Source organism: Scytonema sp. UIC 10036 (genome assembly GCF_009725235.1).
In genome coordinates this window covers 57672-108385 of the sequence record NZ_WJFC01000017.1, presented here as the reverse complement: position 1 = coordinate 108385, position 50714 = coordinate 57672, and the positions used below count along the sequence as shown (strand labels likewise).

Below are 50714 nucleotides of genomic sequence, written 5' to 3'. Positions count from 1 at the left end.
TTCAGAATCTCCGTAGACTCGCAGTATGGACATTGCATAGTAGAACACCTCAAATCCTCCCTCTATTATGCAACGCCAAAAGCTTATCCCGGTTTTCTGTTCTTAAGTAATGTAACAATTTTTATCATGTATATACATGGGAAAAGCCATAAACCACGTAATTATGCGCTTTTCTCTATGTATATACATGGCAGAAGTTTTGCCGAGATTTTTGAGTTTATTTTCTTATCCCGGTTTTTTGTTCCGTTGCTACTCGCGTGCCAACTCGTGCAACCTTTTATTAAACGCACTTTAGATGTTTGCGACGCCACTTTAAAAGAAGCTAATTTACAACCAACTGACATCGATCAAGTATTGCTAGTTGGCGGACAAACCCGATTACCTGCTATCAAAGAAGCACTCTTGCATCGCTACGGCTGGAAAATTAACGACTCTGTTAACCCAGATGAAGCAGTTGCAAGAGGTGCAGCAGTCCTAGGCGCACGGCTTTGTGGCTATCTTAAAGACGAGGTGAAACTATGGGATGTCACTCCTTTATCACTGGGAATTGAGTTAGCCAGTGGCAAAATGGATGTTATCATTCGCGCTAACGAACAGATACCAATTACCAAGTGGCGCAAGGGTTCTCAAGCTTTTACCACCCAGCGCGATGGTCAAGAAAGCATCCGCTTCCGCATTTATCAAGGAGAGCGACCTATTGCAGTAGATAATGAATTTGTTGGCGAAGTTGTTCTCAACTTAGCAACAGCCCGTCCGGCTCTTGAAGTTCGGGTAAACTGTATGTTTAAAGTTGACCACGATGGAATTCTCCACGTGTTGGCGCAAGATACCAGTACGGACGGACAACCTGTGGAAAAGACTTTTGACCGCTTTTACCGCCTAACACAGCAAGAGGTGGAAGAAAAGCTTAAAGAAGCTGAAGTTTACCGAGACGAAGATACCATAACCAGTCGTCTTTTCCAGTTAGAGGAGGAGCTAAACCGAATGCGGTGTATTATCAATCAAGAAACTAACAATCTGCTGTTAGAAACCCTGGAAGAGTTGCAATTTGCAATTAATAGACGCGATGTGACCCAAGCAGAGAAATTACTTGCTGAGATGAAAAACAAATTATCAGCTTAGGATGATACAACCTATTTTTAGGAATAGCTAGCTATGCACGCACAACTGTGACAGAACGTCCATTTTTTGTAGTTGTGATTTGTGTTGATAGGCGTTCTTCAATAGCTGGTGCATTGGAACGTCGGTCAAAAATAAATAACCAACCATAATTTACACCTATGCGTGCTAAGTAAGAGTCTAGTTGTTCAAGACCATCAGATTGTGGGTCGCCCTTTTTATTGCGCCAAACTTTTAATTCGATTCCTAATGTAACATTGCCATATCTTAAACACAAATCCATGCGATCGCTTCCAATGGCATATTCACGTTCTAAGGTTCCACCACCATTAACGACACGATGTAAGAATGCCATGAGTACCAAATGGGGTGCAATTTCGTGGTACACAGTACTACCTAATAATGGTTCACCATGCTGACGCCAGAATACTAAGAATGCTTGGAGTAAAGCGTCAGTATTTAACTCGCCTTTTTCAGTTAACCAAGTCGGTGCAATTTTAGGCAACGAAGCCATTGGTGTAACAGTTAATACTCTAGGTAAAACCTCGCGGTAAATGGGATTTGCAATTGTTAACCCACCTTGCGGGTCCATTTTACATAAACCCAAATCGATAACAAACTGGATGTCATCATTAGGTACATTCCCTAATTCCAACCCTGCTAGCATTGGTTCAATAATTGCTTGTACCCTTGGTTCTCGAAGTCTTTCAGCCAGCGAATCTAGGTGAGTATCTTGACGTGCAATGAGTATTTCCTTTGCTTTTAAAATATGCTCTTGTGCAATCTCGACATTTCTATCTTTCACTATCTTTTCTACAACTTCTTTAGCAAGCGCATTGACTAACCAAGGTTGTCCTTGAGTTAAATAAAACGCCGTTGTTGTTGCTGAATTAGTAAAAACTTGTCCTGTATCCGAGGTATGTTGCTGATATAGTTCTTGTACCTCAGAGGCGTTGAAATCTCTTAATGTTATTGAACTTACCTTAATGTTAAAAGGACTCGACGTATTTAATCGATTGCTTCCACCGGATGCGACTTTATAATCACGCACATCCCGTACTCCAATTAACCCTATGGACAACGGAAAGTTTTCTGGACGTTCGGGATAGCCATCACGTAACTGTCGTAGAAATGAAATCAGCGTTTCATCTTGCAATGAGTCTACTTCATCTATAAATAATACCACAGGTTTTGGACAAGCTTGTGCCCAAGCTTGTAAAGCCGCTTGAATTCTTCGTCCGGGCTGCGCCTCATCCCAACCCGCAGGGGGGTGCAAATTAGAAGGTAAATGCAATCGAGCACGTGCTTGCCAAGCATCCAAAATAGGTAGTTCGGCGATGCCTGGGTCATGACGATAAGGTGCCCCCACTTCTGCCGATACCATAACTGCCGCATAGCGCCCACTTTCAGTCAATTGTTTTGCTAGCGCTAGCATTGCAGTCGTTTTACCTGTTTGACGAGGTGCATGAATGACAAAATAACTTTCTTGGGCAATTAAACTTTCTAAGTCGGGCAACCTAGCAGTTGGTGCCAGCATATAATGTTTTTGGGCTTTACAAGGACCTGCAGTGTTGAACCAACGAGACATGTAATTTTTGACATAAAGGCGGATGCCCTCAGTGTAGCTTAAGGACACCTTCTTGAAAGTGAAATGGTTCCAAAAAAGTAAGAATGGCTGATGGTGTTACGCGATCGCACAACTCCACTGCTTTCTTCAATCTTACTTTTTTTCACCAGATAAAATCTCAATAGCTTGCTGCCATAAATTTTTTAACTTTGTCACATATTCTGTCCAATCATTGGGTGAGCTTACCTTTAGTACTTCAGAGATAGCAATTGCTAATTCAACAGATAAAATTTTCCTCTTTTCTGTCAGCAACTCCTTGAGTCGTTTGACTAATTGCTCGGCTTGCTCTTCCATTTCTCCTTGCTGGCGTTGAGCAGCATCTTCAGCAGCATGGTTTTCAGCTTCTTGGATCGTAGCTTCGATGTCTTCTTCGCTGAGCCGCACGGAATCAGTAATAGTTACTTCTTTAAAATTACCAGTGTGTAAATCTTTACCTGATACGTGCAAAATGCCGTCTTGGTCTACCCGGAAGGTGACTTCAATTTCTGGTAAACCAGCTAAAGCAGGCTCAACACCATTCAAAATAAATCCTCCCAACTTGATATTATCGGTTACTAACGGACGTTCACCTTGATAAATTTGCACCTCAACACTTTCCTGATTGTCATAAGCTGTGGAATAGACTTTAGTTTTCACAAATGGTACTGGAGTATTGCGCGGTATGATAATATCCATTCGCCCTTTACTGTTGACGCCCAGTGTTAGGGGTACTACGTCAGCTAGCTTCAGTCCAGTGGTCACACCTGCTATCATTGCGGCTTGTACAGCGGCTCCCTCAGCTACAACTTCTTCAGGATTGAGGGAAACATTAAGTTTTTTGCCAAAAAAATCTTGTACCGCCTTTCTAATTGCTGGCATTTTCGTTTGTCCGCCTACCAGCAACACTTCTTGAAGATCGTCAACCAGGAGTCTTGCATCTTGAAGCGCTTGGCGACAAGGTATTAATGTTTGAGAAATCAAAGCTTCAGCCATTGATTCGAGTTGAGCGCGACTCAGCATTAAGTTTAAGTCACGGACATTAGAAATAGGGCTAAGCTGTCCGGGTATTTGCACCTGCACCACATCCACAGATGATAAATCTATCTTTGCTTGCTCAGCAGCAACTCGCAAACGAGCAAGAGCCAGTAAATCTTCTTGCAATCTCCTTTTCTCGTCTCCGCCAATTTCATTTAAAATCCATTCCACAATCCGTTGGTCTATATCATCACCGCCTAAATGGGTATTGCCATTAGTAGCTCGTACTCGAAACGGTCCCCGACCAACTTCTAAAATTGAAATATCAAATGTGCCACCGCCTAAGTCGTAAACTGCAATTTTTTGACGGGTTTCTGTCAGTTTTTTGTATCCAAATGCCAGACAGGCTGCTGTTGGTTCATTCAAAACCCGCTTGACTTCTAAACCAGCAAGACGACCAGCATCACGGGTCGCTTGACGTTGGGAATCGTGAAAGTAAGCGGGTACGGTGATAACTGCTTGGTCTACCCTATGACCTAAGAAAGCTTCAGCATCCGCTTTGAGTTTTTGCAGAATTTTGGCTGACACTTCTTGCGGTGTCAGGCGTTTGTTTCCTACTGCTACCTCAATTCCACCTTGACGCTGATTTGACTCTTCTAGTTCATAAAGTACGCGAAGTTTTTGCAAATCTTCCTGTACTTGGTCTTCCTGAAAGCGACGACCCATGAAGCGCTTGATGGAATAAATAGTGGAATGAGGATTCAAAGAAGCGATCGCATAAGCACGACGACCCACAACTAACTGCCCGTTAGCTGGATCGATTGCTACTACTGATGGCATCAAAGTATGACCATCAGCATCACGAATAATCTGTGGCTCTCCCTCACGCCAAATAGCGACTGCTGAATTCGTTGTGCCTAGATCGATACCTATAATTTCTGACATATTCGCAATTAATAATAAATGATTTTTGTGTTTATTTTAAATTCAGTCTGCTATCAAAACATTTCGGCTTTGTAAGGATAGCAACTGACCCCCGCACTGGAACCAACCCATAATAAAAACTCGTCTTGAAGCTTATTGGTACATAGAGCAGTCACTACATTCGCCGCTAGTCCGGAATTACCTGTTGTAAATAGTTCGGTTGGTTCTCCCACAAACCATTTTCCTTCCCCTGGGGATACCCAGTGTTCCAAACCTGTTGCTGTACCAAGCCATAATGCCCCTTCTGGATCGAAGGCTAGGGCTTGTACATCAACTTCCCGATGTTTTTGCCATGTATGTTCGCTAAAAAGTCCCATTGAAGTGCCAATCCACAAACGGTTAGTTATCGGATCTAACGCTAATGCCTGAATCGAGAGTCGTTCCAACTCGCCTGAGGCAAAATTCCACGCACCATCCCACAAACCTACAGTTGGTCGGTAGCGAAATAGCCCTGATGACGTGCCTACCCATAGGGTAGCGACTGATTCACCACCTGGTTCATTCTGAGATTGCCAGCAGTGACAGGCAAAGTGAATTATGCCATAGCTGAAATCTGGATCGTTGAACAGTTCTAATAAAGTATCTATAAAGCTGTCTTGACAAAGCGATTCCGCTGAGATAATTTGCTCTAGCAGCTGTAAGCTTAGCTTTAAACGCAGACGTTGACAAGCATTTTGCAAGTGTATTCCCACCTGCTCCACCTCTTGCAGAGAATACTTAAGTTTGTGGTGAATAGCAGAAAGTATTCCACTTTGAAGTTGGACGCGATCGCTTAAATCGAATTCCCCCCAATAAGTACGACCGATGGGATAGCGAAAGCCCCAAAATTGTTCTGGTTCAATCTCAGGCTTACCCGCGTACAACATTTCCCAAAAAAAGGACAACTCTATCGGTGTTTGAAAGGTTAAACTTAAACCCCCTCGCTGTTGTTCTGCTTCTTCCTTTTTTTGAAAGTACTGACGGGTGGACGAGTGCAAAAATGTGTTGTAAGCGGCTTTGCCAGTATTTCGCAGGCGGATTAAATAGTTGTGGTCGTAGCTCGTCAGGTCTACTCCTTTACGGATGACATCAGATCCGAGTTCTTCCAGAATAGAAATAAATTTGTGATTGAACGCTTTAGCATCTCCTTCAGTAAAGGTGAGGGGAAACGGCTGAGCGCCAACACCCAGGGTGGGGGTACCCTTCATAACGGTTACCTGAAGGTGATAGCGGGATTCTTGGCGATCGCCTTTGCCTGAAAGCGTGCTAGCAGCTGAATTACCCATTAACTTTCCCCCGAACTTTCATATTCAGTTGCAGTGTTTTCACCAGTTCGTCGCCTTCGAGCAGTTGTACCACGAGTTGATAATCACCTTCTTGTTCTGGAGTTAGGGACATAGTAGCTTGACGGATATTGCGACTCGTTGGTTGCATTTGGACGGGTTCGGGAAAGGTTGTTTGTAAACCGGGAACTATAAATAATGCCCGCAGTTCCTTCGATAGCTCTTCGGCACATATCAATCTTTCTTGATACCATACTGGCGGACGTTTGCGAACGCTAACGCGGAAGTAATAAGTTTTATCAGTATAAAACGGCTCATCTGGATTTAGACATTCTAAGATAGAGTAACCGGACTAAAGGGGCGACAAAATAGCTTAAAAAGCTTATGAGATAAAGTGTGCAGCAATTTGTGGTAAAAAAAGATAGGTCTACTTTTGTCAACAAGACCTATCTATTGACAATGATACCTTTATTATATCAAACACACCTCCAAGAGAACTTTAGTCGAGCCGAATACTTGTTTTTAACAATTTTAATTAACGTTTTACAGTCAATTAAAAAAGTGAATTTGGAAGCTTTAGCAACTGCTTTACCTATTCCAGTTCTATTTCAAAGCAGAAGGAAGAGATTGCAAAGATTTCTGTCATTACCAAATCTAACAATTGAAAGAGTTTGGCTCCCGATTGTCAGTATATGGTTATCAACATATTTTTCCCCTGACAAAATAATTTATGTAGTAATTGATCGGACTGCATGGGGTTGTATTAATTTATTTATGATTAGCGTAGTTTGGGATAAAAGAGCTTTTCCTGTATATTTTGAACTCTTACCCAAATTAGGGAGCAGTAATATAGATGAACAAAAATTGATTATATCTCAAGTATTACCCTTGTTTAAAGATTACAAAGTTTGCCTATTAGGGGATAGAGAATTTTGCTCAATAAAATTAGCAAACTGGCTCAGAGAAAACAATCTATCTTTCTGCCTGCGTCTTAAAAAGAATGAATTTGTTGAAGTTGAGCCGGAAGTTTGGCGAGAGTTAAATGGCTTAGGTTTATCACCGGGAGTTGCTCTCTTTTTACAAGGAGTTAAGGTAACCAAACAGAAAGGATTCAAGGGTTTTAATTTAGCTTGTAAATGGCGACGTAAAATCTTAGGAGTTGCTCCAAAAGAAGGATGGTTTATTATCACAAATTTGGAAACTCTAAAGTTAGCGTTAGCGAAGCTCCTCCTTTAGGAGGCTCGCAGCTTATAAAAAGAGATTTGATATTGAAGAAATGTTTCGTGACTTTAAGAGCGGTGGTTATAATTTAGAGGGAACTAAAGTCTCAAACAAGCGCTTAATATCTCTGATTTTATTGATAGCGATGCGGAAGCCGCCGCTACGCGAACGCCTACACATCTGCCACAATACATGGACAACAAATTAAACAAAAAGGTGTACAAAAATATATTGGTCGAGTGAAAGAATATGGGCGTGCAGAAAGGCGACACAGTAGTTTTTATGTTGGATTATACGGTCAAACATGGGTTAATTTTATGGAACCATGTGAAGATTTAGTCTCAGAATTAATGAGATTATGTCGCAACAAGTGGAAGTATTATCAACGAGGTCTAAGAGCTATAAAGCTTATTCAGTCTGCATCCTAACCCTTTTTGTCACCCCGTCAGATAACACGCACCACATTTACACAAATCCTGCAATCGCTAAATACATAAAACTCACTCAATTCGCTCACCCTACTCACCCACAACACGACAATTGCCTCCTTTTCACACTTGCACAAAGCTTAACCAACAACTCTCAGCCAATGCCAAAGCCGAATAGATTACACCCATACAATTTCTGGCAACCCTCGCTACATAGACTTTATCGGATGTGTTTCTTGAGAGTTAACCTCTCTTCACTACCACTACCTCTCTTCAAAATTGGCAAAGGTATTGATAAGGAAGAACCATTAGTAACATGAGGTTGTTGTGCCGTCATAATTTATCTCCAGAAATGAAATTCGCAGGTATTATCGGGTTTTCAAACAACTTGTGTAATTTTTTGAAAGATGGCTTGCGAGGCTTCACCAATGAGCGTAAAAGCAGCCCAATTCAGCGGGTTAGGATGTTTTTCTTTAATCGTTAGCATCGCTTGGCGCAGGGCTTGGGCTTTGTCTAAGCCTTGTTGTAAATTTTGATACAATTCCACCATGAAGGAGGCAGTGAGAGCATCAGGTACTGACCACAAGGATGCAATCACACTAGGAACGCCTTTAGAAATAAAGGAGCGAGATAATCCGAACGCACCATCCCCGGTTAATCGTCCCTGTCCAGTGTTACAGACGCTCAGAACGACTAACTCAGCTTTGAGCATCTTTAAATCCATAATTTCTGTAGCTTTTAACCAACCATCATCTGTTCCTGACGGCGCTAAAGCGATCGCTCCTGGCACCTTTAATTCCTCAGCATCATTGAGTAACCCGTGTGTTGCTAAATGAATAATCCGTGCTGTAGGCATTCGCTGGACAATAGCGACTTTAGTAGCTTCAGCGCCTATAAGTGCTTTAGTATTCAATAGCGGAGCGATTTCTCTGGCTTCTTTTTCTGCACCTGGAAGAGGAATCAATTGATGAGATTTAAAAGGTGGCATAGTTGGGTTGCCTACCACCAGTACATCCTGAAGTCCCATCTCTTGGACTCGTTGCTGGTGTTGGCGAGTTAGTTCTAGAACTTGAATAGAAGGAGCGGTGAGGATGGTGTGTTGCTCAATCAGATGTTTACCAGAAGCATCTAGAAGAGCTGGGAAGGGAACAAGAAACAGACTGTTTTGCGGGATAAAAATGATTCGCTCATCTGCATCTTTTGGCAAAAGCTCAGCAATCGGTTCGATCAGGATTTGATAAAGTTGTTGTAATTGTTTGTTGTTTCCTTGAATAAGTTCGTTATCATTATTATCCCCATCCAAGCCAACAAAGCGCGTTCCCCTAACGCCAATGGAATGATGAGCGATCGCAACCAGTTTTTCCAGAGATTTATTAAATTCTTGTAATAGGGGTTTGAGGTCAACTTGGCGAAAGGCAATTTCACCAGTAGGTTTGACGACCCAAATCAATAAAGTTCTAGCCCACAAAATAGAATATTCTACCAGTGTAGCATTTTGCTCTTTAGCAATTTGTTGAATCTGCTGGAGAGTGGGAGAAGTAATTTCCGTTTTTTCAGCTAATTGCCCCTCTAACTCCTTACCCAATAACTCTACAAGTGCCCTAGCTCGATCGCGTTCGGCAATTTTCAAAGCTGCTAAGGGTTTCTCCTGGTCAATGAGAGCAGCTTGCAGTAAATGATAAGTTCTAGCTTGCTGCTCAAAAATTGATACTTTAAAGTCATCACGGTCGCCCAATCTTCCCCGAACGGACTCCCAAAGTTCAATTCCCTGGCGTAGTTTAGTTTCTGCTTGTTCAATTTGATTTAAACCGAGGTAAGCAACTCCCATATCAGTTAAAGTACTTGCTTTTCCAGAGGTGTTGTTGAATTCTTCCATAATTGTCAAACTCTGCTCGAAGTAATTTAAGGCTTCGCAGTATTGACCTCGTATAAGACAAATGCTTCCCCGAAAACCTATAGAGTTTCCTGTACCGATCTGATCCTGAAGTCGCTGCTTGATCTCCAAGCTGTGCTCGTTGTAATTCCACGCCCGAGCTAAATTTCCTTGGTAATAGTAAATCTCAGCTAGAGCTTGTAAAGCATTAGCTTGTCCCTGTTCTTCACGTATATTTTTAGCAATTCTCAAACTTTCTTGGTAATTTTTTTCTGCATCACCTAAGTACCCTTTAACTCTGTAATAACTTCCCAGACCTTGCAAAGTACGTACCTGCAACCAACAAGCATAATAATTATCTGTTATTTTCTTGGCGATCGCCAAACTTTGCTCATAGTAATTTTTCGCTGTCTCTCTCTCTAAGTTGCCCAAGCCTTGGTAATTGTTTCCCAGACAAAATAGAGCACTAGCTTCTAAAAGCAGATCCTTCAAATCCCGAGCGATCGCCAAACGCTCCTCGTTTGACTGTATTGCTTTAGCGTAGTTGCTCGTATAATAATAAGAATCTTGCAAATGATACAGAGCATCCAGCACTCCTTGAAGATTATTTCTCTCCTGAAAGATAGCCTTAGCCTGCTCGTAACACTTTATTGCCATAGAAAAGTTTCTCTGCTTACCGGGATACCAATAATAAGCTTTCCCTATGCAGAGCAGAGCAACAGCTTCTCCATGACGATAGCCTATATCCTTAGCAATTCTTAAACTCTTCTCACAAACCTCTATTGCTTTGTCTAAATTCCAGTCATAGGGACGATTGTAAGAGTGACCCAGAATGTTAAGAATATCTACTTGTAATTTAAATCTAACTGTGTCGGTCTCTATTTGTTTGACAATAGTTAAACTTTGTTCGTAGTACTCTCTGGCATTGGCAAGATTCTGTTGTTCCAAGAACCTATTTCCAATAGTAACTAATAGATGAAATGTAATCTTTATTAAATATTTAAAGTTTTCTATGTTCTTCTGAGCTTTCAGATTGGCTGCAACTTGTAGTATTGTCTTCACGAAATCCAAATCAAACAAGTGTTGATTGGTCTCTAAAATTCTTGATATATCTTCATTTTTACGACATTTTAATAACGCTTCAATTAAATTATAATAGACTTGTTTGCGTTCTTGATTCATACTATATTTGTTAGGTTTAATTTGTCAGGTTTGGAGAAAAATTTACTCCAAATTTTTTTGTTATAAAATGTGAACCATCTATGAAACCAGGCAGGTTATTGCTAGCAAATAAAAAAGATTATGGCTTAGTGTTCTGAAAAAATGCTGATGCTTTTTATACAAAATTGCTACTTTACCTCTCGTACAGATACTGACCAACTTTGATATCTAAAACTACACTTTCTTGTATGGACTGCAAAGCTTGTCTCTAATTAAAATAGATGAAAGTTGTGTTACAAAAAATACGCAATTGAGAAGCACGCCCCCCATCTAGACTGACAAAAAATATTGTCCCCCTAAATTTCAGTTTCCAGTATTTACTTAGAGTTGTCGATATATATAAGTTCGTAAAAGTTCGCATAAAGTTCTGGTAAAGTACTAATCTTCTATTTAGTTCACTTGTACTGGCAAGATTCTAGAGTTTAGTTGTGGTTGTTGAGGGTATGTGCGGGTAATATTTACCGTATATCAATCACTGTAAGGGTTTTAAGTATCGCACCGAAAACTAGTCTAAAATTCAGTATTGAACCAGCTCGAAGTCAACTAATTTGTACATAACCCCTAAAATTAACCTAAAATTCCTAAAATCAACTATTGTAAAATTTTGTAAAACTTCCAAAAAGATTTGGATAATAGTTTTACTTATCATCCGATAACTTTCTAGAGGAGTGCAATTCTCATCTATGAACGAGCAACAGCTAAAAGAGCTAGCTCTTGCAGCCCAACAGAACCCTTTGGGTACAACGGCTAGACGAGTCGCTTTATCAAAGCTAATCGATAGTATTTATCGAGGAGGTAGGCTTTGCTATCCATATAAAGGTCAATTCCAAGGAGTCTATAAACAGATTTATGATGAAGCAGTACAAGACCTATGTTTGTATATCTGTAAAAATATTGATAAATACGACCCGGAACGGGGCGAATTTATGACTTGGGTCAATATGTTATTGACCCAACGTTTCTTTAAAGAGGCGATTCCTAAAATAATTGGCTCCGGTCATGAAATTTACTTGGAAAACTCTGTTTTAGAAAGTAGGGAAGATTTGGTAGTTGAGGATAGGGAGGAAGAGGATAGTTATATTTCTGCTTTTCAAAAAATTAGACGATATATAGAACTAGATCCCTCAGGTGTTTTTAGACAAACATATATCAAAAAGTATACCCAAGCCAATTTTCAAGCAATAGCTATTAAGAGATGGTCTGGGGTATCATGGAAAGAAATCTCAGAGGAGTTGAATATCCCCATTCCAACATTAAGTAACTTTTATCAACGGAGTTTAGAACGATTTCGCTATGAATTTAGAGATTTGTGTGGTGTTGAAAACTTAACTTAGAGGAAAAAATCATGGATCGTATGACCACTCTTTCTACATTCACGGGTTCTATTTCTCCCGTTGGAAGAAGGCTTGCAGAAAAATGGTCAAGACAGCAAGCCACTGCTGAAAAAAGTCGGCAGGTTCTGCTCAATACCTTGTCTGTAGCTTTCGTAAATTTTTATCTACAGTGTATGGGGTTTGAAACTGACCTAGAAGCTAGTGACAGTTGGGATCCGGTACAACAAACTCTGATGGACATAGCTGATTTATTCATAAAAAATCTTGGCAGATTAGAATGCCGCCCAGTGTTGGAAAATGCACAATTTGTCTATGTGCCACCGGAAGTTCAGTCAAATCGGATTGGCTACATAGCTGTGCAAATAAGTGAATCTTTAGAAGAAGCTAAGTTGTTAGGGTTTATCAAAGAGGTGTCAATTGATAACTTACCCATTAACTCTTTACAACCTTTAGAAAATTTACTAAAGCATTTAGAAAGCTTAGAATTACAAAAAGCCACATTGCCCAATCAGAATTGGTTGAATTTAAAAAGATGGTTTGAGAATATTTTTGAATTTGGTTGGGAATCAATTGAATCTATAGTTTTCACTGAACCAGTTTTGCAATTTAGAAGTTCTGAAGAAGAATTGAGAAACTCTGTTGAACGGGCTAAGTTGATTGATTTTGGTATTCAAGCGTCGAGAGTCTCTGTAGGAATAGTTGTTAAGGTCATGACTGACCTTGACAATTTTGATGAAATGAAAATTCTTGTGGAGTTGCATCCAACAAATGGTCAAGAGTACTTGCCACCCTTGCTTCATGTGATGATTTTAGATGAAGAGGGAACTGCTGTTATGGAAGCTAAAGCTAAAAACGATAATAAAAAAATTGAATTACAGTTTAGCGCTTCTGCTGGAGATAATTTCAGCATCAAGATAGCTTTGGGGGATGTCAGTGTGATAGAGAATTTTGTTGCCTGAAAATTAACATACTTCGTTGCTGTCTAATTTATAGTTGCTTTTGTTTGCTTGCAGCCATATCCAAATCAATAACTTCTCGTGCTAAAAATGTCACTGCACCATCATTAAATTTAATAATTGATTTAGATTTGTGCTAGTATTGCTGGCAATCCCGCTCATGCCAACTTCCGTACTGAGTATGGGTATTGATATGATGACACAAAGCTTATCTCGGATAAATCCAACTGCATAAGTTTCATATGCTAACATCTAGCTAAAAATAGAACATAAAAAGTTCAAGCCAAATTTATTATCACTATTAGTATTCTTGATGACAAAGTTAGTTGTCCTGAAACTAGATGGCGATTTACACATGGGTGTACGGGTCACACTTTCTATCTCTTACGAAGGTATTAGCCCACATCAAGAAGTAACTGGGCGTTTACCACCAGTTCCACAATTGCAGACGACGATTGACCGATGGCGATCGCACTACCGTAGTTTGGGCTCAGAAACTCGCGCTCTCAAAGCGATAAAAGTGACTTACGATGGTTCCATTACCCAAAAGTACAATGAGTGCAAAAATGCTGCAACTGAGTTACAAAAGCGACTGAATAAATGGTTGTTCTCTGAGTCTTTTCGCCCCATACGCGAGACATGGTTGAAGGAATTAAAAGACCAAGACTTAATACGAGTGCTCATTCGTACATCTAACCCTGAAATAAGACAAATTCCTTGGCATCTTTGGGATTTGGTGGAGGAATATCCAAATGCAGAACTGGCTTTGAGTGCGCCGGATTATCATCACCAACCTACAACAGCAAAAACGCCTACTAAAAGGGATAAAGTTAAAATTTTAGCGATTCTGGGCAATAGTACTCATATTGATGTTGAAACAGACCGCAAGTTGCTCAACAGTTTACCGGATGCTGATGTCACGTTTTTGGTGCAGCCCCAACGTCACGAAATCAACGACTCTTTATGGTCTCGACCTTGGGATATCCTGTTTTTTGCAGGTCACAGCCAGACTGTAGGAGAGAGCGGTCGAATATACATTAATCAAAACAATGAAAGCTTAACAATTGATGACCTGAAATATGGCTTGAGACAAGCTGTTCGCAATGGATTGCCTTTGGCAATTTTTAATTCCTGTGATGGGTTGGGATTAGCGTCTTCTTTAGAAGCGCTACAGATTCCCCAAATTCTTGTCATGCGGGAACCAGTGCCGGATGAAGTTGCACAGGCATTTTTAAAATATTTTCTGGTGGCTTATGCTGCTGATGGTAATCCTTTATATCAAGCAGTCAAGGAAGCAAGGTTAAAACTGCACGGTCTAGAGGATAAATATCCCTGTGCTTCTTTGTTACCAGTCATTTGTCAAAACGTCGGCGCAGTTCCACCGAGTTGGTTGGATTTAGGTCGTCGTCCTACCCAAATCAGTCCTTATCGTGGTTTGTTCGCCTTCCGAGAAGAGGATGCACAGTTCTTTTTTGGACGAGAAGCTTTCACCAAGATGTTGGTGGATGCTGTAGAAAGGCAACCAATGGTTGCGGTGATTGGTCCTAGTGGGTGCGGTAAATCGAGTGTGGTATTTGCTGGTTTAGTAAAGCACTTGCGAAATGCTGGTAACTGGCATATTGTTGAGTTTCGACCTGGTTCAAGACCAATGTCAGCCCTAGCGACTGCGCTCTTAACTGACAAGGAATTCTATTGGAGCCGTACTGAACGTTTGCAGGACATCAAAAATCTTGCTACCAACTTACAAGAGTGTAATAATGGTTTGCGGGATGTAGTTAATGATATTCTTCGGTTAGAGCAAAACAAGCGGCTGTTGCTCGTCGCCGATCAGTTTGAAGAACTTTACACCCTTTGCCGAGATTCCTTTGAGCGCAAAGCATTTTTAGATGAATTATTAGAAGCAATAAATACTTGCCAAAATTTTACTTTTGTTCTGACTTTGAGGGCAGACTTTTTAGGACAAGTATTGTCTTACCGTCCCTTTGCTGATGCCTTGCAGTATGCAGATTTAAAGCTAGGTCCGATGACAGAAAAGGAACTGCTTGATGCAGTAGACAAGCCTGCGGCATTACTGGGGGTAACAGTTGAGTCCGGGCTGACCGGACGTATTCTGTCTTCTATGAGTGCTTCTGGTGGAGATTTGCCTTTGTTAGAGTTTGCTCTAACTCAATTATGGTCTAAACAACAGGATGCTCAATTGACACATACAGCTTATGATGAAATTGGAGGGGTAGAAGCAGCATTAGCTCGTTATGCAGATGAAGTCTACAACCAACTCAATTTTGAGGAACAAGAAAGGGCACAGCGAATTTTTATTCAACTTGTGCATCCAGGGCAAGGGACAGAGGATACTCGCCGTGTTGCTACCCGTTGCGAGGTAGGTGAGGAAAATTGGGATCTGGTCACCCGTTTGGCGTCTTCTCGCTTGGTAGTCACGGGATACGATGAGAAAACTGGTTTTGATACTGTGGAACTCGTCCATGAGGCATTGATTCGCAGTTGGGGACAACTTAATTTGTGGATGCAATTAGACCGGGACTTTCGCCACTGGCAAGAACAGTTGCGCTCGGCAATGCGTACTTGGGAAAGTAGCGGTTTTGATGAAGGGGCGCTGTTGAGGGGAAAGCCACTGGCGGATGCGGAAGATTGGCTTTTCAAACGTTTTATGGAATTGAGTTCGGGAGAGAGGAGTTTTATTGGGCTGAGTTTGGAATTGCGATCGCAGCAGCGCAAAAAGCAAAAGCGCAGGCGACAATTTACCGTTATAGGGCTCTCTTTTGGCTTAATTTTAGCTTTAATATTAGCTGGGGTCGCTGGATGGCAATGGCAGAATTCAGTTCATAGCGAAATTCAAGCTCTTAGTGCATCTTCAGAAGCGCTTTTCACCTCAAATCAACAGTTGGAGGGACTCACAGAAGCAATAAAGGCAGGGCAACAATGGAAAAAATTGAGAAAGTTACCTTGGATAAAAACAGATACCCAGACTACAGTTGTCAAGGCGCTAGAAAATGTGCTTTACAAAATAAAAGAGTACAACCGTTTGTCAGGGCATAAGAGCCCAGTTGACGCAGTTGCAATCAGCTCTCAGGGTAGCATAATTGCCACAGCAAGCCAGGATAAGACGGTCAAACTTTGGAAACCAGATGGTACACTGTTGAACACACTTAAAGGGCATGATGCTCAAGTTTATGCAGTTGCTTTTAGCCCCGATAGCCAAATAATTGCATCAGGTAGTGAGGATAAGACGATCAAACTCTGGAAACTTGACGGTACCTTGCTGAAAACACTCAAAGGGCATAGTAATGCCGTCAAAGGAGTTACCATCAGTCCCAACGGCAAGATGATTGCATCAGCAAGTTGGGATGGAACAATAAAACTCTGGAAACTTGATGGCACATTCGTAAAAACCATAACCCCAGATGGAGATTTTCCTCAACAGACAACAGTAGCTTTCAGTTCCGACAGCGAAATGATTGCCTCTGGAGGTTGGGACGGAACAGTTAAATTCTGGAAACTTGATGGCACCTTGCAAAGAATCTTAGAAGTAGATAAGCACAAAGGTGAAGTTTACAAAGTCGCTTTTAGCACCAACGGAGAAATGATTGCTACAGCTTCTGACGACAAAACAGTGAAACTCTGGAGAATCAGCGATGGTAAATTGCTGAAAACACTTGAAGGACATAATGCTGCGGTTAGAGGAGTTGCTTTCAGCTTCGACGATCGAATAATTGCCTCAGTAAGTGATGACACAACTGTGAAACTCTGGAAACCAGACGGCACTTTGTTAACTACCCTTCTTGGGCATAGTGCTGAGGTCTACGGAGTTGCTTTTAGCCCCGACAATGCAATAATTGCTACAGCAAGTGAAGACAAGACTGTGAAACTCTGGAAACCAAGCGGCACCTCACTCAAAACTCTTTTTGGATACAGTAGTTCAATTTATGGAGTTTCTATTAGCCCGGACGGCAAGCTGATTGCTACAGTAGATGGTAACAAAGATGTCAAGCTCTGGAACAGAAAAGGAAATTTGTTGAAAACACTCAAAGGGCATAGCGATCGCATCTTTGCTGTTACTTTTAGCCCTGACAGCCAGATAATTGCCTCCGCAGGCGGCGAGGGGACAGTGAAACTTTGGAAAACAGACGGCACATTGCTTCAAGACTTGCATGAAGATAATAAACATGATGCATTTCGCGCAGTTGCTTTTAGCCATGACGGCGAGATGATTGCCTCTGCAGGTGACGACACAACCGTGAAACTGTGGAAACTGAACGGCAAGCTAAAAATCCTCCAAGGTCATAGCAATCGGGTTTGGGATGTAAGTTTTAGTAATGACAAGCAGCTGATTGCTTCGGCAAGCGAGGACGGGACAGTAAAACTTTGGAAGCCAGATGGAACGTTGCTAAATACCATGAATGAGCATGATGGTGCAGTTTACGGAGTTGCAATTAGCCCAGATAGCAAAATAATTGCATCGGCAAGTGAGAACGGAACAGTGAAACTCTGGAACAAAGATGGTACTTTGCAAACAACTATACAAGTTGATTGGCAAGGTGATGCAGTCAAAAAAGTGACTTTCAACCCTGTAGAAAGTATGATTGCCACAGCTAGTAAGAGTGGAAAAGTGGAACTCTGGAATCTAGACGGCACTTTGCAAAAAACTCTGGATTTACACAAAGATGAGGTTACGAGTATCAGTTTTAGCCATGACGGCAAAACTCTCGCCTCGGCAAGTAAGGACAAGAGCGTGATTCTTTGGAATATTGAGCGAGATTTAAATCTAGATGGGCTATTGAAGCTAGGTTGCAATTGGGGAGATGATTATATAGAGACTAATTCCAAAGTTAATGAGGGCGATCGCTCTATCTGTGATTAAATTAAGCTATTGATGCAAATTACATGACTTCAAAGTTTTGCTCAATTCTTCTGGAAGTGTGTAAGAAAAAAGCTTGCAACTATTTATATATTGTGTCTGTTTTATTGTACTAGGCGGAGAGAAAATAATGATGAATCCCGTACAACCATCTAGCCCCTCAAAAATCAAATCGTCAGGAGTTCGTTCATCCGCTTATGGGATCAAGCCGTTTCCTCAGCCAGAGGAATGGGCTAAAGCGATGAAAATCATGGCAGGATACTTTCCTAATTCGACTCCTATAGCTGTCTGGGGAATAGGAGAGATCATTTTCGATGGCACAAATAGTGGCATGAAAATGGGTTTCCCAAATCCTAATAACAAGTATGACAATGATAATGGAAGAATTCGTTTTTCAGATGAAGACGAGTACGAAAAGTATCTTAGTTATTTTGATAGCCAAGGAATAAAAGTCTTTTTGCAAGTTGAACCGGGCTATGCTGATATCAAGCTTTTAATTGATGCAACTTTCAAACAGTATGGACACCATTCGTGTGCGATCGGATTTGGTATAGACGTAGAGTGGTATCAGAGCGAATGCGATAGCTGTAAAAATCAACCAGTGACAGATGAACTGGCGAAAGATTGGGAAGAGACCGTGAAATCATACAACCCTAACTATAAACTTTTTCTCAAACACTACGATAAGTATCAACTGCCACCTACTTACCGGGGCGATCTTATCTTTATTAATGATAGTCAGGGATTTGCCAATTATGACGGATTCTTGAATGAGATGATAGATTTTGCCAATCAATTTCCCTTGAATCCAGTGATGTTCCAGATTGGCTATGATGCTGTCGAGAACAATGAAACTGGCAAAACTGATAAATTCTGGTGGGAGCGCCTACCTAAACCTATTCCCCAAACGATGGGTCGGGACTTGGCTCAAAGATGCAGCAATCCAGAGGTGGGAGTCATTTGGGTAGATTTTACCCTTAGAGAAGTTGTGCCTATCTAAACACAGTAGAACTGGCGGAAGAACAATAATTTTATCTTCACCAGTTCCCATATTCTGGCAAATCTTGCTAAAGAGAGATTGAACTAATTTGTACGAGAACCGTTGGTCAATCTTCTTTCACTCCCCCTACCTTATATCATTTCACTTTTTTGGTGATACCCCATACCTGGTAAGGGCGCAAGGCATTGCGCCCCTACGACCAATGTATACGTATCATGCATTTCGTGAATTGGTATTACTTGCACTTGCAAGATTGGAAATTTAAAGCCCCACAGAGGATAATTTTTTAAATCAGAATGGTTACTAAAATCATTTATTGAGGAAGACAAAGCTTCCATCCAGGTTCAATCTGTTCGGGATTGCCAATCAAGTCTTTATTGGCCTCGTAAATTTTCCTCCATGATTGTTCACTGCCATCTCCATAAAAACGTTCGGCTATCTTAGATAAATAGTCACCACTTTGTACTACATAAACTATAGAACCCTGTGGGCATTCTCGCTCAGAAGGAGGTTGTGTCATACTAGATAGTAGTTCCTCAATAGTGACAAAACTCAGCCCTCGCTTTTTCAGTTCGGGAATTGCTTGGTCAACCGCTTTTATAGTATCCTCCCCCCTTGTTTGGTTCGCCTCCCTGGGCAAATCGTGACACAGAATAATCGAGCCATTTTGTGCAGACATCAAATCTTTAACAATGGAGTCTACTCCAGGACTTCTCCAATCATTCGTATCAAGCGACCAATGGATATGAACAAGTCCGAGAGTTTTTGCTAATTCAGTTACCCTACTGACATTATCATTGGATTGATTATCTTCAAAAGGAGGTTCCCCAAACGGGGGGCGAAAGTATTTTGGAATATATCCAGTGGCTTTCTGAATTGCTGCATTAGCATCACGCAGTTCCTTAAGGACTTTATTATCATCCTCTCTGCGAAGATGTAGATTACCATCATAAGAATGGTTGGCGATGAGATGGCCTTCTTCATATGTCTGCTTGACAATTTCTGGAAGTCGATCGACACGTTGACCAATGCAAAAGAAAGTGGCTTTAACGCTATGCCTGCGGAGTACATCAAGCAACTTTGGTGTTACTTCTTCATAAGGACCGTCGTCAAAGGTTAGAGCAATTTGGGGTTTGTTCCGGTCTCCCCAGCTAATTGGGTTTGACATAATATTCTCTTTCCTACGTTGCAGATTTTATATTAGGTATGCTTCGACAACAGACGATGTAATGGTCAAATTTTGGAGTCAACAAATGCCAAATTGATACTTTTTGCTGTTTCTAGTAGTGAACGTTAATTATTGCTATGTGTAATTAACAGCTTTTTTTGATACGTTTATGAAAATTATTTTCGCATACCTAATTCAGAAAATCTATCTATAAACAGTGTTTTTACTGAAAAATATATCTCTAGATAGAGATTAGAAATAGTTATTTTAGATAACCAAATAATTTATATAGGTGCAAGCAGAAGTCCCTTATGCAGTTTTGAAGAGATTCGGTAATAAAATCGTTACATAGTTGTGTTTTTTGTTACTAACCTACTTAAGCAACGCGAAGTACCCTTAAAGGTACTTTTTTTATATGGTTCTGTCATTAAATAAGTACCCACTATGGTAATTTCATTTCACTAAATTTGTTCTATATATTATCCACCTAACTCCTTTAAATCAAAAGACTCCAAGATTATATGAAGTTTTGTTAAGAACCTGTTTTGTTTTAGATAATGAAGGTTGCAGTACCAGAGTAAAGAGCAAAGGCTCTGAATGATTGTTGGTATTTACCTAAACTATTTCTGTATATAGTTGCGTGCTTGTGTGCTAAATTGCAACCACCATCCAGGAGCGATCGTTTTCGCCGACTTACTGACAAAACTTAAAAGTATCACTTAACAACCTCTTCTTAACCTTATTTTTGACATAGAAGGGGGGTAGAAGTAATACAGATTTATCAAATAACAACTGTATTAAATAGTAAAAGAGAAAATGATGGATATTTTGATAATTAATGATAATTCTGACGCCAAAAATTTTTTAATTAAATCTTTGGAATCCGCAGGATTTACAGTCATTGACACAGAAAATGGTCTTGTTCGTGTTCATCTACCAGAGAAGAAATTACCTCACACTGAAGAAAGTGAAAAATTAAGTAATATCCATTCTATATTTCCATCCATTCCACGTCTCAATGAGGTTTTTAAGTTCATTGAATTGAATTACCATCAATCTATCAGCTTAAAAGAAGTTGCTCAAGCAGTCGGTTACTCCTCAGGTTACTTAACCGAATTAGTGCGGCGTTTAACTGGAAAAACGGTCAATGATTGGATTATCTTGCGTCGGCTTACAGAAGCATGCACCTTGCTTTTAGAAACAAATGACTCTGTTAATCAAATTGCTTCTAAGGTGGGCTATCAAAATATCAATCATTTCTATTGCCAGTTCCGGGATTATCATAGTATTACCCCCCATGCTTGGAGAGAAGCTCAACGTTGCCAACTAGGTCAGAACAAAAAATTGCCACCGCATTGCTAGCTAAACGAGTTGTAGATTCTGTGATAACAGTGCTTGTTTAGCTTGAGTTCTTGTTACATTTGACTCGTAAGCGAAATTATCTCAATTATGAAGTATTAAAGAAAGTAGATTTATCAAGTGAATTTTTGTAGCAGTAGGGTGCGACGTCACTTACTGCTAATTTTTCTCTATAAAACTCTTTTTAAAGATGACCTCCAGGTAAATAAAACAATCTGAAACCGAAAATAATTAATTAGGTCTTCTTTAAAAACCGAAAATAATTAATTAGCAATTACTTTTTAACTAGCTACTATTGGTATTAGGAAAGAACAAGAGAGTTAGCCAGAAAGCTAACCCTAAATTGTGTTCAGTAAATTTAGGACATCAACTATGCATAATAGCTTTTTAGTAGATGTTGGTTCAACATCTACTGTGTTTAACGAAGTAACGCAGAATATTGAGACTCGTGCTTGGGGTCATCAATCTAATTCTGCTAATGACAAAGATCGCTTTACTTCAAAAATAGTTGATAAAGAGATCTTAGCTAAAACTCAAAAGCTTTTAGATAGTTCAATAGTATATGCATGGCACTCAGTGCAGTTTAAGTGCAAGCCACCTGCTTTAACTCGTATACGTTGGGTATGGCGTCTTGCTGGTGCCTACCATTCAAGCCGTTATACTTCGAGATTAATGGAAGAAGCAGCCCAACGCTTTGCTGCATCTGGTCGTCAGAAATTAGCACAATGGGCGGTACAGAAAGCTAAAGAAGAAGCAGGTCATGACCGTCTTGCTTTGCTTGATATTCAATCAATGGGATACGATCCTATTGCTGTTGTACAAGCACTCGTTCCATCTGCTGCTACATCTTTAGTAGATTCTTTAACCCGAAGTGTACAAGCTTCAAATCCAATTGATTGTGTTGGTCACGCTTATGCGAGCGAACGTCTGGGGACATTTCAAGGGGAAAGGTATATCCAAAGTGTAGAAGCTTTATTACCACCCAATATTTGTGCTACACGTTGGTTGCGCGTACACACTGCTGTTGGTGCTGAAATCAAGCATGTAGAAGAGATAGTTGAAGTTGTTGCACAGCTTAGCGATTGCGATCGCGATCGTATAGCGGAAGCTTGTTATAAAACTGCATTATTACGCTTTACCCCACCTAAAGATGGTTACATCTCAGATGAAGACCTTCAGCACATATTGAAACCGTTAGAGTTACCTGCATATATGCAAGTGAAATCCAATAGCGAGCTACTAACGGCATAATCAAGAGCTTTAGACAGTTTATATAAAGCTCAATTGTTGTACTTTTCACAAAGATTTCAAGGAGAACAAAGCCATGAATACAGTAAATGTCTCTCTCAAACAGCAGTCTTCGACTGAGGAATTCAAAAATCACTTGTGGGAAATTAGTCAAGATACATTAGATGGCAACAGAATGAACGAATTAGAAAGTCTTTTAACTACTGAATTCACTCAAGGTTTACCCAGCGACATGGAATTCAATGCTTATTGAATTTAGCCTGTCTTTCTGTGAACTAGCCTAGATTGTAAACAGCAGTATTGCTGATGACTCATTGTATAACTTTCAGGAGAACAAAGCCATGATTACAGTAAATGTCTCTCTCAAACAACAGTCTTCCACTAAGGAATTCAAAAATCACTTGTGGGAAATTAGTCAAGATACATTAGATGGCAACAGAATGAACGAATTGGAAAGTCTCTTAACCACTGAATTCACTCAAGGTTTACCCAGCGACATGGAATTCAATGCCTATTAGATTTCACTCCCTTCCTGCCAGAAGATTACCTATGGGCGTAGGGTGGACAATACTAACCCTGTCAAGGTGACTTAAAACTGAGCAAACTATACCCGATTTTCGGTATTTTACCTTCGTGCCCTTCGTGTCTTTGCGGTTCAAAAACGTTTTTTAACCACAAAGACGCAAAGAGCGCAAAGAGAATACTGATTTTTCAAACATCTCCTTAACAGGGGTAGGTGGGCAATGCCCACCTACCCCTGTTAACGTAAATAAAAACTTCAGAAAATCAATAGCTCTCTCACCTCTTACCTCTGCGTACTCTGCGTCTCAGCGGTTAAATAAATTTCTTTTGAACCGCAGAGGCGCTGAGAGCGCAGAGGAGAAAAGATAAGGAATTGCCGCCTGAATCAAAATTTTATGAGTCATCTTGACAGGGCTAGCATTATCTACCTTATTTATAATCAAACGTCATAGTTTTTGTTAGTAACTGCCCCTAATAATTTTAGAGTAGAAATAGTAGCTGCAGTTAAACCTTTAACTCCCATTATATTCATCTGCTCATAAGGAGGTGCTGATTTTAATATTTTTAAGCATTCTCCTGTTGTCATGCTCCAAAGTCTAATTGTCTCATCTTCACCACTGCTAGCCAAAATTTGATTATCAGAAGAAAACACAACTGACCAAACCCTAGCAGTATGTCCTTCCAAAGACTTGAGGCATTCCCCAGTACTGACATCCCATAGTTTCACTGTATAATCATGACTACAGCTTGCTAATGTTCGGCTATCTGGGCTAAACGCTATTGACTGCAACCAAGCTGTATCTAGCGGTAAAATTTTCAAGCATTCAAAAGTTCTGGCGCTCCACAGTCGTAATGTGCCATCTGGGCTGGTGCTTGCGATTAAATCTCCATTAGGACTAAAAGCAATTGACCAAACCCAACTCGTATGTCCTTCCAGGGTTTTTTCGCACTCATTGGTACTAGTATTCCATAATTTGATTGTTTGATCCAAAGATCCGCTTGCTAGCATTGTTCCTTGAGCATTAAAGGCAATTGACCAAATGGCAGCACTATGCCCTTGGAAAGTTTGTAAGACTTGACCTGTATTTACATTCCATAATTTTACGGTTCCATCGTCACTGCCGCTTGCTAACATTGTTCCTTGAGGATTAAAAGCAATTGACCAAACAGCAGCGCTATGCCCTTGGAAAGTGTGTAAGACTTGACCTGTATTTACATCCCATAATTTTATGGTTTGATCGACACTGCCACTTGCTAATGTTTCTCCTTGGGGATCGAAGGCGACCGATCGCACCGCAGCACTATGTCTCTGAAAAGTTTGTAAGTTTTGACCTGTATTGACATCCCACAATGTAACTGAAAAATCACGGCTACCACTTGCTAGCTTCTTTCCATTTGGACTAAATGCGATCGAGAGTAATTGACTGGTATGTCCTTTTAGAGTATTCAGGCATTCACCAGTTTGAACACTCCATAGTTTTACCGTTTGATCTTCACTACCGCTTGCTAACAAATCATCTTGTGGACTAAAAGCAACTGAAAATATATGACTGGAATGTCCGTGTAAAGTTTTCAGGCATTCATTTGCGTGGATATTCCAAAGCTTTATCGTGCTGTCATTGCTACCACTGGCTAAAATATTTCCTTTTGGATTAAATTTTACCGAATAGACTGCATTAGAATGCCCATTAAAGCTTGTAATACATTTGCCAGTATTTATATCCCATAATTTTACTATATGGTCATCACCACCACTTGCCAACATTTGTCCATCAGGGCTAACATTAACTGACCTTATTCCATCACAGTGTCCCTCAAAAGTTTTGAGACATTCCCCAGTATTGATATCCCACAACCTAATTGTGCGATCGTCGCTACCACTGACGACTCTTTGTCCGTCAGGACTGAAAGCTACAGAGCATACCCAGCTTGTATGTTCTTGAAAGGTTCTCAGGCATTGACCAGTACGCATGCTCCACAACTTTACTGTGCGATCGTCACTACCACTTACTAATGTATCACCATCTGAGCTAAAAGCGACAGACCAAACCTCGTTCTGATGTTCTTCTAAAGATTGAAGGCATTGACCTGTGCTGAGCTCCCAGCATTTCACGGTACAATCAGTGCTACTGCTAGCAATTCTTCTGCCATCAGGACTAAAAGCAAGTGATACAACCCAGTTATTGTGACCCTTACAGGTTAAAAGGTGTTTCCAATCCAAAGTGTGGTACAAGTGGATTTCACCATTGGTATCACCTATAGCTAAAAGTTTACCATCAGGGCTAAAGGCTACTGATAAAATACCTCCGAAGGTTTCAGCAAAAATAGATTTAGTTAAATCAGCGTTTTGAAAATTGACATGATGCAAATTCGCTCGCCGTAAGTCTGCTTGCCAAATTTTTAAATTAGAAAAATCATAGTTTGTTAAATCAATTTGGCTTTGAATCAATAGGTTAATAATATTTCCACCGCCATATTCATTTGTAGCAAACTCGGTTTGAAGTTTAACTAAAATTCGATGCAGTTTGTCTTCGAGATTTTTTTTAGACCCAAAACTCGTTTCTAGCCGACGGGCAATCGGAGCTAAAACCATGCGAATTTGACTTTCTCTAATGTATTCCTTCGCGGTTACTTTTATCAGTGCATGGTTAAGTAATAATTGAGGTTCCTCTTTTACAATTTCTTCACACAACAATTCTATGAAGCGTTCTATCATGTACTCCATCACAACAGGTTGTTGTGTATAGCTGCCAGACTGCTTTTCTATAAGATTGCGTCTCCATAAACTTTCTAGTGCTTCCAATAACTTTAAGCGAGACACCATCGGCACTAAGTCTGACTCTAACTCGCCTACGGATGTCCATTCACGATTCAGTGCTAACCAATACATGATGCTTTTTTCTAAAGGTGGCAAGCGCTCAAACTGCTGACTCAGTAGTCGGCGTACTCCATTGAATATAAAGGTATCTTGTTTTACGAAAGCCTCAATGTCCCCATCAAATAAGTCATTAATTGAAGTGGCTACAATTTTTACGGCTAGAGGATTATTACCGTAGCGATCGCACAACTGTTGTTTTTGTTCTTCGCTTCCTACTAACCCTTTAGCATAGAGCAAGCCAACCCCAACTTCTTTTGAACCACTCAATCTCAGAGAGCGTACTTTCAAATGTTCTCCTTCGTAAGTAGCGATCGCACCAGGCTTTTCTCGACTCGTGAGAATTAAACAACTGTTATGCGTACTCTCTCCAATAACCCTCAACAATTCATCATATTTAGAGTAACCGTCACGAAAGTGCCCGGTATCTTCAGCATCTAAGATGGTTTCCATGTTGTCCAAAATTAACAAGCAACGGGAAGAGTGTAAGTAATGGAGCAAACGCGATATATCTGCTTTGCTCTCCTTGCAATGAGACACAAAGCCAACTAACTCAGTTAATAGGGTTTCTAAAGGGGGGGCATTCCGCAGGCTTCGCCAAATCACGTACTCAAACTCAGACTGCACTTGTTGTACCAATTTTGCAGCTAAGGCGGTTTTACCGACTCCGCCTATGCCCAGTATTGCTACTTGGCGACAACGGTCAGTTAAGATCCATCGCTTTAATTGAGCGATTTCTTCAGTACGTCCGTAGAACTCAGAGACATCGATTGCTTCTTGGCAGTCAGTGCGAGGAGTTGCGAACTGATTTTGTTGTGCTCCGTTTTCTAAATCTTGTTGACTCTGGCGGTATTGTGAAAGCTGACTTTCAACCCTGGTTTTCACACTTGGTGTTTTCAACGTACTACGCCACCGACGCTCTAGTGCTAGTTGAAAGTTGGTCTTAGTTACCTTTTCACCTAAAGCTTCTGTCAGCAATTTCCACAGCTTCGGTCCCACAGTCTGCTTTAAGTAACTTACCGAATAACTTGTTTCTTTCGCAATTTCCTCATAGGTCTTGTTTTGCCACGAACCTTGTAAAATGGCGATTTCAGCATGATTTAACCTTGTTCCAGCCTTGGTAAAGACTGCTTCATCAGCCACTTCCAGTCCTTGTTCAAAGTTCATAGTTTGCAAATTGGGTACTGTAAGTATGAAGTACCAAGCTATTGTCAGTACTTTAGCATAACTTTATACGAACTTTTACGAACTTATATATATCGACAACTATGAGTAAATACTGGAAACTGAGACTTAAGATGAAGTAGCTAAAACTAGTACAGCACGGCATAGATAAAGCAACCATTAATAACAACCAAAAATCTTACAATCAAAGCTTTTGCGTCTTCTGCCTTATGCTTCCGAACTTCTGCCGACCTGTACTAGTGGAAAAGTTAATGGTCAGCCTGCATTTATTGTGCTGCTTATTTCAGAAAAAACTAGTAAAACATCCTCTTACAAAGTTGTGGATTACTTTGAAATGAAGAATACAAGGAAAATCAGGCACAGCTAGAAGAGTTTATCTCCTATAACCATTCAACTCTACTTTTTACACTGAAAAAAAGATGATATATAGTATCCAGAACCAGATCAATAATGTCATTCAGAAGCGGCGCGAACAGCTACCACTCATTGAAGCACGTATTCAGCAAGCAAAGGAAGCAGAAAAGGTTTTAATTGAACTGAATGGCGCACTTGTCAATCTTGCTATACTGGTCGTTTTCATAGCAAATCAATTTTTGTTGCAGAGTTTGTAATTCCGGAATCTGGAGCGTATTGCCAAATACTACCAGTTGCTCCCACAACTGAGATGCTTCTGGTACAGTCAAAGCAAATCCCTGATTGGCACTGTTTCGCAGATGGAAAGCATAAAGAGTAATACTAGGACTACGCAGTCCAAAATTCTGGGTTATTTCGTTCATAATTTGGACAGATTGTACCGAGAATCTTAGATGTATATTATCGATATTTCGTTATTACTGACCAATAGCACAAAATGCAGCCCAATATCGGGGATGTTGAAACAGTTTGGCGTTATCATCTAACTGATGCAACCTCCGGTGTAAGTTAATTTTCAGCGTAGGATTAAAAAATTTCTCGTTAGTTTTGACCCAAACTGCCAATTCTGTTTTCGTAACTCCACAAAGCCAGCGTTGAGCCTGGTTGAGGGCGATGCTAGCCGCTACTCCCTGTTGGAAAATTTGGTAAAATTTTACCATCAATAAGGCAGTGGACAAATCGTCTACTGACCACAAAGAAACAATTACACACTTTACCCCTGCAGCTATCAAACAATGGGATAGTCCTATCACTCCATACCTAGTAATTTTCCCCAGTCCGGTACAGCTATCACTTAGTACAACCAGTTCGGCGTTAAGTTTCATGTCGTAGATTTCGCCTGCGGTGAGAAAACCATTGTCGTTATCACTGAGAGTGAGAGCGATCGCCCCAGGTATGCCTAGTTGTTGGATATTATCTAATAAATAATGAGTTGCGAGGTGTATCAATCGCGCTTTGGGAAGAAGCTGTTGAATGTGAACTTTTGTAGCATCTCCACCTGTAATGGCTTGCGTGTTGAAGAGGTGTGCTATTGCTTGTGCTTCTGCTTGCGCCCATAAATTCTGCAACTGTATAGGTGGATCGGTTAAGGGAATAGTTGGCATTTTCGGATTTCCCACAACCAGCGCCTCTAGAGAAGTTTCTGGTATTTCTGCACTTCGTTTTTGGGTTAACTCCAACGCTTGAATTGAGGGTACACTCACAATGGTATGTTTTTGAATCAGAAAATTGCCCTCTTCGTCTTGCAGTGCTGAGAATGGGATCACGAATAAAGAGCCTTGAGGAATAAAGGTAATGATAGCGTTAGGGTTATCTGGTAGATGTTCAGCAATCGGTTGAATTAAGATTTGATAGAGTTGGTGTAAGTGTGGGTTAATTCCTTGATTGTCCACTGTAAACTGCCATTCAAAATCGGCGACCTTTTTATCCTGAATACCAATAGATGCACGAGCTTTGTCAACTAGTTCTCCTAAAAAGACGTAATTTATTTGCTCTAAAATCAGTTGAAGATTTGTGGAACGAAAAACCACTTCCCCTATTGGCTTAATCAGCCAAATAAATAGTTTTAAGTCTCGACGAGATTGTATCCCTTGATTTAAAACCCAATCATAAATGATTGAATACTCGACCATCGTCACGTTTTGCTTTTGAGCAATTTCTCGAATTTGATTAAGATGAGGAGAGTGGATAACCAATTGCTCATCTGATAGGGAAGCCAATAGCTCCGCAAAAGCACAAGCACGACCTCGCTCAGAAATTTCCAAAGCAGTTTCTGGTTGTCCCCGATCGATCAGAACTTGTTGTAAAACACCGTAAGTGTCAATCTGTAAATCAAAAAAGGACACTTTATTGAGATCGATTAGCTTTGAGCGCAAATCTTGTCGCATTTTAATTGAATCCTGTAGCGTTCTCTGTGCATCTGCAAGATTGCCTGCTTTGAAAAAAGCTAGCCCAAGAGCTGCTAGCGTAAAAGCTTGCTTAGGGATAGATGAGATATCTTGAAGGATATTTAAAGACTGCTGAAGATACTCGATAGCTTGTTGGTATTGTCCCAAGATAAGATAAGCAACACCTAGATAGGTTAGAGAAGTCGCTTCTAAAACTGGATTTCTTTTATATTGTTGGCGGTGGATGCTCAGAGACTTCTGAATCATCTCAATTCCTAGGTCAGCTTGTTCTAGGAAGAAAAATTTAACTAAGCCAAGCTCACTTAAAGTAATAGCTTCATCAAGTTTTTTGTTGAGATTTTGAAATATATTTATGGCTTGATTATAATATTTTCTTGCCTCTTCATAAGATTTTTGTACCTGCTCTAATTGCCCTAGTTCTAATTGTCCTAAAGACAAGTGAACTGTACCTAGATTTTTTAGACAATGAGCTTCACGATATTTTTCATTAAGGTTCGACCAAATGTTTTTAGCCTTTTTGTAGTCATCTCTTGCTTGCTCGTATTGCCCTAGAAAAAAATAGACATTACCCAGATTGTGCAGGGTCTCAGCTTCTCCAAATAAATTTCTGCTACTATGATATATTTGTTGAGCGGTTTGATATAATTCTATCGCCTGCTGATATTGTCCTTGTAGAGAGTAAGCAATGCCTATTTGGGTCAAAAAACCAGCTCCTCCAGACTGATTCATCATCCCTTGATAGAAGGATAAGAAAAGATTTGCCAGAAATGTTTCTCCAAAAGATGGCTTAATATGTCTTAGTCTTTCTTGAATCTGCTTATAGCAATCTATTATCTGCTGGTTATTTCTTGTGGAATCAAAAGCAATATTTTGACCAATGGCAATCAGCAGAGAAACGACTTGCAACATAGATGATGCAAGTCCATCGTTTTGAGTATTGATAGACTTCATCTCTTTGGAGTCTCCTATAGTATTAGCTAATTACAAACCAATTGCACAAAAAGCTGCCCAATAAAAGGGTGACTGAAATGGTTGAGCATCAAGCATATTTTGAAACCGACGGTTTAGCTGCATCCTGAGTGTTGAGTCCAATTTTAACTCATACTCCGCAATCCACTCCTCTAACTGTATTTTAGTCACATCCCGCAGCCAGCACTGGGCTTGATTTAAACTAACTGCTACTGAAACATCTGTATATAAATTTTGATAAAACTTAATCATTAATAAAGCTGTTGATAGGTCATTTACTGTCCAAAGACTACTGACCACACTTGGACTTCCTGCATAAAGGAAACCACTGGGTAAACTGATATATTCATCACTGATACTGGTGGGGTCTGCGATGCCAGTTTCACACGCAGATAAGGTAATTATACGACATTGATTTAAACTTAATGCAAAAATTTCTGCTAAAGTCAGCCGTTCATCGTCTGCCAAAATTAATGCTGATTCCAAAGGGGATGCTAAGTTGAAATCACCATGACAAGAAAAGTGACAACAGTTAGCTGACTTGAAGTTATTATTGTCATTTAAAGCTGCTTTAGTCGCTTTTTGTTTAACTAAAACTTGAGTTTCAGCAAAGAACGATCTGATGGTTTCAACTTCTAAATTAGTGTAGCTTAAATCATCTGTCGGGTTTTGGATAGCAAACAGTTGACTAAAATTAGGACGTTGTTGGTTTTGGCTGAGTTGGAGTAATTGGCAGCTAGGGGCATATCCTACACCTCTAGGAAATTTATCCAACAGACAATTTTGTTTTCTCTGCTCATTCTCTAGTTGCTTGTTTCTTAATGGCAAGGCGTGAAGTGGTAATAGATGTAGGAAACGATGGGGGATGAGAATTAGGCGATCGCATGGGGTACGTTAAGCAATAAAATCCCCTCCAGAGAGAAAAATAGGAGGGGAAAATGCGCGGGGGAAATAATTACCTCTCATGCGTCAACCGACGACTTGTTAAAAGCGATGCCTGCGGCGGGCTACGCCTACGGACACTATGAAGATTGCCGCCGGTAGTTTCGGTGATGCTGAAATTATTACAACGGCAGTAGTTGCAGCAATGTTCTTTAATGGTAATCACCATAAGGCTTGTAGCTATATGAAAGACCATAAATTGATACCAGATATGTTAGAAAAATCACGATTTAATCGACGATTACACAATGTTTCAATGCTAATCAACGATTTATTTCATCAAATAGGAATGATACTAAAAGAAAGTAGTGATTTTACGGAGTATCTTTTAGACTCATTTCCTGTGCCCTTATGCGATAATATTCGGATATTTAATGTTAAGTTAATTAAGTCAAAGGAATACAGAGGTTACATAGCATCTAAAAAACGATATTTCTATGGAGTTAGAGTCCAATTATTAACTACCAAAAGTGGTATTCCAGTTGAATTTGTGTTTTTACCTGGTAGCCATAGCTGATGTGCGTGCATTAAACGCTTTACCGTTAAATCTACCGCCTGAAAGCATTGTCTATGGGGATTCTGCATACACCGATTATACTGCTGAAGATGACCTTGAACAAAGTAGCCAAATATTCTTAAAAGTCATGCGGCAAAAGAATTCCAAGCGTCAAGATGAACCTTGGAATCAGTATATCAAGCAACATAACAGGCATTACATTGAAACAGTATTTAGTAGCATCACTTGTAGTAGCATCACTTGTGTCTTCCCAAAGTCGATTCATGCTTGTACCTGGGAAGGATTTTTACTGAAGTTACAAGCATTTATTTTTGCATTTACTCTTCAATAGGCATTCATCAAATGAGTAAAAATTAATACTACAGCCTGATTCAGCACTTGTACTTTCAATTTCGCCAAAGTGGTGGTTGCGCGTCGCGCAACCACCACTTTGAAAGCGCGATCGCATTCAGCAGTAAATTTGTATTCCATAACCCGCAACTTTTATTTTTTAAGGTTCTTAACTTTCTAGGGGAATTTTTTAATTCCTTTAACCAGTTTGGATTGGTTCCAATTACAGCCAGTCCAGATTGGTAACTGATGCGGTACCCACTGTAGATAGCGGATTTGCTCTCATTAAGGTGTGGTTTGGAAGTTGTACAAGGATGGTGTTTAAGTTGTTGCTGCTGACAAAATCCCGAGCAGCTTTTTTGGATTGCCCAACTGCCTTTACATTTGGCGATCGCTCTGACGCAAAGCATAACGGCTATACTGCCGAATCGTTAATATTTTTTCCTAGCAACTACATAAGTAATAGTACTTTCCCAGGTGACTGTTTGGTTGAGTAAGTGTTGGATAAAGAGTTGCTCTACAACCTTAAGTTCTTCTGGTTGTAAATTCTTAGCTAAACGGTCAGCATAACTTGGTCGAGTGGTATTGCGAGCAAACAAGCGATTGAGGAAGCTTTGCGTAACGTGCATTTGAGTTATATTTGGCTCAGTTTCAATTTCGACTGCAAGACCTCCAATTTCAAAAGCCATTTCCAAATCATCAGCATCCCAATCAAGACTTGAGTCTGATTGTCCATCGTAAATGCGTTCTTCAGCAACCCCTAACTTTTCATAGAACCGAACGCCAACCTTCTTCGGCTCGAGCAAGCGATAAAGCCTTTGCGTGTGGCGGGGTATTGTTTCTGCCAGTACCACCATTCCTTCTGGTTGCAGAAATTTTGCTAAAGTTTGTGCGACAGTGACCCGATCGACTTCATGCATCAAAATATTTCTGCCGATAATTCTGTCAAATTTTACGTTAGGTGTATTTGCTCGTAACACGTCAGGTAACTCGTTTAAGGTTGCTTGTAAAACGACAGGACGTCTGAGTTCTGGTAGTGCGGTTGCTTGTTCGAGTAATGCATTGGCGTCTTTTGCCGTCCGAACACAAGCATAGACTCCCCCCTCTGGTGTCGAGCGTATGGCTGACCAAGTCAACAGCCCGCTAAGAGCATTCAAATCCAGCACGAGGTGATGGCGCTGAAGTTGAGCGTAAGTGAAAATTTTATCGCGTATCGTACCCAATCTTTCCCCGACTTGAGATAAGGTACGCTGCAACCAACGTTCTGATGTTTTGTCTGGAGGACTGCAACTTAGAATTTCCTCATGTTGTCCGGCAATCCCTTCTACTAACGCTGCTAATTGAGCTTCGCGCTGTCGAGCAACCTGAATGGCAATTTTCTGCTCGTAGCCTTGGTCTGATGGTTGGTAAAAGACCTGTCCTTGTAAGCTGTTAGGTAAGTATTGTTGAGCAACCCAATGGTCTCGGTAGGCATGGGGATAAAGATAGCCAGACCCATGCCCAAATCCTTGCTTATCGCGGTTAGCATCCTTAAGGTGGTTTGGGACTTCACTCGCTCGCTCTCGTTCAATGACAGCCAAAGCATCGAAAAACCCCATCACTGTGTTTGACTTTGGTGCAGTTGCTAGATAAAGTGCGGCTTGTGCTAGGTGATAGCGTCCTTCTGGCATACCCACGCGGTCAAACGCTGACGCACAAGCATTGACCACTACTACTGCTTGGGGATCGGCGAGTCCTACATCCTCACTAGCCAAAATGAGCATTCTCCGAAAGATAAAGCGCGGGTCTTCCCCAGCGTAAACCATTTTTGCTAACCAATATAAAGCAGCATCGGGGTCGGAACCGCGCAAGCTTTTGATAAAGGCGCTAATGGTATCAAAATGGATATCCCCTTCTTTGTCGTAAAGGACGGCACGCTGTTGGATGGATTCTTCCGCAACCGCAAGGGTAATGTGGATAGTACCCGATGCATCAGGTGGTGTTGTCTCTACTGCCAATTCCAAAGCGTTGAGTAAAGAGCGAGCATCCCCATTAGCAACATTTACTAAGTGCGATCTAGCGTCGTAGTCAATTTGCACTTTCTTTTTACCGTAACCTCGTTCCGGTTCAGTGAGTGCTTGTTGGAGAACTCGAGCCAAATCTTCATCTGTGAGGGGTTTGAGTTGAAAAATTCGCGAGCGACTAACCAGGGCTTTATTGACTTCAAAGTAAGGATTTTCTGTCGTTGCACCAATTAAAATGACAGTCCCGTTTTCTACCCAAGGTAAAAGTGCATCTTGCTGGGATTTGTTGAAACGATGGACTTCATCTACAAAAAGAATTGTGTGTTGGTTGTGTTTTTTCAGTGTTTGTTGAGCAATATCAATGGCTTCCCGAATGTCCTTAACTCCAGATAAAACGGCATTGATGGCAATAAAATGAGCGCGAGTTGTGTTGGCAATCACCCGTGCTAAAGTGGTTTTCCCCGTTCCTGGCGGTCCTGAGAAAATGAGCGATGACAATTGGTCTAGACTAATAGCACGTCTTAGAAGGCGTCCCGGTCCCACAATCTGGTCTTGTCCGATAAATTCATCTAAAGTGCGGGGTCGCATTCTGGCAGCTAGAGGAGAATCTTTGTTAAATAGGTCCATAAAAATTCAAGAAGTAAAAACGGGTGCGTTAAGCACTATGAACGGCTTGCGCTGAAGCGATAGGCTGGGTACGGCTTGCACCAAGGGCGATCGCCACTTGAGTTTTCTTCCACCAATAACGTTATTGGTAGCCACCAAGTTATGATGGTTCTGCTTGCATTAATGCTTCCAACTGAGTCAGCAGCTTTTCTAGCTTTGCTTTCTTCTTTGGGTCATTCCAAACCATGGGTTTGGGTGGTGCCACGTACCCAGAATTATTCTCCTCTGGTATTGGGGCACCTTGGTTTGGAGTAATCTGCCCTGGCTGTTGAGAAATTTCCTCTGTCTCCAACTGCCAAGCTTTGGTTTCTCGTTCTAGCGAGCGTTCTAAGTTTCGATTCAAGCGAATCCCCTGGATGCGCTCACGCTTGCTATTACCAGTGAGCGCTTTCTCTGTCTGCTCTTTAGCTTGGGTGACAATCTGTTCTACTTGGGCGTGAAAATCTGCTTTTTGCTGCTGCTGGCACGTTTTAGCGGCAACATTCGCTTGTTTTTGTAACTCAAAGTAGTCAACAGCTTCATACCAATCTCGTCTCTTGAATGCCTTTTCGGTGTCGATGAGGTGGCAGGACACTAGACACTTACCACCATTGAGACGCAGGTATATGGTGTCAAGCCGACGGGGCTCGTAGGCAATGGGAATTTTCCATCTGCCCTCTGCCCTAGCCTTCACAAACCATTGCTCACGCAAAGCCAGCTCACAGGTATAGAACAAGCCTTGATAGTTGATACCTTTTGGGGTGACAGCAGCAGAGGCTGTAGGAAGGAGGTTTAAGCGGACAATTTCAGGTGTCATCTTACGTAGATGACCACCTCGGTTTCTGACTCCCCAGTTCCAGAGTTCCAGAGGGTAAGGATCAACGTAATCCTGAATCATAAATTCGTCCATTCGATACCAGTCCATCCGGTGATATTTGTTATGGTCAAGGACGCAGTAAATCATCAGCTTGCGGAACTGGTGGAGATCTAAGACTGCATCGAGTCGATAGTCCTTGTCACCCCTTTCTTGGACCTGGTTGACAGCCCCTGGTATCCAGCGAATCATCTTGTCATTACTTAAGCGAAAGTTTCGCTCGACAATGCCTTTCCAATCCGCTCGGTAGGGAGGCGTGTTAGATACTCGCACGTTGAGGGCATTTACCAAATTGTCAGCATTATAACCATAAAGTTCACCTCGGTCTGCCAAGATTGCTTCGCTTAGGTGATGGCTAGGCCAGTCAGCTTCATCAATTTGAATTCCATACTCCTGACAAAAAGCCACCTTATCCGCAGTGGCATTTTCGAGGGCTAACATTGCCCCCAGCCAACTGGGACCTTCCAAACTGACACTAAAGCCTGTGATCAGTCGGCTAAAGGTATCTATGACAAAGTAAATTACAGGGCGACCTACAATCCGATTTCGGTCTAAAGAACTCACTAAATAAATGTCGCCGATGGTCGCGTCAATTTGGTAGAGTGACCCAGGACCAAAAGCCATAGAGGTTGAATCTCCCAGTACTGCTCGATGACGTAGATTAAACCGACGCTCACCTTCTCGCGAAATTTTTTCCCGACTGATATCACGCTCTTTTTCGTACCAATAGCGAAACTGGGCAAATGTCGGCAGTTCTTCTGCAGGTGGTAAAACGGGTACCAATACCCCGTTTTTGATTTCATAACCCTTATGAAAAAACCGTTCCAGCGTCAGTTGAAAGGCTTCTGTTAGAGGTCTTCTAAGTTGATTTTCATAAAACAATTTGATGCCTCGGCGAAATCTTTCCCGGATCTCACGATCAACATTTACTCCAAGCTCGCTATGCGTCACAATGGAGAGCGAGCTTGGACGACCACGCTTACGACCATGACTTTGCCGCTCAATACCAGGTCCGCCGCGCTTCTCAAACAAGGGGAGAAGAGCATTTTTCATCTGTCCCCCCTGCCAGTAACGCCGTAAGTAGCTGTAAATTGTTGCCTTTGTCCGTCCTGTACGTTCTACCGCCGCCAAGACAAGCGAGCCCCGCGAGTTCTTATTAAACACACCTTCACCTTCAAACAGTGGAGCAATGACTGACCACGCCCGATCTCTATACTTTCTGTGACTTTCGGGAATTGCACTCTCAGGACACAGCAGTGTGGAATAGGGGTCAACTTCCAGGATGCGGACAACTCTTTGTGTGAGCGCTGCCTCCAAATCCTGACATTTTTGCCATATTGGAAGAGCTTTTGAGTTGTTAATTTCAATCGTTACCACGTCGGTAACAGACGGGTCAATCCACAGCACACGCTCAATGCGAGCTTTAGCCTCAGCATTTTGCCATTCTAGTAGCATATTCACGCACAGGCTCATTCAGCACCCCCTAGTATCCTGGAAACCTCCGTGATTGGAGTAGCTAAAAGCACTAATTGCTGACTGGGTTGGATGGGTTTGTTCATGTCAACCTGCCACTGTCGATTAGCTATTAGATGCCGAGAAACTGACAAACTAGTACCAGGAAAAAGACCCAATTGGTCATCGCACTCGGCAGTCATATCAGCCAGTGCCTTACTATCAATGGTAATCCTCAGATTTAATGTGGTAGCAATTCGATTAATCTCTGGCTCTGTTAGGGGCGAGAGATCTGTTGTCTTTTGGAAAGGATGTAGCCACTCAACATTTTTCGCCAGTGTTTCTGGAATTTCGTGTTCGGTGACAATCCCCCAGTCGATATCTCTTTTAAGCCAGTAACGGCGTTCAATTTCTAACTTTTCTAAAGTTCGCTCCGACAGCAAATCTTTTGCTAACTTAATTGTGCGAGCCAAGTCCTTTACTCCAATAGGTTGGTGCATAGTAATCAGGAAATCTGTTGTCATCACAACGGGTTGCTGAGTTTTTGGGTCTAGTGGGTGACGAATGCCGCACTGTTGGGCAATAGCTATAGTTTCCGACAAGGGCAGTAGTGGATACTGCTCTCGGATGTCACAAACCTTCGGCGACCATTCGAGTACGTAAAAATAGTTAAGTTCAAGGTTGCTCAGCAAGTGATGAACCCTTGTGGTCTTCCAGCCCTTAATTCGCGTCACCAATCCCCGAGAGGGTACGTTTTGAACCAACAGCCAAGGCTTGTAGTCAAAGCCAGTACCTTGACCACGACCTTCTTTAATTCTTTTATCTACGTCAGCACCTTTTGAGACCCTGTTGCGTTTAGCCATACAGTTGGACCACGCATGAGTATCACTTTATATTATTGAACTTGAATTGCTTAATAAATAGATAAAATAAAGTGTTTTTAATTCATACTTAAATTAAAAAACAGTTTTTGGCTACTTACCTTAATAAATTAAGCATATGACTTTTGAGCTTGAGAAATTGCTTGACGATACTGGATGGCAAATCTTGTCCATCCTCCAACAGGAGGCTCGCATTTCTTTCAAGGAACTCGGACAACGCGTAGGACTTTCCTCGCCCGCAGTCGCAGAGCGGGTAAGGAAGATGGAGGAAGCCGGCATCATCACCAGATATCGAGCTGAACTGAATCTGGAGAAACTGGGTTTGACGCTAACTGCTTTTATTCAAATCAACTCGGTCGGAAAGGAATGCGTTGAAATTACTACCTTAGCCAAGCAGCTTCCTGAAGTGCTCGAATGCTACCGGGTCACGGGGAGTGTCCGTTACATTATGAAGGTGGCTGTCTCCTCTATCAAGCATCTGGAGACTCTAATGGATCGGTTGGTGCCCCACGGGACTGTTACCACCTCGGTTGTGTTATCTGCACCAGTAAACAGACGCAGTATTGAACAGGAACTAGCAAACCCCGTAGCTCCAAGCGAATATTTATACTAGGCTAGAGCACACAGTTAGTAGAATCAGTTCCGAGTGACCAAAGCTTAGATAATAATCAGGTCAGTTTAACTAATTATTCTCTAGTTTAACTAACTATTCTCTGGTTCAACTAACTATTCTCTTTGTACAAAAAATATTGGGAGCGACAGAATGAGGTTTTCAGCCTTTACCACTAAAGAACTTTATTGTCTGCGTACAGCTAAGTATGAGCTACCCGTGTTTCTTTCCTTGCTTCCCAACTCTTTGTGCTTTCTCCCTGATTTCTTAAGAGCTATAGTATAAGCTATTTGCTTCGATTCTCAACTTATTTTTTATTTTGAGTCAAAAATGCTGATTTTTGATGAGTAATGCCGATATTGCGACTGCTTTAAGTATCGGTGAAGGCACTTTCAAATCTCATGTCAATCGGATTTTGAATAAATTGGATGTGAGCGATAAGCTGGGTACAGCTTGCGCTTCGCGATCGCACCCAAGCTGTGATTGTTGCCGTTAAACGCGGCATTGTCTGCTTATAGAACTTTCGATAGAACTTGGATTCTAACTTGAGTTAGAGGCTACCTTCTATTTTAAGAAGGAGCGGCGGCTCAATCAAATTACAGCCTAAAAATGTTAACTTATTGTAGACGACAACTAAAAGCCAATTGCTTATATTGAATTCATGTGGATTGAGCAAGTGAATCGCAAGGTTCCAGGCTTGATACAGATGTAGAAAGACGATCGACGACCATAGTTCTAGTTCTTTAGTTGTGCCAGCTTCAACCCAAGATCGCAGTCAAGGTGTGCTAAGTGCCGCCGTGGTGTTAGTGAGGTATGGGGATTATCAATGTCCTAAAAGTGCAGCCGTTTACAAGCTGATTAAAATCATTCGGCAAGAGCTTACGGTTTCTTTTAACATATTCGCGGAATTCCCCACTTTCTTACAGGGTGGGGATGGATAGCGCACAAAAATCTACTGGGTGAATGCCTTTTATTTTTGTAATTTCTTTTTCAGTGACTGAGGACAATTTTATGAAATCCAGTCCACGATCAACCAAAGATGATTTTAAGCAATCTCGGTCTACTGACAGTGGGGAGATGAATCAAAATCGCTTCGACTTTTGTCAATAAAATTTAGATGCGTTTACCCTGGGATTTGGAATAATCTGGAAAAACTATTCATGAGAAAGTTCATTCTTCGGTTAGTTATTATCGTTCTGGTTGTCAGTGTGCTTGTTGGCTCTGGTTGGCTGAATCGCGCAACTCCTGCTTCAACCTGTGACATCGCAACTCGCTCTACCCAAATCGAGAGTGGAACGCTTTCCTATAATCAAGCAGGGACAGGACAGCCGATTTTACTGCTGCATGGATTATTTGCCGAGAAAGAGCAGTGGAATGGCATGATGTGCGAGTTGGCTAGAGCAGGCTATCAAGCGATCGCACCCGATCTACCCGGTTATGCCAAGAGTACTGGATTTACCGTGAAAGACTATGCGCTAGAGACTCAGGCAGCCCTCCTGCACCAGTTTACCCTTGCGTTAAAGATTCAATCCCTTGATGTTGCAGGTAGCTCAATGGGGGGCACGATCGCAGCTCTTTACAGCCAGCTTTATCCCAACCAAGTTCGCAGCCTTGCCTTTATCGGTTCACCGCTAGGCATAACGAATTGGGCAATTAGCGTCAGGAAATCGATTATTGAGGGCATCAATCCCTTTATTCCGATTACCAAAGAGCAGTTCGATCTAGAAATCAGTCTGCTTTTCGTGACGCCTCCTACGATTCCGGATGAGGTCAAAACCGAGAGAGTGAACGATTATGTGAATCGTAATCGAAATTATCAGCAGACTTGGGACATTGTGAATCTTTATGATGATGTGCTTTGTCAGTTGCCTCACAGTCGGGTTCCGACCCTGGCAATTTGGGGTCAGGAAGACAAAATCTATGATATTCGGGATGTCGAGCGCTCACATCGCTGTCTTCCAGGGAGTCAAATTATTCAATTACCCAAAGCAGGACATTTGCTGTTGATCGAAAACGCTCAGGAAGCAGCATCGAATTATCTTGGTTTTCTGAAAACAATCAAAAATCGATAGACGAATCAAGCATTCAGCAATTAAGCTTCGGTGTCGAGGAATTGAATCTTAGCCAGTTGTTGGCTAATGTCCTGAACCTTAGGTTCAGGAATCGCCGTGATTTCATTAGACTTATCATTGACTTTAAGTTGTCCGAGTACTAAGCGATGACTAGAAGCCCATGCACTCACCAGCGTCAGAGGTTTCTGTTTAGTTTCCCGGTCGTAGGAACCACGCAAGGTTTTTCCATCTATGGGATGGTAAAGGCGTGAATAAAAACGTCAACCATGCTCAATGCACGCAATCGATCATTGATTACATTGTTGATAAAGACTTAACCGATATCGTCCTACTAGGACATAGTTTCGGTGGCACAATTATTATGAAAGTTGCCGAAGCAATTAGCGATGGCTTCGCCGGCCAAAGGCAACGCATTCGACGGCTCATCTTCTTCAATGCCTTTGTCCTCAACGATGGAGAGAGCCTTAGAAATAACGTTCCACCGCATCTTCAAACATTACTCGACGAGCTAGTTAGAGAATCAAACGATCGGATGATGATTATACCTTTTGAGATGTGGCGAGAAGCGTTTCTGACTCCTCTGTAATATCCGAGCCGAGTTCCGTTGCCACCACACCAGGAGAGATAGTGGTCACACGGATTTTTTTTTGATTCCTGGCGCAGTCCTTCGGAAATTGCCCAAACGGCATACTTGGTCGCGCAATAAACTGCACCAGTAGGCACTACCATATGTGCGCCAATGGACGCAGTATTGATAAATCCTGAGATCGGCTAATGACTAAACGGTAGCTGGGTGGAATCTTTTTAGAACTTTCGATCACTTCGATTCTGGGAATCACTTGTGAACTGACTTGAGCCAGGGATGGAAAATTGAACAGTAAGAGTACGCCGAACAGAATTGTGATTGCGATTGTGGTTGTAGTTGTGATTTTGGTTGAAAGAATCTTTCCGTTCATTAGAAATTTTCTGTGGCTTATGGTTGTGTAATGTTCTGTTGTTTCCAGGGAAGCGGGGATCGATAGGGGTTTTCGTGCATATCCAGGACTTCCCAGGTTGTTGGGTTGACTCGCCCTGTAACCATTTGTGACATATTAAGATTAAATGACTTTTGTCAATTCGTAATTATCCTGAAAAATAAACCAAATACGAGGTATTTAATTCACGTTTGTACTGATTTTTCAGCGCTTGAATAAATGATCGGTCTAAATCTTAAGCGATCGCCAGAGCGAAAATTGTGTTTTCAAACCGTATTTTTGGCTCAATTTTAAGCACTACTGCTTATTGACAAATTGTTCATGACCTTAACCTATCACGAATGCTGTTAGACAAACTCCCAGCGCCAGATATAGGAAAGTAAACAAGGTAAATTGTTTTATTCTTTGTAAATAAAGCTCAGCGATAATCTATTCCTAGGTGGCTGACATGACTCAGCCGATGAACAACAATTAGATGATTACCAGCCCCAGAAGATACTGCCACCAGCGGTGACTACCTCGCCGAGCAGCCTCCACATAAGTTGCGTTTTTCATGAGAATACATCCTGACTTTTGCAGATGATTTACGCTGCATTGCTAGTTTCAGCCTTGACTTCGGCTGGAATTACGAAAGCTCTTAATTCGACCATCTTGTCGCCACGAAACCGCCAGATGTCGCAGTACGAGTAATGAGCCACTTTCCCTTCTTCGTCCTTGATTGTGAGATCGCCGAGTGCCGTGACGAAATCCCCCTCAGCTATTAAGTTCGCAACGATATTCAAAGGCGGTTCCACATACTCCGTTGCCATCCATTGGCGAACGGCTGCTTTTCCTTTCAGGATTCTGTCGCCGACAAATGTCCATTCCGTATCGTCGGTGCAGAACGACAAGAATCCTTCATAGTTGCCTTGGGCGATCGCCGCGTTTGCCTCTTCTAAGATGGCTTTATTTTTGTCTGACATTTGAATTTCTCCTCTATTCAAGTTGTCTTTGTTTTAACTAACTTGGAGTTTAGTAAGTTCTAACACTCAACTTTGAGTATACTCCAGCGCAATTCGATCCCAATGTCCTAAATTGGCTGCTGCTTCATAAGTACTTTGAAAAAAAGCAAAGAGCATTGCATCTGGATCATCAGCTTGTCTCACGGCTTCATAGGGTAAGATAAACTCTTGCATCTCTGAGCTATAAAAAGCTTCTCTGGGTTGGATTGGGTAATTTCGAAACCCTTCCGGCGTAGGGTAAGCGTAAGCGTAAAAAACAGGCTCCACAATTGACCCACCCCCTGGCCAAAAACCACAGCTACTGACTTCGTGTGAATAGGCTTCTCGTGTGACCCAATCTGCCATATTCGGAACTCCCCCTGGGTGTTCTGGCGCACGACGACCAGAAAAACGAGTCACAGCCAAGTCAAAGCTGCCCCAAAAGAAATGTACAGGGCTGGATTTACCAATAAACTGAGAACGGAATAAGGTCATGACCCGATCGACTTGCACAAGAATTCGCCAAAATCGTTGTGCATATTCCGGATCGTAAGCTGTGTGTTGATAGTCCCGATCAAACGGGATTGGTTCTGACACTTCTTGCGGCATCGTCCAGATTCGGACTTCGATGCCGATGTTGCTCAATGTAGTTAGCACCATTTGGTAAAAATCTGCCACAGAGCGAGGAGACAGTGCAATTCTTTTAACAATGCCGTCGCTAGTATCGATTTGTAGTTGATGGTCGAGAAAATCAAAGCTAATTTGAAAGTTACGAGTTCCGCAAGGGATTGAAGCAGTTGTTAGTCCACGCGGTGTGACATAAAAAGTAGATTGCCACCAGTGATTGAGTTTAGGTGCCAGTGCCAACCGGATTTTACCGATGACTTGCGTCCATAGATGGAGAGTTGCATAGGTATCTTGCCAAGCTGCTAAGGGCAAACTGGGCCAAACGATGTCAATGGAAGTACTTTGATTAGAAACAGGCATGAAAATCACCTACATGAGGAGAACATGTTGAAGAAATGAGAAAGAAATCTAGATGAAATCAAAATCGCTATCAATGGTCTTTTCCCTGTTCATCTGCAAAACACCATAACCACTGCTTCATGACGCTGCTTGATATTTGTTACGATAATTGGTCAAATTCCGATCGGTTAGCGCCCTTGTTTCGGGGATAAGCGATTGTCTGTTGTTCATCTCAACCATCAGCTAGTCGCGCCCTGCCGCAATCATCTTTTCTGCCAAGCCGACCGGGTTGGAAAACATCACCTCATGACTACCGGACATTTGCACGAACCGAAATAGTCCCAAGCGGCTAGACATTCTGGGATGCCAACCCCAATCGCCTTGAGGAAGGACATTATCTTCTGTACAGTAGAGGTAGCTTTTGGGGATGCGCAGCGAGTAAAACTGCTTCAAGTCCAACTTGTCAAGCCACGGTTGATACGGTTCAGGTGATAATCGTGCGTAACTGGATCGAGCTAGTTCGAGGTCAGCATCATTGAGAAGCACTTCTCGCCACATCTCAAACGGCATCACCATCGTACGATCGTCCGATTCTCTAGCTAGGGAGTCAAATAACGCTTGACAACGCGGCGGAATACTATCTCTGAGGCTTTCACCATCATTGAGGCAATTTTGTTCCAACTTTTATCAAATCGGCAGCCTTTTCTCCAATCATAATTGCCGATGCATTTGTGTTTCCTGCGATCGTAGTTGGCATAATCGATGCATCAACAACTCGTAACCCTTCAATCCCCCGTACCTTGAGTTGAGGATCGACAACCGCCATTTGATCGATACCCATTTTGCACGTCCCAACAGGATGCCATGCTGTACCGCACGTTTGCCGAATATAATCTTCGATTGCTTTGTCGCTATGCACGGAACTCCCTGGAGCAATTTCCTCACCCCGAAACTCATTAAACGCATCGGAGTACACAATTTGACGCAAAATTTTAAGTCCTTCAACCATCAGTTGCATGTCAGATTCTTTCTGAAGATAGTTGACCCAAATCAACGGTGGGTCGAAGGGGGAGGAGGAACGTAGTCTTACACTACCACGACTTTCGGGACGGGTGATGTAAAAGGAAAGGGTGAATGCCGGACCTTCACGTGCATAGGCAGGATCGACATATAAAATCGGAACAATTGTAAATTGCAAATTAGGTGCCGCATCTAAATTATTGTTGGTATGCAGAAATAACCCAGCCTCTCCCCCATTACTACTTGGCGCAAGGGGCACGTCCTGAGTAGACTGGTAGGCAATAACAGCAAGTGGGTGATCTTGAAGATTCAGGCCGACACCGGGCAAATCAAAAACTACAGGAATGCCTACTGCCCGCAGATGTTCAGCTGGTCCAATTCCAGAAAGCATGAGCAGTTTAGGAGAATCGAAGGTGCCAGCGCTCAAAATCACTTCGGAGTTGACCCTAACTTGATACTCCGTTCCGTTTTGAAAATACACTACCCCTACCGTGCGCTTTCCTTCAAAGAGTAAACGAGTCACCAATGCTCCTGTTTGAATAGTCAAGTTGGGGCGATCTTTAATCGGACGTAGAAATGCCACTGCTGTACTTTGGCGCTTGCCATCTTTCACGGTCACTTGGTAAAGTCCTGCACCTTCCTGCTGTACGCCATTAAAGTCGGGATTTTGCTCATAGCCCTGTGCGATCGCGGCTTCCACAAAGCGTTGCGACACTTTTGCAGGAGAGAGTGGATCTGTGATGCTAAGTGGTCCATCAACCCCGTGAAATAACGATGCTCCTCGCTGCTGGTTTTCCGATTTCTTGAAGTAAGGCAAGACATCCTGATAACTCCAACCAATATTACCTAATGCTTGCCAGCTATTGTAGTCACGTTCATTGCCTCGTATATAAATCATGCCATTAATCGAACTGCTGCCGCCCAAGACTTTACCGCGTGAAGATAAAATTTTGCGGTTATTTAAGTAAGGTTCCTCTTCAGTTAAGTATGCCCAGTCCACTTCCGAGCCTAAGAGTGTAGTAGGCCACACTGAGGGAACTTGAAGTTCTGGCTTGGTATCAGGACTACCCGCTTCGAGCAGCAATACTTTAGTATTAGGGTCTTCTGTAAGACGGTTGGCAACAACGCAGCCTGCTGAACCGGCACCAATCACAATATAATCAAAAGCAGCATTGTGATGGTATGTAGTTGTCATAATTTCTCCTTTTCAGGTCATTGTTTGTTGAATGAGTAGCTAAATAACGGAGTAAACCGGAGTCAAACACCATCATTTCTTCACTTTCTAGGCTCACTCCGTAGTCGCTTCCAGTAGCAAGCGGATCGTAGACCCAACCACTTGGAGCGTAGTTCGGTAGGAACCATTAGGCAGTCTACCCAAGCCTAGTACAATGAAAGTGAGAGGTTGCAGATTCTCGTTCTAGTTTCATTGCACACCTAAAACATTACTGTTCTAGGCTTTCTCTCGTGCAGAGTTAGCCTGATACTTTGTACCTGTCCTAAACACGAGATTAGTTCTGTGTCGCAATATTGCTTTTAGCGCTATGTTACGTGCAGCGTTCAATCCAGAATGAGCAATGTAGCCATTAACCGTCCCCACGAAGTTAGCCCCTTTTTCATAAGACTGGAAATCAAACAAGGTCTTCGGGAATTCGTTGCTACGCCAGACCGGATTACCCCAAGGGTCAAATCTCGATGTATTACGAGGGTTAACCCTTGTTGTGAGGATGCCGTAGTCTTGGTAAGCTATTCGACTTACTTGTCGGTACACCGACGATTTTAACCAGTAAGCTCGTTTCTGGTTTGAACGACGGGAATATTTGCCACGAATCGGTTTGAGGTTGCCCAAATGTTCAAATGCAATAACTGAACAACCCCAAGTTTTTGCCAACTCAACAATTTGTCTGGCGTAGGCTCTACCCAACTCAACCTCCCGGTTGTGCAAGTTTTCCCACATCTTTGATGCAAAACCTTTGTGGATAGTACCCGTCTGCTGCATCTTTTTGGCTATCCTTCCTAGTTGTCGCTTCCTACGCTTAGTGTGGCTTGTTTGTTTGATGAAGTGACGTGTGACCTCAAACACCTCGCCCTTAGCGTTGACCTCTAGGACAGAACATATAGCAATATGACGATCTAAATCCATGTCTACACCCAAGACTCTCAAAGAGTCTTGAGCCATAATTGTTTTAATTCCTCCCGTTGCTGGAATATACTTTTGTAGCGGAAAAACGATGTATGCCGCATTTCCTTTTACTACTACTAATGGAGAACCTTTTACCCACTCGGCATCTACTAGGGGTGCAAGGTATTGGAATTTAACCCACTTCCACTGACCATTAACTAGTATTTTGAGTATGATAGACTGCCCATCGTCCTCTTTCCATACCCCAGCATCAAAGCTAGGAGAGAAGTTGAAAGAACGAGGCTGTAGTGGCGGTCTATGATGTTTTTGCTGATTGGGACGATTCAACCACTTCTGGTAGTTGCTATTCCAGGACTGCCAAGCACCAATAGCTTTTCTGATAGCAGCACGACGAAATTGCACAGGAAATCCGTTAAAGGGGAATGGATATACAGTCTTCGACCCTATCGTTAACTTTTCATAATATCTCCATCCCCCATCTTCCGCAACAGGTATGTTGACACCTGACGGATGAGTGTTAACTAGTGCGAAGTAAAAATGTACAACCTCGTTAAAAGCTGCCTTGGTTTCATTTAAATCAAACCCATTCCGCTCAAGTTTACATTTAACGCTTTTAGTTGCAATCCTGAAACCTTTCTTTTTCTTCAGCATTAGTTATCACCTCCCTTCTTGCTGTCTGCTATCTTATTAGTATATCTGCACCTAATAAATCATGCAACCAAAAAAAGGAAAAAAGAGAATAAAAAACCAACCCGTTTTTTATGATGAAATGAAGGAGAGACATATGATAGTCGTTACTCCTACAGTATGGAAAAAGCTACAAGCTTTGGCAATTGACTCAGACCTTAGTGTTAGTGAGTGCTTGGAGCGTATTGTCAGAGATATAGACTCTGATTGACTCCATTTGACTCCACGATTCTCTTATCTAGTAGTACGACGGCGACATTAGTGGGTTGGCGATCGCAAATTCTGCTGCTAGTCACGTCCTGCCACAATAATCTTTTCTGCTAAACCAACCGGGTTAGAAAACATGACCTCGTGACTACCGGGCATTTGCACGAACCGAAATAGTCCCAAGCGGCTAGACATTCTGGGATGCCAACCCCAATCGCCTTGAGGAAGGACGTTGTCTTCGGTACAATAGAGGTAGCTTTTGGGGATGAGCAGCGAGTAAAACTGCTTCAGGTCTAACTTGTCAAGCCACGGTTGATACGGTTCAGGCGATAATTGTGCGTAACTCGATCGAGCCAGTTCGAGGTCAGCGTCGTTGATAAACGCTTCTCGCCAAATCTCAAAAGGTAGCATCACCGTACGATCGCCCGATTGTCTCGCTAGCCGATCCGATAACGCTTGAGAGTGCGGTGGGGTGTTATCGTTGAGGCTTTCACCATCATTGAGGACAAAGGCATTGAAGAAGATGAGTCGTCGAATGCGTTGCCTTTGGCCGGCGAAGCCATCGCTGATTGCTTCAGCAACTTTGGCAATAATTGTCCCACCGAAACTATGTCCGACTAGAACGATATCGTTTAAGTCTTTACTCACAATGTAATCGACGATCGATTGCGTGCATTGAGCATGGTTGACGTTTTTGTTCACGCCTTTGCCATGTCCAGCGATCGTGGGCGCAAAAGCATGATGTCCCTTTGCTTCTAGTTGATCGATGACTGCCTGCCAAGCAGAACCATCATGCCAGGAGCCATGAACTAAGACAAAAGTTAACATAGAATCCCTCCTTGTAGATATGATTTGAAAATCAACCTCGTCTGTTCTCTTTTGAAATGGGTTAGATTCAAGTACTAATTAGAGAAGATGCTTGTAGCCGGATGCGTTTATGCCTCGTCTATAGCGCGGTTGCAGCACAATCGATGAGCTTGGCAACAGCATCTGCATGGGCAACCATCACAACATGGGACGCGCCATTCACTACAGCAGTACTCATGATGGCTCCTAGAGAGTTTCAATGAACATTGACTGAAAACGATGGCTGGGTTTTCTAAGATCGCGATCGATCATCCCTAGCAGTGAGATTTGCATGAATCAGACTGGTGCATAAATCGTTTCGTCTTCTTTGCGCCAAGCTGGATCAACTAGACAAACGAAAACAAGGAGTTCGTCGCCGTAGTTGTGAAGGAACTGGATGGCATTTGGAGGAATGTAAACCGCATCGCCTGGTTCAATGCGGCGAACTTCGCTATCGATCGACATTTCGCCAACACCGCTAATGATGTAATAAACCTCAGAAGTCTTTAGAGAATGGGGAATCGAAGTTTCGCCAACAGGCAAGATCGCATACGCCAAGCTGTAACGCAAGTTGATGTCTTGTTTGTCAGGATGAAGCAGTTCGCGCAGAACAGTTCCATCTCCAGCGATAATTTCTTCACAGTCGTTTAGTTTTTGGATCAGCATACGTTTAGGTTTGCAATTACACAATCGGATCAAGTTCAGGATCTGTGAATTTCGGAGGAGAAAGGGTCACTGATTATTTCTGCTGAAGAAAGTCCAGCAACACGGGATTGACCCGATCGGCGTGAGTCCAGTTGATCGCGTGTGGTTCACCAGGAATGACAACCAGTTGACTGTTTTTAATCAGTTTTGGAAGTCTTGCTGCGGTGGACTCCAGTGGCAGAATGCGATCGCTATCTCCATGAATAATCAGAGTCGGCACATCAATGCGGGGCAGATCATCGCTATTACACCTCGAACTCCGGCCGGTTCGGAGCGATTTTGATGGTCCAAGTCCCCTTCTGGCTGAAAGTGCGAGCGGTCGCGAAAGTATCCTCCATGAACTGAAAGTACACGATCTTCCCGTTGCGCACCTTTGCGTGGATCGAAAACGGTGACGTCACCGCCTTGCTCAGCGAGACCGAGCGATACGTGAACCTGCCGAACACAGCAACGTTCTCGCCTTCACCGAAGAGGGCGGTAACGGCGAAGTCCTCGATCGTCCACCATTTCTCAACCCGGGAGAACGTATCGATGAACGCTTGAGGACCTTTAGAGGTTCCCGTCCAAGGCAAGATTTGCTTCAGTTCAGGGTTGTCGAAATTCAGGGAAATGTATGTTGCGTCCTCCGCGACGAGCCGACGGGCAGCCGCCTCGACCTTTTCGGTTGCCGTATTTGCCAGAAACTCTTTGATCACTTCGGTCGGTTGGGTACTCATGGTAACGATTCCTTTCTTTAGTTTTGTGGTGGTGAGGTAAAAGACACTTTGGACATCATCATCAACTCCTAAGTTCTCTTTGTCTTAGTTCACTTGAGTGTAGTCAGTTCCAACACTCAACTTCTTGCAGATTCTTATGGAGTTTCTTATGGAATTAGCGAACCGATTTCAGTGTCGCTTTAGTGAGTCGCTTGAAGTGCTGTGTCAAACATTTCGCACTGCCTTTCGACTACTGCGCTACATACCCGCCATCTACCATCAACGTTTTACCTGTTACGAACGCTCGATCTATAACCAGGATGAGTAACGATTCTGGTTGTAGGAGCCGGGTTTGAACATTGCTCTAATTCACACGATGAATTCGATGCCGTACTTGGGTGCTACTGCCAAAATTCGCTTGATCGCTTCGGGAGTAGCTGGGCGGGATGGCGGGTTTGGGTATTGATGTTTGCTGGCTCCTACACTTAGTCGCGCTCGATTAGTGTGTTTGAAGGTAAGTTGGGATCGATCGCCTTAATGACTTGCAGCAATCATGGTTGCCATCAACTCCGTCGTGTTCCAGTGCCCGGTATACTGAATTCCATTGATAAACAGGGCTGGGGTAGTCGTCACTCCACTCTCTATTCCGCCTTCGATATCTTCATTGAT

40 protein-coding genes and 5 pseudogenes (1 of these 45 only partly in view) are annotated in these 50714 nt (G+C 42.1%); 18 read left to right on the top strand and 27 right to left on the bottom strand.

The features are described 5' to 3' along the window. A partial coding sequence (locus F7734_RS10945) for an Hsp70 family protein (protein WP_243146803.1) occupies positions 1-1122 on the top strand: 1122 nt, incomplete at its 5' end. A gap of 31 nt (positions 1123-1153) precedes the next feature. Here the strand turns inward: F7734_RS10945 and F7734_RS10940 are convergent. The 4 genes from F7734_RS10940 to F7734_RS10925 all read right to left on the bottom strand — a co-directional run bounded on the left by F7734_RS10940 (position 1154) and on the right by F7734_RS10925 (position 6184). Then, positions 1154-2707, bottom strand: a complete 1554-nt coding sequence (locus F7734_RS10940) for an AAA-like domain-containing protein (RefSeq protein ID WP_155744685.1) — start codon at positions 2705-2707, stop codon at positions 1154-1156. Between the two features lie 132 nt (positions 2708-2839). Further along, positions 2840-4645 (bottom strand): molecular chaperone DnaK, encoded by a 1806-nt coding sequence (dnaK, locus tag F7734_RS10935; RefSeq protein ID WP_155744684.1) that lies wholly within the window; start codon positions 4643-4645, stop codon positions 2840-2842. Between the two features lie 53 nt (positions 4646-4698). Then, the gene (locus tag F7734_RS10930; protein WP_155744683.1) at positions 4699-5949 is read right to left on the bottom strand and encodes a hypothetical protein; all 1251 of its coding nucleotides are present in this window, start codon (positions 5947-5949) and stop codon (positions 4699-4701) included. After that, positions 5942-6184, bottom strand: a complete 243-nt coding sequence (locus tag F7734_RS10925) for a hypothetical protein (RefSeq protein ID WP_155744682.1) — start codon at positions 6182-6184, stop codon at positions 5942-5944. The genes F7734_RS10930 and F7734_RS10925 overlap by 8 nt, the downstream gene beginning before the upstream one ends. Positions 6185-6405: 221 nt before the next feature. Here F7734_RS10925 and F7734_RS10920 point away from each other — a divergent pair. Beyond that, positions 6406-7595, top strand: a pseudogene (locus tag F7734_RS10920) (IS4 family transposase). A gap of 379 nt (positions 7596-7974) precedes the next feature. On the opposite strand, the gene F7734_RS10915 reads toward F7734_RS10920, so the two are convergent. Further along, on the bottom strand, positions 7975-10650 hold the full coding sequence (locus F7734_RS10915; protein ID WP_155744681.1) for a CHAT domain-containing protein: 2676 nt from the start codon (positions 10648-10650) through the stop codon (positions 7975-7977). A 722-nt stretch (positions 10651-11372) separates the two neighbouring features. Between F7734_RS10915 and F7734_RS10910 the strand changes: the two genes are divergently transcribed. From F7734_RS10910 to F7734_RS10890, 4 genes are all read left to right on the top strand, one after another. After that, entirely contained in the window at positions 11373-12023 is a 651-nt protein-coding gene (locus F7734_RS10910; RefSeq protein WP_155744680.1) for a sigma factor, read from the top strand. 11 nt (positions 12024-12034) lie between these two features. Further along, on the top strand, positions 12035-12982 hold the full coding sequence (locus F7734_RS10905) for a DUF1822 family protein (protein WP_243146802.1): 948 nt from the start codon (positions 12035-12037) through the stop codon (positions 12980-12982). Between the two features lie 310 nt (positions 12983-13292). Beyond that, complete coding sequence (locus F7734_RS10895; protein ID WP_155744678.1) at positions 13293-17855, top strand: CHAT domain-containing protein; 4563 nt, start codon at positions 13293-13295, stop codon at positions 17853-17855. A 127-nt stretch (positions 17856-17982) separates the two neighbouring features. Beyond that, entirely contained in the window at positions 17983-18852 is an 870-nt protein-coding gene (locus F7734_RS10890) for a hypothetical protein (protein WP_155744677.1), read from the top strand. A gap of 313 nt (positions 18853-19165) precedes the next feature. Here F7734_RS10890 and F7734_RS10885 read toward each other — a convergent pair whose 3' ends face one another. Next, the gene (locus tag F7734_RS10885; RefSeq protein ID WP_155744676.1) at positions 19166-20020 is read right to left on the bottom strand and encodes a polysaccharide deacetylase family protein; all 855 of its coding nucleotides are present in this window, start codon (positions 20018-20020) and stop codon (positions 19166-19168) included. Positions 20021-20836: 816 nt separating this feature from the next. Between F7734_RS10885 and F7734_RS10880 the strand changes: the two genes are divergently transcribed. The 4 genes from F7734_RS10880 to F7734_RS10865 all read left to right on the top strand — a co-directional run bounded on the left by F7734_RS10880 (position 20837) and on the right by F7734_RS10865 (position 23145). Continuing rightward, positions 20837-21382: a DNA-binding response regulator gene (locus F7734_RS10880; RefSeq protein WP_155744675.1), complete on the top strand. Its 546-nt coding sequence runs from the start codon at positions 20837-20839 to the stop codon at positions 21380-21382. 369 nt (positions 21383-21751) lie between these two features. Continuing rightward, positions 21752-22630 (top strand): hypothetical protein, encoded by an 879-nt coding sequence (locus F7734_RS10875; protein WP_155744674.1) that lies wholly within the window; start codon positions 21752-21754, stop codon positions 22628-22630. Positions 22631-22703: 73 nt separating this feature from the next. Beyond that, positions 22704-22880, top strand: coding sequence for a hypothetical protein (locus tag F7734_RS10870; RefSeq protein ID WP_155744673.1), 177 nt, complete (start codon positions 22704-22706; stop codon positions 22878-22880). A gap of 88 nt (positions 22881-22968) precedes the next feature. Further along, positions 22969-23145: a hypothetical protein gene (locus F7734_RS10865; protein ID WP_155744672.1), complete on the top strand. Its 177-nt coding sequence runs from the start codon at positions 22969-22971 to the stop codon at positions 23143-23145. A gap of 443 nt (positions 23146-23588) precedes the next feature. Here F7734_RS10865 and F7734_RS10860 read toward each other — a convergent pair whose 3' ends face one another. The 4 genes from F7734_RS10860 to F7734_RS10845 form a co-directional block, all read right to left on the bottom strand. Beyond that, positions 23589-27191 carry an NACHT domain-containing protein gene (locus F7734_RS10860; protein ID WP_155744671.1) on the bottom strand — a complete coding sequence of 1201 codons (3603 nt, stop codon included), beginning with the start codon at positions 27189-27191 and terminating at the stop codon, positions 23589-23591. Between the two features lie 545 nt (positions 27192-27736). After that, complete coding sequence (locus F7734_RS10855; protein ID WP_155744670.1) at positions 27737-27985, bottom strand: hypothetical protein; 249 nt, start codon at positions 27983-27985, stop codon at positions 27737-27739. Between the two features lie 54 nt (positions 27986-28039). Next, complete coding sequence (locus tag F7734_RS10850; RefSeq protein ID WP_155744669.1) at positions 28040-30481, bottom strand: CHAT domain-containing tetratricopeptide repeat protein; 2442 nt, start codon at positions 30479-30481, stop codon at positions 28040-28042. A gap of 30 nt (positions 30482-30511) precedes the next feature. Continuing rightward, positions 30512-31372, bottom strand: a complete 861-nt coding sequence (locus tag F7734_RS10845) for a CHAT domain-containing protein (RefSeq protein ID WP_166481841.1) — start codon at positions 31370-31372, stop codon at positions 30512-30514. Between the two features lie 151 nt (positions 31373-31523). On the opposite strand from F7734_RS10845, the gene F7734_RS63320 reads away from it, so the two are divergent. Next, positions 31524-31958 carry a hypothetical protein gene (locus F7734_RS63320; RefSeq protein ID WP_243146800.1) on the top strand — a complete coding sequence of 145 codons (435 nt, stop codon included), beginning with the start codon at positions 31524-31526 and terminating at the stop codon, positions 31956-31958. 1 nt (position 31959) lies between these two features. Further along, positions 31960-32289 (top strand): hypothetical protein, encoded by a 330-nt coding sequence (locus F7734_RS63315; protein WP_243146799.1) that lies wholly within the window; start codon positions 31960-31962, stop codon positions 32287-32289. A 55-nt stretch (positions 32290-32344) separates the two neighbouring features. Here F7734_RS63315 and F7734_RS10835 read toward each other — a convergent pair whose 3' ends face one another. The 5 genes from F7734_RS10835 to F7734_RS10820 are packed head-to-tail and all read right to left on the bottom strand — an operon-like array spanning position 32345 to position 38125. Continuing rightward, positions 32345-32698, bottom strand: a complete 354-nt coding sequence (locus tag F7734_RS10835) for a hypothetical protein (protein WP_155744668.1) — start codon at positions 32696-32698, stop codon at positions 32345-32347. A gap of 21 nt (positions 32699-32719) precedes the next feature. Then, entirely contained in the window at positions 32720-34918 is a 2199-nt protein-coding gene (locus F7734_RS10830) for an AAA family ATPase (RefSeq protein ID WP_155744667.1), read from the bottom strand. 6 nt (positions 34919-34924) lie between these two features. Beyond that, the gene (locus F7734_RS65200; RefSeq protein ID WP_279239693.1) at positions 34925-35053 is read right to left on the bottom strand and encodes a hypothetical protein; all 129 of its coding nucleotides are present in this window, start codon (positions 35051-35053) and stop codon (positions 34925-34927) included. 4 nt (positions 35054-35057) lie between these two features. Further along, complete coding sequence (locus tag F7734_RS10825) at positions 35058-37283, bottom strand: Mu transposase C-terminal domain-containing protein (protein ID WP_155744666.1); 2226 nt, start codon at positions 37281-37283, stop codon at positions 35058-35060. Then, on the bottom strand, positions 37280-38125 hold the full coding sequence (locus F7734_RS10820) for a TnsA endonuclease N-terminal domain-containing protein (RefSeq protein WP_155744665.1): 846 nt from the start codon (positions 38123-38125) through the stop codon (positions 37280-37282). The genes F7734_RS10825 and F7734_RS10820 overlap by 4 nt, the downstream gene beginning before the upstream one ends. A gap of 136 nt (positions 38126-38261) precedes the next feature. Between F7734_RS10820 and F7734_RS10815 the strand changes: the two genes are divergently transcribed. The 4 genes and pseudogenes from F7734_RS10815 (at position 38262) to F7734_RS10800 (ending at position 40825) form a co-directional block, all read left to right on the top strand. Next, on the top strand, positions 38262-38756 hold the full coding sequence (locus F7734_RS10815) for an Lrp/AsnC family transcriptional regulator (RefSeq protein ID WP_155744664.1): 495 nt from the start codon (positions 38262-38264) through the stop codon (positions 38754-38756). A gap of 340 nt (positions 38757-39096) precedes the next feature. Continuing rightward, positions 39097-39271, top strand: a pseudogene (locus tag F7734_RS10810) (LuxR C-terminal-related transcriptional regulator); the annotation flags it as partial. A gap of 201 nt (positions 39272-39472) precedes the next feature. Further along, positions 39473-39646 (top strand): annotated as a pseudogene (locus F7734_RS10805) (disulfide bond formation protein DsbA); the annotation flags it as partial. A 267-nt stretch (positions 39647-39913) separates the two neighbouring features. Next, positions 39914-40825: an alpha/beta hydrolase gene (locus F7734_RS10800; protein ID WP_155744663.1), complete on the top strand. Its 912-nt coding sequence runs from the start codon at positions 39914-39916 to the stop codon at positions 40823-40825. An 83-nt stretch (positions 40826-40908) separates the two neighbouring features. Here F7734_RS10800 and F7734_RS10795 read toward each other — a convergent pair. Beyond that, a pseudogene (locus F7734_RS10795) lies at positions 40909-41058 on the bottom strand (ISAs1 family transposase); the annotation flags it as partial. Between the two features lie 128 nt (positions 41059-41186). Here F7734_RS10795 and F7734_RS63310 point away from each other — a divergent pair. Next, the gene (locus tag F7734_RS63310; RefSeq protein ID WP_243146798.1) at positions 41187-41411 is read left to right on the top strand and encodes a hypothetical protein; all 225 of its coding nucleotides are present in this window, start codon (positions 41187-41189) and stop codon (positions 41409-41411) included. On the opposite strand, the pseudogene F7734_RS63305 reads toward F7734_RS63310, so the two are convergent. The 10 genes and pseudogenes from F7734_RS63305 to F7734_RS10730 all read right to left on the bottom strand — a co-directional run. Continuing rightward, positions 41398-41584: pseudogene (locus F7734_RS63305) on the bottom strand (SDR family NAD(P)-dependent oxidoreductase); the annotation flags it as partial. The gene F7734_RS63310 and the pseudogene F7734_RS63305 overlap by 14 nt on opposite strands. A gap of 799 nt (positions 41585-42383) precedes the next feature. Next, positions 42384-42761, bottom strand: coding sequence for a nuclear transport factor 2 family protein (locus F7734_RS10780; protein ID WP_155744662.1), 378 nt, complete (start codon positions 42759-42761; stop codon positions 42384-42386). Between the two features lie 66 nt (positions 42762-42827). Next, a complete protein-coding gene (locus tag F7734_RS10775) occupies positions 42828-43766 on the bottom strand; it encodes a DUF5996 family protein (RefSeq protein WP_155744661.1) in 939 nt (312 codons plus the stop codon). A 222-nt stretch (positions 43767-43988) separates the two neighbouring features. Beyond that, positions 43989-44321, bottom strand: a complete 333-nt coding sequence (locus F7734_RS10770; protein WP_243146797.1) for a salicylate esterase — start codon at positions 44319-44321, stop codon at positions 43989-43991. 82 nt (positions 44322-44403) lie between these two features. After that, on the bottom strand, positions 44404-45960 hold the full coding sequence (locus F7734_RS10765; protein ID WP_155744659.1) for a GMC family oxidoreductase N-terminal domain-containing protein: 1557 nt from the start codon (positions 45958-45960) through the stop codon (positions 44404-44406). A 255-nt stretch (positions 45961-46215) separates the two neighbouring features. Further along, entirely contained in the window at positions 46216-47556 is a 1341-nt protein-coding gene (locus F7734_RS10760) for a hypothetical protein (RefSeq protein ID WP_155744658.1), read from the bottom strand. Positions 47557-47880: 324 nt separating this feature from the next. Then, a complete protein-coding gene (locus tag F7734_RS10750; RefSeq protein WP_155744656.1) occupies positions 47881-48627 on the bottom strand; it encodes an alpha/beta hydrolase in 747 nt (248 codons plus the stop codon). A 315-nt stretch (positions 48628-48942) separates the two neighbouring features. Then, positions 48943-49335, bottom strand: coding sequence for a cupin domain-containing protein (locus F7734_RS10740; RefSeq protein ID WP_243146796.1), 393 nt, complete (start codon positions 49333-49335; stop codon positions 48943-48945). Positions 49336-49384: 49 nt separating this feature from the next. Next, positions 49385-49570 (bottom strand): alpha/beta hydrolase, encoded by a 186-nt coding sequence (locus tag F7734_RS10735; RefSeq protein ID WP_347566161.1) that lies wholly within the window; start codon positions 49568-49570, stop codon positions 49385-49387. 25 nt (positions 49571-49595) lie between these two features. After that, positions 49596-50066 carry a nuclear transport factor 2 family protein gene (locus F7734_RS10730; RefSeq protein ID WP_155744655.1) on the bottom strand — a complete coding sequence of 157 codons (471 nt, stop codon included), beginning with the start codon at positions 50064-50066 and terminating at the stop codon, positions 49596-49598. Between the two features lie 148 nt (positions 50067-50214). On the opposite strand from F7734_RS10730, the gene F7734_RS10725 reads away from it, so the two are divergent. Further along, a complete protein-coding gene (locus F7734_RS10725) occupies positions 50215-50373 on the top strand; it encodes a hypothetical protein (protein ID WP_155744654.1) in 159 nt (52 codons plus the stop codon). A gap of 206 nt (positions 50374-50579) precedes the next feature. Here F7734_RS10725 and F7734_RS10720 read toward each other — a convergent pair whose 3' ends face one another. Then, positions 50580-50714, bottom strand: partial view of a DsbA family protein gene (locus F7734_RS10720; protein ID WP_155744653.1) — the final stretch only. 423 nt of this gene lie beyond the right edge of the window; 135 of the gene's 558 nt are visible here — the last part of the coding sequence; its start codon lies off the right edge, out of view; its stop codon occupies positions 50580-50582.

What these genes read in the sequence shown, in the direction of transcription:
- F7734_RS10940 (WP_155744685.1), bottom strand. Translation starts at nt 2,707, where the DNA reads ATGTCTCGTTGGTTCAACACTGCAGGTCCTTGTAAAGCCCAAAAACAT.
- dnaK (WP_155744684.1), bottom strand. Translation starts at nt 4,645, where the DNA reads ATGTCAGAAATTATAGGTATCGATCTAGGCACAACGAATTCAGCAGTC.
- F7734_RS10930 (WP_155744683.1), bottom strand. Translation starts at nt 5,949, where the DNA reads ATGGGTAATTCAGCTGCTAGCACGCTTTCAGGCAAAGGCGATCGCCAA.
- F7734_RS10915 (WP_155744681.1), bottom strand. Translation starts at nt 10,650, where the DNA reads ATGAATCAAGAACGCAAACAAGTCTATTATAATTTAATTGAAGCGTTA.
- F7734_RS10910 (WP_155744680.1), top strand. Translation starts at nt 11,373, where the DNA reads ATGAACGAGCAACAGCTAAAAGAGCTAGCTCTTGCAGCCCAACAGAAC.
- F7734_RS10905 (WP_243146802.1), top strand. Translation starts at nt 12,035, where the DNA reads ATGGATCGTATGACCACTCTTTCTACATTCACGGGTTCTATTTCTCCC.
- F7734_RS10895 (WP_155744678.1), top strand. Translation starts at nt 13,293, where the DNA reads ATGACAAAGTTAGTTGTCCTGAAACTAGATGGCGATTTACACATGGGT.
- F7734_RS10890 (WP_155744677.1), top strand. Translation starts at nt 17,983, where the DNA reads ATGATGAATCCCGTACAACCATCTAGCCCCTCAAAAATCAAATCGTCA.
- F7734_RS10885 (WP_155744676.1), bottom strand. Translation starts at nt 20,020, where the DNA reads ATGTCAAACCCAATTAGCTGGGGAGACCGGAACAAACCCCAAATTGCT.
- F7734_RS10880 (WP_155744675.1), top strand. Translation starts at nt 20,837, where the DNA reads ATGATGGATATTTTGATAATTAATGATAATTCTGACGCCAAAAATTTT.
- F7734_RS10875 (WP_155744674.1), top strand. Translation starts at nt 21,752, where the DNA reads ATGCATAATAGCTTTTTAGTAGATGTTGGTTCAACATCTACTGTGTTT.
- F7734_RS10870 (WP_155744673.1), top strand. Translation starts at nt 22,704, where the DNA reads ATGAATACAGTAAATGTCTCTCTCAAACAGCAGTCTTCGACTGAGGAA.
- F7734_RS10865 (WP_155744672.1), top strand. Translation starts at nt 22,969, where the DNA reads ATGATTACAGTAAATGTCTCTCTCAAACAACAGTCTTCCACTAAGGAA.
- F7734_RS10860 (WP_155744671.1), bottom strand. Translation starts at nt 27,191, where the DNA reads ATGAACTTTGAACAAGGACTGGAAGTGGCTGATGAAGCAGTCTTTACC.
- F7734_RS10855 (WP_155744670.1), bottom strand. Translation starts at nt 27,985, where the DNA reads ATGAACGAAATAACCCAGAATTTTGGACTGCGTAGTCCTAGTATTACT.
- F7734_RS10850 (WP_155744669.1), bottom strand. Translation starts at nt 30,481, where the DNA reads ATGAAGTCTATCAATACTCAAAACGATGGACTTGCATCATCTATGTTG.
- F7734_RS63320 (WP_243146800.1), top strand. Translation starts at nt 31,524, where the DNA reads ATGAAGATTGCCGCCGGTAGTTTCGGTGATGCTGAAATTATTACAACG.
- F7734_RS10835 (WP_155744668.1), bottom strand. Translation starts at nt 32,698, where the DNA reads ATGCTTTGCGTCAGAGCGATCGCCAAATGTAAAGGCAGTTGGGCAATC.
- F7734_RS10830 (WP_155744667.1), bottom strand. Translation starts at nt 34,918, where the DNA reads ATGGACCTATTTAACAAAGATTCTCCTCTAGCTGCCAGAATGCGACCC.
- F7734_RS10825 (WP_155744666.1), bottom strand. Translation starts at nt 37,283, where the DNA reads ATGAGCCTGTGCGTGAATATGCTACTAGAATGGCAAAATGCTGAGGCT.
- F7734_RS10820 (WP_155744665.1), bottom strand. Translation starts at nt 38,125, where the DNA reads ATGGCTAAACGCAACAGGGTCTCAAAAGGTGCTGACGTAGATAAAAGA.
- F7734_RS10815 (WP_155744664.1), top strand. Translation starts at nt 38,262, where the DNA reads ATGACTTTTGAGCTTGAGAAATTGCTTGACGATACTGGATGGCAAATC.
- F7734_RS10800 (WP_155744663.1), top strand. Translation starts at nt 39,914, where the DNA reads ATGAGAAAGTTCATTCTTCGGTTAGTTATTATCGTTCTGGTTGTCAGT.
- F7734_RS63310 (WP_243146798.1), top strand. Translation starts at nt 41,187, where the DNA reads ATGAAAGTTGCCGAAGCAATTAGCGATGGCTTCGCCGGCCAAAGGCAA.
- F7734_RS10780 (WP_155744662.1), bottom strand. Translation starts at nt 42,761, where the DNA reads ATGTCAGACAAAAATAAAGCCATCTTAGAAGAGGCAAACGCGGCGATC.
- F7734_RS10775 (WP_155744661.1), bottom strand. Translation starts at nt 43,766, where the DNA reads ATGCCTGTTTCTAATCAAAGTACTTCCATTGACATCGTTTGGCCCAGT.
- F7734_RS10770 (WP_243146797.1), bottom strand. Translation starts at nt 44,321, where the DNA reads ATGGTGATGCCGTTTGAGATGTGGCGAGAAGTGCTTCTCAATGATGCT.
- F7734_RS10765 (WP_155744659.1), bottom strand. Translation starts at nt 45,960, where the DNA reads ATGACAACTACATACCATCACAATGCTGCTTTTGATTATATTGTGATT.
- F7734_RS10760 (WP_155744658.1), bottom strand. Translation starts at nt 47,556, where the DNA reads ATGCTGAAGAAAAAGAAAGGTTTCAGGATTGCAACTAAAAGCGTTAAA.
- F7734_RS10750 (WP_155744656.1), bottom strand. Translation starts at nt 48,627, where the DNA reads ATGTTAACTTTTGTCTTAGTTCATGGCTCCTGGCATGATGGTTCTGCT.
- F7734_RS10730 (WP_155744655.1), bottom strand. Translation starts at nt 50,066, where the DNA reads ATGAGTACCCAACCGACCGAAGTGATCAAAGAGTTTCTGGCAAATACG.
- F7734_RS10725 (WP_155744654.1), top strand. Translation starts at nt 50,215, where the DNA reads ATGGAATTAGCGAACCGATTTCAGTGTCGCTTTAGTGAGTCGCTTGAA.